The sequence below is a fragment of the Ideonella margarita genome (assembly GCF_038066635.1).
Lineage (GTDB): Bacteria > Pseudomonadota > Gammaproteobacteria > Burkholderiales > Burkholderiaceae_C > Ideonella > Ideonella margarita.
The window spans coordinates 114,725-169,995 of sequence record NZ_JBBUTI010000007.1; the positions used below are offsets into that span (position 1 = coordinate 114,725).

Annotated in this window: 53 protein-coding genes (2 of these 53 running past the window's edge); 27 read left to right on the plus strand and 26 right to left on the minus strand. The window is 66.8% G+C overall.

Translation table 11 applies throughout. The features are described 5' to 3' along the window. A protein-coding gene (locus tag AACH00_RS11530) for a GGDEF domain-containing protein (protein WP_341399285.1) crosses the window boundary here: on the minus strand, window positions 1-906 show its 5' portion. The gene continues 195 nt to the left of window position 1, outside the view; the window shows 906 of its 1,101 coding nt (coding positions 1-906); it begins with the start codon at window positions 904-906; its stop codon lies off the left edge, out of view. Window positions 907-1,064: 158 nt separating this feature from the next. Between AACH00_RS11530 and AACH00_RS11535 the strand changes: the two genes are divergently transcribed. Genes AACH00_RS11535 through AACH00_RS11545 form a run of 3 tightly spaced genes read left to right on the plus strand, consistent with a single transcriptional unit; the run spans window position 1,065 to window position 3,515 of the window. Next, window positions 1,065-2,126: an aldo/keto reductase gene (locus AACH00_RS11535; RefSeq protein WP_341399286.1), complete on the plus strand. Its 1,062-nt coding sequence runs from the start codon at window positions 1,065-1,067 to the stop codon at window positions 2,124-2,126. Window positions 2,127-2,134: 8 nt separating this feature from the next. After that, window positions 2,135-2,623: a Cys-tRNA(Pro) deacylase gene (gene ybaK / locus AACH00_RS11540; RefSeq protein WP_341399287.1), complete on the plus strand. Its 489-nt coding sequence runs from the start codon at window positions 2,135-2,137 to the stop codon at window positions 2,621-2,623. 34 nt (window positions 2,624-2,657) lie between these two features. After that, on the plus strand, window positions 2,658-3,515 hold the full coding sequence (locus AACH00_RS11545) for a substrate-binding periplasmic protein (protein WP_341399288.1): 858 nt from the start codon (window positions 2,658-2,660) through the stop codon (window positions 3,513-3,515). A 24-nt stretch (window positions 3,516-3,539) separates the two neighbouring features. Here AACH00_RS11545 and AACH00_RS11550 read toward each other — a convergent pair whose 3' ends face one another. Beyond that, a complete protein-coding gene (locus tag AACH00_RS11550; RefSeq protein WP_341399289.1) occupies window positions 3,540-5,780 on the minus strand; it encodes a hybrid sensor histidine kinase/response regulator in 2,241 nt (746 codons plus the stop codon). 128 nt (window positions 5,781-5,908) lie between these two features. Between AACH00_RS11550 and plsY the strand changes: the two genes are divergently transcribed. Together plsY and AACH00_RS11560 are read left to right on the plus strand one after the other, a co-directional pair. Beyond that, on the plus strand, window positions 5,909-6,604 hold the full coding sequence (gene plsY / locus AACH00_RS11555) for a glycerol-3-phosphate 1-O-acyltransferase PlsY (protein WP_341399290.1): 696 nt from the start codon (window positions 5,909-5,911) through the stop codon (window positions 6,602-6,604). A gap of 1 nt (window position 6,605) precedes the next feature. Next, the gene (locus tag AACH00_RS11560; RefSeq protein ID WP_341399291.1) at window positions 6,606-6,950 is read left to right on the plus strand and encodes a RidA family protein; all 345 of its coding nucleotides are present in this window, start codon (window positions 6,606-6,608) and stop codon (window positions 6,948-6,950) included. A 57-nt stretch (window positions 6,951-7,007) separates the two neighbouring features. On the opposite strand, the gene AACH00_RS11565 is transcribed toward AACH00_RS11560, so the two are convergent. Beyond that, complete coding sequence (locus AACH00_RS11565) at window positions 7,008-7,631, minus strand: L-threonylcarbamoyladenylate synthase (protein WP_341399292.1); 624 nt, start codon at window positions 7,629-7,631, stop codon at window positions 7,008-7,010. A gap of 29 nt (window positions 7,632-7,660) precedes the next feature. After that, window positions 7,661-8,548, minus strand: a complete 888-nt coding sequence (locus AACH00_RS11570; RefSeq protein WP_341399293.1) for a 3',5'-nucleoside bisphosphate phosphatase — start codon at window positions 8,546-8,548, stop codon at window positions 7,661-7,663. Between the two features lie 241 nt (window positions 8,549-8,789). Between AACH00_RS11570 and AACH00_RS11575 the strand changes: the two genes are divergently transcribed. Together AACH00_RS11575 and AACH00_RS11580 are read left to right on the plus strand one after the other, a co-directional pair. Further along, window positions 8,790-9,362, plus strand: a complete 573-nt coding sequence (locus tag AACH00_RS11575) for an OmpA family protein (protein ID WP_341399294.1) — start codon at window positions 8,790-8,792, stop codon at window positions 9,360-9,362. 8 nt (window positions 9,363-9,370) lie between these two features. Further along, complete coding sequence (locus AACH00_RS11580) at window positions 9,371-10,345, plus strand: patatin-like phospholipase family protein (protein WP_341399295.1); 975 nt, start codon at window positions 9,371-9,373, stop codon at window positions 10,343-10,345. On the opposite strand, the gene AACH00_RS11585 is transcribed toward AACH00_RS11580, so the two are convergent. Continuing rightward, a complete protein-coding gene (locus tag AACH00_RS11585) occupies window positions 10,329-12,323 on the minus strand; it encodes a M48 family metalloprotease (protein WP_341399296.1) in 1,995 nt (664 codons plus the stop codon). The genes AACH00_RS11580 and AACH00_RS11585 overlap by 17 nt on opposite strands. 254 nt (window positions 12,324-12,577) lie before the next feature. Here AACH00_RS11585 and AACH00_RS11590 point away from each other — a divergent pair, with 254 nt between their 5' ends. Then, on the plus strand, window positions 12,578-13,972 hold the full coding sequence (locus tag AACH00_RS11590) for a glutamine synthetase family protein (protein ID WP_341399297.1): 1,395 nt from the start codon (window positions 12,578-12,580) through the stop codon (window positions 13,970-13,972). Window positions 13,973-14,006: 34 nt separating this feature from the next. Here the strand turns inward: AACH00_RS11590 and AACH00_RS11595 are convergent, their stop codons facing one another. The 6 genes from AACH00_RS11595 to AACH00_RS11620 all read right to left on the minus strand — a co-directional run bounded on the left by AACH00_RS11595 (window position 14,007) and on the right by AACH00_RS11620 (window position 16,886). Then, window positions 14,007-14,363 (minus strand): DUF1304 domain-containing protein, encoded by a 357-nt coding sequence (locus tag AACH00_RS11595; protein ID WP_341399298.1) that lies wholly within the window; start codon window positions 14,361-14,363, stop codon window positions 14,007-14,009. A gap of 16 nt (window positions 14,364-14,379) precedes the next feature. Next, window positions 14,380-14,775, minus strand: a complete 396-nt coding sequence (locus AACH00_RS11600; protein ID WP_341399299.1) for a VOC family protein — start codon at window positions 14,773-14,775, stop codon at window positions 14,380-14,382. Beyond that, window positions 14,772-15,215 carry a hypothetical protein gene (locus AACH00_RS11605; protein ID WP_341399300.1) on the minus strand — a complete coding sequence of 148 codons (444 nt, stop codon included), beginning with the start codon at window positions 15,213-15,215 and terminating at the stop codon, window positions 14,772-14,774. Before AACH00_RS11605 ends, AACH00_RS11600 begins: the two co-directional genes overlap by 4 nt. Before the next feature lie 56 nt (window positions 15,216-15,271). After that, complete coding sequence (locus AACH00_RS11610; protein ID WP_341399301.1) at window positions 15,272-15,664, minus strand: GNAT family N-acetyltransferase; 393 nt, start codon at window positions 15,662-15,664, stop codon at window positions 15,272-15,274. A 27-nt stretch (window positions 15,665-15,691) separates the two neighbouring features. Beyond that, a complete protein-coding gene (locus AACH00_RS11615) occupies window positions 15,692-16,231 on the minus strand; it encodes a GNAT family N-acetyltransferase (protein WP_341399302.1) in 540 nt (179 codons plus the stop codon). A 130-nt stretch (window positions 16,232-16,361) separates the two neighbouring features. Further along, on the minus strand, window positions 16,362-16,886 hold the full coding sequence (locus tag AACH00_RS11620) for a GNAT family N-acetyltransferase (protein ID WP_341399303.1): 525 nt from the start codon (window positions 16,884-16,886) through the stop codon (window positions 16,362-16,364). A gap of 386 nt (window positions 16,887-17,272) precedes the next feature. Here AACH00_RS11620 and AACH00_RS11625 point away from each other — a divergent pair, with 386 nt between their 5' ends. From AACH00_RS11625 to AACH00_RS11640, 4 genes are all read left to right on the plus strand, one after another. After that, the gene (locus AACH00_RS11625; protein WP_341399304.1) at window positions 17,273-20,449 is read left to right on the plus strand and encodes an error-prone DNA polymerase; all 3,177 of its coding nucleotides are present in this window, start codon (window positions 17,273-17,275) and stop codon (window positions 20,447-20,449) included. Between the two features lie 95 nt (window positions 20,450-20,544). Next, entirely contained in the window at window positions 20,545-21,282 is a 738-nt protein-coding gene (ypfH, locus tag AACH00_RS11630; protein ID WP_341399305.1) for an esterase, read from the plus strand. Window positions 21,283-21,350: 68 nt separating this feature from the next. Then, on the plus strand, window positions 21,351-22,136 hold the full coding sequence (yaaA, locus tag AACH00_RS11635; RefSeq protein ID WP_341399306.1) for a peroxide stress protein YaaA: 786 nt from the start codon (window positions 21,351-21,353) through the stop codon (window positions 22,134-22,136). 33 nt (window positions 22,137-22,169) lie between these two features. Continuing rightward, the gene (locus AACH00_RS11640) at window positions 22,170-23,072 is read left to right on the plus strand and encodes a 2OG-Fe(II) oxygenase (RefSeq protein WP_341399307.1); all 903 of its coding nucleotides are present in this window, start codon (window positions 22,170-22,172) and stop codon (window positions 23,070-23,072) included. Here AACH00_RS11640 and AACH00_RS11645 read toward each other — a convergent pair whose 3' ends face one another. Both AACH00_RS11645 and AACH00_RS11650 read right to left on the minus strand, forming a co-directional pair. Continuing rightward, window positions 23,073-24,884: a methyl-accepting chemotaxis protein gene (locus AACH00_RS11645; RefSeq protein WP_341399308.1), complete on the minus strand. Its 1,812-nt coding sequence runs from the start codon at window positions 24,882-24,884 to the stop codon at window positions 23,073-23,075. Window positions 24,885-25,190: 306 nt separating this feature from the next. Next, complete coding sequence (locus AACH00_RS11650; protein ID WP_341399309.1) at window positions 25,191-26,660, minus strand: DEAD/DEAH box helicase; 1,470 nt, start codon at window positions 26,658-26,660, stop codon at window positions 25,191-25,193. A gap of 303 nt (window positions 26,661-26,963) precedes the next feature. Between AACH00_RS11650 and AACH00_RS11655 the strand changes: the two genes are divergently transcribed. Continuing rightward, window positions 26,964-29,363 carry a putative bifunctional diguanylate cyclase/phosphodiesterase gene (locus tag AACH00_RS11655; RefSeq protein WP_341399310.1) on the plus strand — a complete coding sequence of 800 codons (2,400 nt, stop codon included), beginning with the start codon at window positions 26,964-26,966 and terminating at the stop codon, window positions 29,361-29,363. Between the two features lie 93 nt (window positions 29,364-29,456). Here AACH00_RS11655 and AACH00_RS11660 read toward each other — a convergent pair whose 3' ends face one another. Continuing rightward, complete coding sequence (locus AACH00_RS11660; RefSeq protein ID WP_341399311.1) at window positions 29,457-31,022, minus strand: M4 family metallopeptidase; 1,566 nt, start codon at window positions 31,020-31,022, stop codon at window positions 29,457-29,459. Between the two features lie 362 nt (window positions 31,023-31,384). On the opposite strand from AACH00_RS11660, the gene ettA reads away from it, so the two are divergent. Next, window positions 31,385-33,049: an energy-dependent translational throttle protein EttA gene (ettA, locus tag AACH00_RS11665; RefSeq protein WP_341399312.1), complete on the plus strand. Its 1,665-nt coding sequence runs from the start codon at window positions 31,385-31,387 to the stop codon at window positions 33,047-33,049. A 117-nt stretch (window positions 33,050-33,166) separates the two neighbouring features. Here ettA and AACH00_RS11670 read toward each other — a convergent pair whose 3' ends face one another. The 9 genes from AACH00_RS11670 to AACH00_RS11710 form a co-directional block, all read right to left on the minus strand. Then, window positions 33,167-34,975 (minus strand): aminopeptidase P family protein, encoded by a 1,809-nt coding sequence (locus AACH00_RS11670; RefSeq protein WP_341399313.1) that lies wholly within the window; start codon window positions 34,973-34,975, stop codon window positions 33,167-33,169. 119 nt (window positions 34,976-35,094) lie between these two features. Beyond that, window positions 35,095-35,958, minus strand: a complete 864-nt coding sequence (kynA, locus tag AACH00_RS11675) for a tryptophan 2,3-dioxygenase (RefSeq protein ID WP_341399315.1) — start codon at window positions 35,956-35,958, stop codon at window positions 35,095-35,097. Window position 35,959: 1 nt separating this feature from the next. Then, window positions 35,960-37,258, minus strand: coding sequence for a kynureninase (gene kynU, locus AACH00_RS11680; protein WP_341399316.1), 1,299 nt, complete (start codon window positions 37,256-37,258; stop codon window positions 35,960-35,962). A gap of 11 nt (window positions 37,259-37,269) precedes the next feature. Continuing rightward, window positions 37,270-37,932 carry an arylformamidase gene (gene kynB, locus AACH00_RS11685; RefSeq protein WP_341399317.1) on the minus strand — a complete coding sequence of 221 codons (663 nt, stop codon included), beginning with the start codon at window positions 37,930-37,932 and terminating at the stop codon, window positions 37,270-37,272. 105 nt (window positions 37,933-38,037) lie between these two features. Continuing rightward, window positions 38,038-38,403: a YkgJ family cysteine cluster protein gene (locus tag AACH00_RS11690; protein ID WP_341399318.1), complete on the minus strand. Its 366-nt coding sequence runs from the start codon at window positions 38,401-38,403 to the stop codon at window positions 38,038-38,040. A gap of 7 nt (window positions 38,404-38,410) precedes the next feature. After that, complete coding sequence (locus AACH00_RS11695; RefSeq protein WP_341399319.1) at window positions 38,411-39,925, minus strand: serine/threonine protein kinase; 1,515 nt, start codon at window positions 39,923-39,925, stop codon at window positions 38,411-38,413. Then, window positions 39,915-40,658, minus strand: a complete 744-nt coding sequence (locus AACH00_RS11700; RefSeq protein WP_341399320.1) for a metallophosphoesterase family protein — start codon at window positions 40,656-40,658, stop codon at window positions 39,915-39,917. The genes AACH00_RS11695 and AACH00_RS11700 overlap by 11 nt, the downstream gene beginning before the upstream one ends. Window positions 40,659-40,727: 69 nt before the next feature. Next, on the minus strand, window positions 40,728-41,690 hold the full coding sequence (gene argF / locus AACH00_RS11705) for an ornithine carbamoyltransferase (protein ID WP_341399321.1): 963 nt from the start codon (window positions 41,688-41,690) through the stop codon (window positions 40,728-40,730). Window positions 41,691-41,706: 16 nt separating this feature from the next. Beyond that, on the minus strand, window positions 41,707-42,897 hold the full coding sequence (locus AACH00_RS11710) for an aspartate aminotransferase family protein (protein ID WP_341399322.1): 1,191 nt from the start codon (window positions 42,895-42,897) through the stop codon (window positions 41,707-41,709). A gap of 269 nt (window positions 42,898-43,166) precedes the next feature. Between AACH00_RS11710 and AACH00_RS11715 the strand changes: the two genes are divergently transcribed. Continuing rightward, window positions 43,167-43,505: a DUF3579 domain-containing protein gene (locus AACH00_RS11715; RefSeq protein ID WP_341399323.1), complete on the plus strand. Its 339-nt coding sequence runs from the start codon at window positions 43,167-43,169 to the stop codon at window positions 43,503-43,505. Window positions 43,506-43,685: 180 nt separating this feature from the next. On the opposite strand, the gene rpsT is transcribed toward AACH00_RS11715, so the two are convergent. Next, window positions 43,686-43,982 carry a 30S ribosomal protein S20 gene (gene rpsT / locus AACH00_RS11720; protein ID WP_341399324.1) on the minus strand — a complete coding sequence of 99 codons (297 nt, stop codon included), beginning with the start codon at window positions 43,980-43,982 and terminating at the stop codon, window positions 43,686-43,688. Between the two features lie 140 nt (window positions 43,983-44,122). Between rpsT and murJ the strand changes: the two genes are divergently transcribed. From murJ to AACH00_RS11770, 10 genes are all read left to right on the plus strand, one after another. Continuing rightward, window positions 44,123-45,679 carry a murein biosynthesis integral membrane protein MurJ gene (murJ, locus tag AACH00_RS11725; RefSeq protein ID WP_341399325.1) on the plus strand — a complete coding sequence of 519 codons (1,557 nt, stop codon included), beginning with the start codon at window positions 44,123-44,125 and terminating at the stop codon, window positions 45,677-45,679. Between the two features lie 16 nt (window positions 45,680-45,695). Further along, window positions 45,696-46,565 (plus strand): SirB1 family protein, encoded by an 870-nt coding sequence (locus AACH00_RS11730; RefSeq protein WP_341399326.1) that lies wholly within the window; start codon window positions 45,696-45,698, stop codon window positions 46,563-46,565. Between the two features lie 52 nt (window positions 46,566-46,617). Next, on the plus strand, window positions 46,618-47,679 hold the full coding sequence (locus AACH00_RS11735) for an AI-2E family transporter (RefSeq protein ID WP_341399327.1): 1,062 nt from the start codon (window positions 46,618-46,620) through the stop codon (window positions 47,677-47,679). After that, window positions 47,676-48,350, plus strand: coding sequence for a DnaA regulatory inactivator Hda (gene hda, locus AACH00_RS11740; RefSeq protein WP_341399328.1), 675 nt, complete (start codon window positions 47,676-47,678; stop codon window positions 48,348-48,350). The genes AACH00_RS11735 and hda overlap by 4 nt, the downstream gene beginning before the upstream one ends. Beyond that, a complete protein-coding gene (locus AACH00_RS11745; RefSeq protein WP_341399329.1) occupies window positions 48,347-49,021 on the plus strand; it encodes a histidinol-phosphatase in 675 nt (224 codons plus the stop codon). Before hda ends, AACH00_RS11745 begins: the two co-directional genes overlap by 4 nt. Continuing rightward, window positions 49,018-50,610 carry a polynucleotide adenylyltransferase PcnB gene (gene pcnB / locus AACH00_RS11750; RefSeq protein WP_341399330.1) on the plus strand — a complete coding sequence of 531 codons (1,593 nt, stop codon included), beginning with the start codon at window positions 49,018-49,020 and terminating at the stop codon, window positions 50,608-50,610. Before AACH00_RS11745 ends, pcnB begins: the two co-directional genes overlap by 4 nt. Then, window positions 50,607-51,104, plus strand: coding sequence for a 2-amino-4-hydroxy-6-hydroxymethyldihydropteridine diphosphokinase (gene folK / locus AACH00_RS11755; protein WP_341399331.1), 498 nt, complete (start codon window positions 50,607-50,609; stop codon window positions 51,102-51,104). Before pcnB ends, folK begins: the two co-directional genes overlap by 4 nt. Beyond that, entirely contained in the window at window positions 51,101-51,463 is a 363-nt protein-coding gene (locus AACH00_RS11760; RefSeq protein ID WP_341399332.1) for a DMT family protein, read from the plus strand. The genes folK and AACH00_RS11760 overlap by 4 nt, the downstream gene beginning before the upstream one ends. A gap of 255 nt (window positions 51,464-51,718) precedes the next feature. Then, entirely contained in the window at window positions 51,719-52,366 is a 648-nt protein-coding gene (locus AACH00_RS11765; protein WP_341399333.1) for a DUF47 domain-containing protein, read from the plus strand. 24 nt (window positions 52,367-52,390) lie between these two features. After that, window positions 52,391-53,401, plus strand: a complete 1,011-nt coding sequence (locus AACH00_RS11770; RefSeq protein ID WP_341399334.1) for an inorganic phosphate transporter — start codon at window positions 52,391-52,393, stop codon at window positions 53,399-53,401. Between the two features lie 82 nt (window positions 53,402-53,483). Here the strand turns inward: AACH00_RS11770 and AACH00_RS11775 are convergent, their stop codons facing one another. Both AACH00_RS11775 and AACH00_RS11780 read right to left on the minus strand, forming a co-directional pair. Beyond that, window positions 53,484-53,939 (minus strand): NINE protein, encoded by a 456-nt coding sequence (locus tag AACH00_RS11775; RefSeq protein WP_341399335.1) that lies wholly within the window; start codon window positions 53,937-53,939, stop codon window positions 53,484-53,486. Then, complete coding sequence (locus tag AACH00_RS11780; RefSeq protein WP_341399336.1) at window positions 53,936-54,481, minus strand: GNAT family N-acetyltransferase; 546 nt, start codon at window positions 54,479-54,481, stop codon at window positions 53,936-53,938. The genes AACH00_RS11775 and AACH00_RS11780 overlap by 4 nt, the downstream gene beginning before the upstream one ends. A gap of 305 nt (window positions 54,482-54,786) precedes the next feature. Between AACH00_RS11780 and rpsP the strand changes: the two genes are divergently transcribed. Beyond that, complete coding sequence (gene rpsP, locus AACH00_RS11785; RefSeq protein WP_341399337.1) at window positions 54,787-55,044, plus strand: 30S ribosomal protein S16; 258 nt, start codon at window positions 54,787-54,789, stop codon at window positions 55,042-55,044. A 46-nt stretch (window positions 55,045-55,090) separates the two neighbouring features. Beyond that, a protein-coding gene (gene rimM, locus AACH00_RS11790; RefSeq protein ID WP_341399338.1) for a ribosome maturation factor RimM crosses the window boundary here: on the plus strand, window positions 55,091-55,271 show its 5' portion. Its footprint extends 431 nt past the window's final position; the window shows 181 of its 612 coding nt (coding positions 1-181); its start codon is at window positions 55,091-55,093; its stop codon lies off the right edge, out of view.

Here is a 55,271-nt window from a genome sequence, read left to right on the forward strand (position 1 = left end):
CATCGCCCCGGGCAAGCCCACCCCGGGGGCGACCACCAGAAACTCCTCGCCGCCCCAGCGGCCGGCATGGTCGGAGGCGCGCAGCTGCGCACCCAGCACGGCGCTGAGTTCTCGCAGCACGTCGTCACCGCCGGCATGGCCATACTGGTCGTTGATGACCTTGAAGTGGTCAATGTCCAGCATCAGCACCGACAAGGTCTGTGCATGGCGGTTGGCCAGCGCCACATGCGACTGCAGCTGCTGCGTCAGGGCGCGGCGGTTCGGCATGCTGGTCAGCATGTCGGTGCTGGCCAGCGTCTCCATCACGGCGATGCGCTCTTGCGAGCGGATATAGCCGTTGCGCAGGCTGGCGATGGAGATCAAGCCCAGGATGAACACCCCGTGGGCCAGCGCCAGGTTGGCCGTGAGCACCGGCAACTGCGGGCCCCAGACCGTGAGATGCCCCATTGCGATGGCCACACCCACCGGCACGAACAAGGCTGCCATGGTGAGGCCGGCCAGAATCAGCGAGGCGCGCCGGGCCATCACCACGAAAGCAGCGGCGTAACCCAGCGGCATCCAGTGGGTGGTGGTAACCAGCGGAAAGATGCTGGACTGCAGATCACCCGTGAAGATGGCCATCAGCGCCGCTGCCACCAGGTAGGTGTTCAGCATGGCGCCACCGATCAGGTACACCACCTGGGGCTTGTCGGGGCGTCGGCGCAGCCAGAGAGCGAGCCCCGTGAACACCACCAGCATCAGCGGATAGAGCCAGCGGTCCCAGGTAGCGATCACACCCGTGACCGCTTCCAGCGGCCACAACACCGACAGCGCCGAAATGCCCGCCCAGAGCAATCGCCTGGTGATGGTCAATTCCCGCTGGGCCATGGTCTCCAATGGCGAAGCAGGCGAGGGAACAGAACTCATTCGCGCGGTTTCTTGACAGACAAGCACCGGAAGAAGGGTGCGGAGCGTGTGGGGAAGTGTCCCGTGTGACCGTGAGTAAACACCAAGCATTGTGGGGGAATTACGGATGCTTGTGGCACGAATGCGCAGGCAGCCGGGACCTTTGGCACACTCCGGGCATGCAAAAAATCCAACTCGGTCGCACCGACCTGCAGGTGACTCCCATTTGCCTCGGCACGATGACGTTCGGCGAACAGGTCGACATGGCCAGCGCCCACCGCATCCTGGACCGCGCGCTGGAGCGCGGCGTGAACTTCATCGACACGGCCGAGATGTACGCGGTGCCGGCCAAGGCTGAAACCTACGGCGCAACCGAAACCATCATCGGCGAGTGGTTCGCGAAGAACCCGGGCCTGCGTGACCGCGTGGTGCTCGCAACCAAGATCGCCGGCCCGAGCCGCAACATGGACTGGGTGCGGGCCGGCGCCGTTGATGTGACGCCGCAAGACTTCATCGATGCCTGCGACGCCAGCCTGCGCCGCCTGCGCACCGACGTCATCGACCTCTATCAGATCCACTGGCCGAACCGCAACGCACCGGCCTTCGGCGCGGTCTATTTCGATCCGGCCAAGGACACCGTCAACAGCAGCATCGAGAGCCAGCTGCGCGCGCTCGACACGCTGGTGAAGGCCGGCAAAGTGCGTCACATCGGCTTGTCGAACGAGACCCCGTGGGGCGTGATGAGCTTCCTGCACACCGCCGAGCGCCTGGGCCTGCCGCGCGTGGCCACGGTGCAGAACCCGTATGCGCTGACCAGCCGCGCCGTCGACAACGGCCTGGACGAAGTGATGGCCCGCGAGCAGGTGAGCCTGCTGGCCTATTCGCCGCTGGCCTTCGGCGCCTTGACCGGCAAATACGATGAGCCGGGCTTTGACCCGGCGCAGCCGACGCTCGGCCGCATCGCGAAGTTCGAGTCGATGCGCAAGCAGCGCTGGGCCCGTCCGGATGCGCTGGTGGCCGCCCGCGAGTACAACGCGCTGGCCCGCGCCCACGGGCTCACGCCGTCGCAGCTGGCGCTGGCCTTCTGCTACCGCAGCTGGCGCGTGGCCTCGACCATCATCGGTGTGACCAGCGAGGCGCAGCTCGACGAGTGCCTGGACGCCTGGACGGTGCAACTGTCGCCCGAGTTGCTGGAGCAGATCGACGCCATCCGCTGGCGCCTGCGTGACCCGGCGCAGTGATTTGAAGCATGGCCAAGAAGGACAAACACGTCAGCGAAACGCCGGCCACCCAATGGCTCAAGGCCAGGAAGGTGGCGTACACGGAACACGTCTACGACTACGTGGACCATGGTGGCACGGCCGAGTCGGCGCGCCAGCTGGGCCGCCCCGAGCACGAGGTCATCAAGACCCTGGTGATGCAGGACGACAAGGCCGAGCCGCTGATCATCCTTATGCACGGCGACAAGCAAGTCAGCCTCAAGAACCTCGCCCGCGCCATCGGTGTGAAGCAGGTGGAGCCATGCAAACCCGAGGTGGCGCAGCGCCACAGCGGCTACATGGTCGGTGGCACCTCGCCCTTCGGAACCCGCAAGGACATGCGGGTGTTCGTGGAGGCGACGGTGCTCGATTTGCCCGGCATACTGATCAACGGTGGCCGGCGGGGGTATCTCGTCGGATTGCCGCCTCAGGTGCTGGTTGAGTTGCTGGCTGCCAAGCCGGTGCAATGCGCCATCTGATCTGATCTGATTTTTCCTGAGCGTCCGGACAACCATGGCAGTACGGTGGTGGGTTGGGTTTCATGCGGTGCGCCAGCGTTGCGCAGCTGCGGCCAGCGTGGTGATGCTGGCGAGCAGCGCTTGGCTGTGTGCCGCGCTGCCGGTCGCGGCCGCGCCGCAGCCCGTGCAGGTCTGGCGCATTGCCACCGGTGAGCTGCCGCCCTATGCCACGCAAAGCCGGCCCGACCAGGGTCTGGCCTTGAACATCGTCCGGCAAGCCTTGCAGACCCAGGGCGTTCAAGTCGAGTTCGTCTTCATGCCCTGGGCGCGCGCCCAGGAGGAAACGAGGGCGGGCCTGTGGGACGCCACTGCCACCTGGGGCCGGCGAGCGGACCGCGAGCGCGACTTCCTGCTCAGCGACAACGTGCTGACCGAACAATGGGTGGTGCTGCATCGCAGCAGCAAGCCGCTGGACTGGCACAAGCCCGATGACCTGCGCGGCCTGCGCATGGCAGCCATCAGCACCTACACCTACACCCCGGAAATTCTGGCGATGCTGCGCGACGGCGGCATCCAGGCAGACTGGACGCCCGATGACATGGCTGCCCTGAACAAGCTGGCGGCCGGCCGGGTCGACATCATGATCCTGGACCGCAACGTGGCCTGCACCCTGATGGACTCGCAGCTGCCACCTGCCCAGGCGAAACTGATCCGCGCCCACCCGCGCATGGTCACCGACACCTTCACGAGCCACCTGATGTTGCCGCGTGGCAAGGTGGGTGGCGACGAGCGCCTGCGCTTGTTCAACCGGGGCATCGCTGCCTTGCGCAGCAACGGCAGCCTGGCGCGCCTCAGTGCGCCCATTCCGTGCGCAGCCGGCTTGCCTGCGCCCACGCCGGCGGCTGCGCCCTGACCTCGCTCCCGGTGTGCCTGGTGCTCAGCCCGGCAAGCGCTTGGTCAGGGCGTCCTCGATGCGCTGGATCAGCTCGTCGCTGTCCAGTGGCTTGGTGATGTAGGCCTGCGCGCCTGCGGCCATGGCCGCCTGGATGCTCACGTCGAGCGCGTCGGCCGACACCACGATGACCGGCAGCGGCTTGAGCCGTGGGTCGGCCTGGAGCCGCGCCAGCATGTCGGTGCCCATGCCGTCGCCCAGCTGCATGTCGAGCAGCAGCAGATCCGGCCGCTGCTGGTTGATGACCTTCCAGCCCTCGGCCAGGCTGCTGCAGATGGTGAGTTGCCAGTGGTCGCGGCGCGCCAGCATGGCTTCCATCACCATCGCATTCACCGGGTCGTCCTCGATGTAGACGAGGCGGCGTGTCTGGTTGGTCAGGGCGGGCTGCGCGCGGCCTTCCACACTCGCCGGGCCCTGTTCGAGCAGAGCCATGGGCAGGCGCACGCTGAAGCGGCTGCCCTGGCCGGCCACGCTGTGCACGTCAAGCTGGCCCTGCATGGCGGTGATGAGGCTGCGGGTGACGACCAGGCCGATGCCGGCGCCGGGCTTGCCACTGATTTCGCGCCCCAGGCGGTTGAACGATTCAAAGAGGTGGGCCTGCTGCTGGGCGTCCATGCCCAGGCCGGTGTCGGTCACGTCGAATCGCACCTGATCGACGCCGTCCAGCGCCACCCGCAAATGCACCAGGCCGCCGGGCCGGTTGTACTTCACGGCATTCGACAGGAGGTTGACCAGCACCTGCTGCACCCGCACGCCGTCGGCCATGGCCCAGCGCAGCTCGTCGCGCACTTCGCTGTCGAGCGATACCTGCTCGCGCAGCGCATCGTCGCGCACGAAGGCGAGGGCGTCTGAGGCAATGGCGCGCAGGTCCACCGGCTTCTGGTCAAGCTTGAGGTGGCCGGCTTCGATGCGCGAGAGGTCAAGCACGTCTGAAATCATTCGCGACAGGTGCCAGCCCGCGCGCTCGATCAAGGCCACCTGCTCGCGGCGTTGCGGGTCGTCGGCCACCTGCGGGTCGCTGCCCAGCGTCTGGGCAAAGCCGACGATGGCGTTGAGCGGCGTACGCAGCTCGTGGCTCATGCGCGAGAGGAATTCGCTCTTCGCCAGATTGGCCGCCTCCGCCAGTGCGCGGGCCCGTTCGGCCTGCTGGCTGCGCAGCACATCCGACACGTCCGACAGCAGCAGGATCCAGGCGACGTCGTGGGCGCCGGTCACGGGCTTGAGCTGGGCCCGCAGCACTTGCAACTGGCCATCCTGGCGAATGCGTTCCACCTGGTCGGCCACCGACAGCCCGGGCTGGGTCAGATCGGCCAGCCAGGTGGCCATGTCCACCAGCACGCCGCCCCGCCGCACCTCGGCCACGCCCTGCACCGAAGTGCCCGGTGCGGGGCGCTCGGCCAGGTCCAGCAGGTCGGCCAGCGCGCCGTTGGCGTAGCGCACCTGCAGGTGCACGTCCAGGGCCAGCAGGCCATCACGCAGCGAGCCCAGCATCACCGAGCGTTCCAGCAGGCTGTCGCGCACCATCTCTTCGGCCATGCGGCGCCGCTGCACCTCCAGCGCGCGGTCTTGCTGGAACTGGTTGATGGCCCGGCCCAGCACCACGATCTCGTCGGGCTGGGTGCCGCGATCGGGGGGCAGCTCGATCACCGCCTGGGCATCGTCGATGCGCAGGGCCTGCAGTTGGCGGACCAGGTCAGTCACGCGGGCGATCACGAGGCGGTGCAGCAGCAGCATCATGCTGACGGCCACTGCGAGGATCTTCAGCAGCTCCAGGGGCAGGCGGTCGCGGGCGCGGCGCAGGATGCGCTGGTCCGCCTCGGCATATGACTCACGCACCCGCAGTTCGCCAATCGCCGTGTCGCGCTGCGGCACGTTCAGGTTGATGCGGCGCTGGCTGAGGCTGTCAGCTTGCGTGGCCCCGTCGCGCCAGACTTCCGCAAGCAGGCGACCGTCTTCGCCGAGCACCTGCACCTGCACCAGCGCGCCCTCGCGCACCAGGCTGCGGGCAAGGGTGTCGACCCCGGCCAGGTCGTAGTTCCACAGGGCATTCGAGAGCGGGCCGGTGCTCAGGGAGAGTGCGGAATCCGACTTCGCGCGCAGCTCGTCGGTCATGACGCTGTGCTCACGCCAGAGCTCGGCGCCGCCCACGATCACGAAGATCAGGATGGCCAGGGCGGCCACCGACACCAGCATGCGTGCCACCAGCGATGAAGCTATCCGGAACACCGACTACTTTCCTTTGGTACTCTCGCCCAGTGCCGACCCGGCAGGCATCGAGCGACTATACAGGCGGCTCCCATGGGCTGACGCTTTACACTCAGCGCCCGGCGACTTGCCGTGGATTGCTCAGCCCCATGAACTTTGATTCCCCCTATCTGGCCGTCGTGGCCGCCTACCTGATCGGCTCCCTGTCGTTTGCCGTGATCGTCAGCCGGCTGATGGGCTTGTCGGATCCGCGCAGCTACGGCTCGGGCAACCCCGGCGCCACCAATGTGCTGCGCTCGGGCAACAAGGCGGCCGCCATCCTGACGCTGCTGTTTGACGCGCTCAAGGGCTATGTGCCGGTGGCGCTGGCCGTGGCCTGGCAAACCCGCCTCGGCTGGAGCGACGCCGTGATCGGCTTCATCGGCCTGGCTGCCTTTCTGGGCCACCTGTGGCCGGTGTTCTTCCGGTTCGTCGGTGGCAAGGGCGTGGCCACCGCCGCCGGTGTGCTGCTGGCGCTGAACCCCTGGCTGGGCCTCGGCGTGCTGGCCACCTGGCTGGTGGTGGCGGCCGTGACGCGTTATTCCTCGCTCGCCGCCATCGTGGCTGCGCTGGCCGCGCCGCTCATCCAGCTGATGTTCTGGGAGCCTTCGCTGGCAGCCCTGGCCGTGGCGGTGATGAGCCTGCTGCTGGTCTGGCGCCACGAGGCCAACATTCGCAAGCTGCTGGCCGGCACCGAATCAAAGCTCGGCCAGAAGGCGGCTGCACCGGCCGCGGCAGCCAGCAAGGCTGGCGCTGCCGTCAAGCCCAAGAAATCCACTCGTCAAACTCGCAAAGGAAAGCACTGACATGGTTCAACGTTACGAAGTCGGCGCCCGCATGTCCGAAATGGCCGTGCACAACGGCGTGGTCTACCTGGCTGGCCAGGTGGCCGAAGACGGCTCCCAGGACATCGGCGGCCAGACCCGCCAGGTGCTCGGCGCCATCGACAAGCTGCTGGCCCAGGCCGGCACCGACAAGACCAAGATCCTGCGCGCCCAGATCTTCATCGCCGACATCGCCGAATTCCCCGGCATGAACGCGGTGTGGGACACCTGGGTCGTGGCTGGCCACACGCCGCCGCGCGCCACGGTGCAAGCCGCCCTGGCCAAGCCGGAGTGGAAGGTCGAAATCGTGGTGACCGCCGCGCTGTGAAGCGCAGCTTGAACCCCTGCCTCAACCGCCGAGGCTGAGTCGGGGTTCACCGGGCCTTCAGAGGCCCAGCAGGGCCGGGTCTCCCCGGCCTTCTCGCACCACCACCGGGTCGTCGTCCGTCAGGTCGATCACGGTGGTGGGCTGCAAGGGGCAGGCGCCTGCCGCCACGATGGCCTGCAGCTGCTTTTCGAACTGCTCGCGGATCTCGTCGGCATCGTTCAAGGCCTCGGTCTCGCCCGGCGGAATCAGCGTGGTGGCCAGCAGTGGCTGCCCCAGTTCCTCCAGCAAGGCCTGCAAGACGCGGTGTTCAGGCACCCGCAGGCCGATGGTGCGCCTGGACGGGTGCGACAGCCGCCGCGGCACTTCCTTGGTGGCTTCGAGGATGAAGGTGAACGGCCCTGGCGTGCCCAGCTTCAGCAGCCGGAACTGCCGGTTGTCGACGCGGGCGTAATTGGCCAGCTCCGACAGGTCGCGGCAGAGCAGCGTCAGGTGGTGCTTGTCGTCCACCTGCCGGATCTTGCGCAGCCGCTCGGCAGCGTTCTTGTCATCGAGGTGGCAGACCAGCGCATAGCTGGAATCGGTGGGCACGGCCACCACGCCGCCGGAATGCAGGATCTGCGCGGCCTGCTTCAGCAGGCGGGCTTGGGGGTTGTCGGGGTGAACATCGAAGAACTGGGCCATGGGTGCATTGTCGCAGCGCGCTCAGGCAGTCAGGCCACCAGGGCCGAGCTGTCCGAGAGCCCCATCGACGTCAGCCGCGATGCCCAGAGCGTCCACACCGGGTTGGCGGCGCCCGGCAGGTCAGGCAGGCCGCCCAGCTCAACCCGGCTTTCGCCCGGCGCATGGAAGTCGCTGCCCCGCGAGGCCAGCAGACCGTACTCGCCGGCCATCTTGGCGTAGCGGGTGACCTCATCCGGGAAATGGCTGCCGCAGGTCACTTCCACGCCGGTGCCGCCGTGGCCGGTGAAGTCTTCGAACAAGGCCATCTCTTCGGTGGGCGTGAACTTGTAGCGGGCCGGGTGGGCGATCACGGTGACGCCGCCTGCGGCGCGAATCCAGCCCATCGCTTCGCCGAGGCCCGCCCAGCGGTGCGGCACGAAGCCCGGCTTGCCTTCTTTCAGGAAGCGCTGGAACACCTCGTGGATGCTGGCGCAGTGGCCGTTGTCCACCAGGAAGCGCGCGAAGTGGGTGCGTGACACCAGTTCGGGGTTGGCGGCGTAGGCCACCGCGCCTTCGTAGGCGCCCGGGATACCGGCCTGGGCCAGGCTGGCGCCCATGTCGATGGCGCGCTGGGTGCGGCCGGCCCGCAGCGCGGCCAGGCCGGCCACCAGGGCAGGGTGGTGTTCGTCGAAATCGAAGCCGAGGATGTGCACGGTTTCGCCGGCGAACGTCACCGACATTTCCACACCCGTGACATAAGCCATGCCCAGCGCCCGGGCGGCGGCACGGGCCTCGGCTTGCCCACCCAGTTCGTCGTGATCGGTCAGAGACCACAGTCGGACACCGCCCGCGTGTGCGCGGTGGGCCAGTTCGGTGGGGGAGAGACTGCCGTCCGAGCGGGTCGAGTGGCAGTGCAGGTCAGCGTTGAGAAGATGCACACCCCGATTTTAGGTGGCCGGGTAAACCGTGTGCCTGTGCAGGTCTTCGATGCGCCTCTGCAACATTGCAGACAGACGCCGTGCCGCACCGCACATCGGCGTCCGGGAGCAATACATCTGCTTGCAAGTCATGGCTAGCATCGCGCCGCCTGTTCACATTCACGACTTGCAGTCATCGTCCCCCATGTCCATTCAATTCCGCGCCAAGGCGCTTGTTCGTTCCATCGCTCAGCCCCTCTGCATGGCTCTCGCGGCAGCCAGCCTGGTGGCGTGCAGCAGCCCCGCACCTGCGCCCGTGGTACCGGCCGTCTGGCGCGGCCCCGTGCTGGCGATCGACCAGACCGAGCGCGGCGTGCAGATCGTGCTGCCCAGCAGCGTGCTGTTCGACGTGGGGCAAGCCAGCTTCAACCAGAAGGAGGCCGGGCCTTACCTGGACCGCGTGGCCAAGCTGTTGACCGGCAAGACCGACAAGCGCGTGGCCGTGGAAGGCCACACCGATGCCGATGGCGCGCCCAACCTGAATGAGCAGTTGTCGCTGGCCCGTGCACGTGCCGTGTCGGCCGCGCTGGCAAGCCGCGGTGTGCCTGAGGCGCGCCTGCAGTCGGCTGGCTTCTCGTTCAATCGTCCGCTGGCCTCGAACTCGACGGAAGATGGCAAGCGCCTGAATCGCCGGGTGGAGCTGATCGTGCTGGACGAGCAGATCGCCAACCTGACCCAGGGCGAGCCGGCCAATGCGTTCGAGTCGGCCTGGGGCCGCTTGAAGGGCCTGATCGACCAAGGCTTGGTCAAGCCGGCCGCGAGTGCAGCACCATGAGCGGCGACATGCTCCCCCGCTCGTCGCGCCGAGCCTGGATGCAGCAGGCGGGCACCGGCCTGGGCCTGGCGGTGCTGGGTAGCGCAGCGGTGGCCGCACCTGCACCGGCCAACCCACGCCCGGCAACGCCCGCAGCGGCGCCCGCGCCCACGGCAGCGCCTGCTACAACGCCAGCAACCGCCGCCCCGCCCAAGCCGCGCTGGGCACTGGCCCTGGGCGGCGGCTCGGCCCGCGGTTTTGCCCACATCGGGGTGCTGAAGTCGCTGGATCAGGCCGGGCTGCGGCCGGACGTGGTGGTGGGCACCAGCGCGGGCGCCCTCATCGGTGCGCTGTATGCATCGGGTTTGTCGCCGTGGCAGATCGAAGAAGTGGCGCTGCGCATCAAGGATGTCGAGATCGCCGACTTCGCAAGCGCCGGCAAGCGCGGCATGCTGGCCGGCGAAGCGCTGGCCCGTGTCGTCAATGACCTTGTCAAGGGCGCGCGGCTGGAGCAGTTCAAGACGCGCTTCGTGGCCGTCAGCACCGATCTGAAAGCCGGCGAGATGGTGCTGCTGCGCCAAGGCCCGGCCGGTGAGGCGGTGCGGGCCTCCTGCAGCATTCCGGGTGTGTTCGTGCCCACCGAGGTGAACGGGCGTGAGCTGGTGGATGGCGGCCTGGTGGCTCCGTTGCCGGCCCGCGTGGCAAGGCAGCAGGGTGCAGACATGGTGCTGGCGGTGGACATTGCCGCCCGCCCCAAGCGCCATGACCTGAACGGTTTGTACGAGGTGGTGCTGCAGTCGTTCGAGATCATGGGCCGGGCGCTGGCCGACCAGGACGCGGCGCAGGCAGACATGGTCATCCGGCCTGACACGGGCGCATGGTCGAGCAGCGATTTCAGCGCGCGCCGGGAAATGATCCAGGCCGGCTATGAAGCCACGCAGCGTGCACTGCCCGAGATCCGCAAGCGGCTGGAAGCGCCGCGCAAGCTCAAAGCTGGTCTTTGAGCTGCTCGGACGCGGTGTAGATCAGCCCGCTGGAAGCCTCGCGGAACTGCTGCACCAGATCGACGCGGGCCTGGTCCGCCCAGAAGGGGTGCGACAGGTCAATCACCATGAACGGGAAGGGCAGCGGGACGCGGTCTCGCAGCGTTTCCCACCAGGTGTTCACGTCTGGCTGGCGCAGGCTGCCTGAGCGTTCGATCACCAGCAGGTATAGGCTCCAGCCGCGTGCGGCCGGGCTGGTCTTGCGCAGCAGCCAGGCGCGGCCGATGGCCACCTCCTGCTTCATCAGGTGCAGGGTTTCGCGCAGCACCCTGGGGCTGACGCGGGCCGCCGCCAGGGTTTGCGGGCTGTCGAAATCTTCCAGCTCCTCGCGGGCTTCCCGGGCTTCTTGCTCCAACTTGCGCAGGCGTTCACGCACCGGCTTGAGTTGCTCGAACGCCTCGCGCTGCTCCAGCACGCTTTCCAGCTGCCGCGCTGCGGGCAAGGCCCAGTGCGGGTCGCTGATGCTGGCGCCGTAGCCGCCGGTATCCACCGTGTCGAAAGTCAGGCCTTTCAACAGCTCGATGGCCTCCAGCAGCTCTTCGCTTTCCTGCGGGGCCATGCTGCGCGAGACGATCGGGCTGGCTGCATCCAGCAGGGCCAGGGCGAGCAGGTAGCGCGCCTCATGCGGCTCGCGATGGCGGCCGATGGCGGCGCGCAGCGGTGCTCGGGCGGCAGCCGCGTCGTCGACCTGCCAGGCCGTGCGTGCCCAGAGCAGCAGCTCGTCCAGTTGCAGGCGCTGCTGCGGGGTGTCGCTTTCAGCCAGCTCCACCAGCAGCCGTTCGGCGCGGTCGTGGGCGTCGTGGGCTTCCTTCCAGGCATCGGCCTGGCGAGCCTGCCATTGCCCGTCCAGCGTCTCGATCAGGCTGCCCAGGCGGTCACCCAGCAGCACATCCGCAGCATTGGCTTCGGGCAGCAGCGGCAGGGCGGGTGTCTGTTCGGCGTGCTCCAGCCGGTCGCGCAGGCTGGGGTGGGTGTCGCCGGCTTCGGGCAGCGTTTTCAGGGCTTCGCGCAGCCAGCGGTTGGCGTGCTCGTGGCGCAGGGCGTCTTTCAGCAGCACGCGCATGTCGGCCATCGGGCGTGGCACCACGGCATTGCGCTGGCGTGCGCGGGCCCACAGGTCGGGCCAGAACACCTCTTGCAGGTAGCGGCTGTGCACGCCCAGGCTGATCAAGCCGCTGGCTGCGTGGCGCCGGCCCACCGTCTGGTGCGCGAGGTTGTCGGCCTCCACCTCCTGCAGCCTTGAAAGCACGAAGGCGCGGGCATTGAAGCGCGGGAAGAACCAGGTGAAGAACAGGCCCAGCGCCGCATCGGCCACATTGGCGCCCAGCTTGGCCTGGTGCCTTGAGTGGGCCAGCATCCACCAGCTGCGCCGCGTGCGGTACACCCAGGCGCCCAGCTTGCCGTGCGCACCGCGCAGGTGGCCAAATTCATGGGCGATGACGGCGGCCAGCTGCTTCACGTCCAGCGCCATCATCAAAGGCAGGCCCAGCACCAGATGGTTCCGGTGCCAGCCCAGCACGCCCAGGCGCGGCAGTTGCACGACGGAGGCATTGAGCTCGGCGTCGACCATCAACACGTCCACCGGCGGCGCGCTGCAACGGCGGCACAGCTTGTCGATCAGCTCGAACAGGCGCGGGGCGTCGTCGCGGGTAAGGGTAACGCCGTCGGGCGGCAACTGCCGCAGCCAGAGTGCGCTGCCGATCGACCACAACAAGGATCCGCAGCCCGCCAGCAGGAACAGGCGCCACAGCCGGAAGCCCTGCGTGAACATGCCGGTCAGCGTCCAGATGAAGCCAACAGCCGCCAGCAGCATCACCAGCAGGATCACGGCGTGACCCAGGCCGGCCAGCGCCGCCGTGGTGCGGGTGAACAACTCGGGCTGGTGGCGGCAATCCAGCTCGTGGCGCGCCACCAGAGCGCGGAATTCGTGGTCGTCCATCATCGTGCGTGCTGGCCTTTGGCACCTGGGCGGGCGGGCAGCAAGGTGCTGCCGCTGGAGGGCTGCGGTTTCCCGGCCACCGCGAAGCCTGCCGGGCGTCGACGTGTCGTCTGCGCAGCGAGAGCGGGCGCCAGAGTGGCGGCCGCAGGCAGCGACAAGATCGAAAAGTTCGGCATAGGCCCCCATCATGCCAACAAAGTCACGGGGCACCGCCACCTATCATCATCAGCCCGTATCTTGATGTTGCAAGTTTCATGAGCCGAACCCCGTTGCCCCTGCCTTCCACTGACGATCTGCGTGCCGCGTTGGAGCGGGTTCCGGCGCGCCGGGTGGAATGTGCCGTTGGTGATTTCACGTCGCTGGCCCGTGGCAAGGTGGTGGCCGCGTCTGACTTCGTAGGCATGGCCGGCTGCCGGTTGCCCTCGGTGGTGTTCGGCCTGACCTTGACCGCTGGCGAGCCCGACGCCGTGTTCGGCCCGCTGTTGCCCGAGGACTACGCTGATGTGCGCTTGGTGCCCGATTTGGCGACCCTGGCACCGCGCCCGGGCCGCCCGGGTGAAGCCACGGTGATCTGCGAGCCCGTGGGGCAACTGGCGGTGCAGGGGGGCGAGATGTCGATCCAGGCGCTGTCACCGCGCGCGGCGCTGCGGCATGTGCTGGCCCAGTTCCGGGCGGCAGGCTTGCAGGCCCTGGCGGCGCCCGAGCTGGAGATGTTCCTGCTCAAGCGCACCGAACACAACGGGCAGGTGGTGCTGGGCGCGGCAGAGCCCTACGGCCACGCCGGCGCCAGCGAACGCGTCACCGAGGTGCTGTGCCTGGAGCGCGCCAGCCACTTTGATGCGTACTTTGATGAGCTCTACGCGGCGTGCGAAGTGCTGGGCATCCCGATGACCGGCCACGCGCACGAGTCGGCCCTGTCGCAATACGAAGTGAACTTCGCGCCGGGCGACCCGCTGGCGCAGGCCGATGCCGTCTGGCGCTTCAAGCGGCTGGCGCGTGAGGTGGCCTTGCGCCACGGCTTCATGGCCAGCTTTGCGCCCAAGCCTTTCCTCGATTTGCCGGGCACCGGCATGCACTGGCACTTCAGCGTGCAGAGGCCGGCAGATGCCACCTGGCCGCATGTGTTTGCCACCCCCGCCGGAGAAGACAGCCCGGCGTTGCACCACTTCATCGCCGGCCTGCAACGGCATGCACCGGCAGCCATGGCCTTGTTCGCTCCGCACGACATGGCGTTTGACCGCATCGCGTTGAGTGATGCCTCGCCCTCGCATGCCAGCTGGGGCCATGAGGCGCGCTCGCTCGCGTTCCGCATCCCTGCGTCTGGCGGCAGCAGCCGGCGCATTGAAAACCGCCTGCCCGGCGGCGACGCGAACCCGTACCTCACGGTGGCCGCCACACTGGGCCTGGGCCTGCTGGGCCTGCGTGAGGGCGCCTTGCCCGTGCCCGGGCAGCCGGACGCGCTGGCCCTGCCGGCCAATCTGCCGCACGCACTGAACGCACTGGCTGGCAGCGAGGCCCTGCGCGGCTTGCTGGGCTCGCCCCTGGTGGAGGCCTTGGTGGCCATCAAGCGGCATGAGCACGACGAGCGCCGCCTGCTGGCCGATCCGCGCCAGCAGTGGGACATGGCCTATCTGCTCGAAGCGGCTTGAGGCCGCAAAGACCGTAGAGGTCGTCGAGGCCGGTTCAGGACAACGCCACCAGCACCAGGCCCAGGGTGGCGGGCACGGCCTGGATGAACAGGATCTTCTTGCTGGCCGTGGCGGCGCCGTACAGGCCTGCCACCAGCACGCACAGCAGGAAGAACACCTGCACCGGGCGACCGGCCGGGCCCATGCTCAGACCCCAGAACAGGCCCGCGGCGAGGAAGCCGTTGTAGAGCCCCTGGTTGGCCGCCAGCACCTTGGTGGATTCGGCGAATTCCGGGGTCAGGTTGAAGGCCTTGCGACCACGCGGCGTGTTCCACATGAACATCTCCAGCACGAGGATATAGACGTGCAGGGCGCCGATCAGGCCGACCACGATTTGTGCAAGCAGCGACATGGAAACTTCTTTCTTTTCAGGAGGGGGAAACTTGTTGGAACTGCACGATGTTGCCTTCCGGGTCCCAGCCGTCGAGCACCGTGTGGCCGTTCATTTGCCAGACCCGTGAGTCAGGTTGCAGGCCGCCACCCGTGGCTTCTGCCTCGCGCCGGACGATGGCCAGATCAGCGACCACAAACATCGGCTTGATGGCCGTGTCTTCCCGCAAGGCGGGCGGGGTGGTGAGGCTGATCTGCTGTGCGATGGCCGCAGGAATGGCGTGGATGACCAGGCTCAGACCAGGCCCGGCCAGCAGATCATGGCTGTCGTGCGAAGCGCGCAGTTGCAGGCTAAGTGTGCGCTGGTAGAAGGCCGTCATCTGCGCCTTGTTGCAGGCGTAGATGACCATGCCGTGTGGCGCGGGTGCTGTCATGGTGTCGTGGCCGCCATCTGGCTCAACAGTTGAGCCAGGGTGTGGTGGCGCGTCAGCCAGATCGCCATGGCGGTGCTGGCGATGTGCAGCCGAACCGAGTGCTCGGCGCCCAGGGTTTGCCGGGTGAAGCTGGAGGCCACCCGCCAGGCCACGGCGGTGGACGGTGGCGGCGGGCTCTGGCTGGCCGCAGACATCACGTAGCTCACCGGGTCCAGCATGACCATGGCGGGTAAGCCATCGGCGCCCATCTGCTGCCACAGCGCGGTTTGCTGCTCGGTGCTCAGCAACTGGCCAGGCAGTGCAGGGCGCTGCTCCCCGAACTGGCTCAGTCCCCAGGCGTACAAGCCCCAGGGCACGCCGAACACCAAGGCAATGGCCAACGCCAGCGCTGCCAGCAGCACACGGACGGGGCGGGGTCGAAGCACGGAAACCAGCGTCATGGCGCGCATTCTGGCTCAGCGTTCACACGAGCCTTCTTGGGGATCTGCGCGTCACATCACCCACGCGTGCGCTCCATCGCCACAGTCGATCTTGAAAAGCCCAGCGAGCTGAAGAACGCATCAGCGCCTTCCCGCCCCGCGCGCAGTACCCAGCTGATGCTGGTGTTCGTGCCCATGACATGGCGAACGAGGGCCTGGCCAACACCCTGCCTGCGATGGGCCGCCGCCACGACCACCATGGACAGGTAGCCGTTGGAAATACCGTCGGTGATGCCACGAGCGAAGCCGATGATCTCGCCGGACTCCGAAGTGGCGACAGCCGTGCGCTGGCTGGCGGCAATGAGCAGCTCGAACTCGTGCAGCGAGCCGACCCGGTGCGCCCAGCCGTTGGCACACAAGAGCTGGTGCACCGATGGCAATTCGGATGGGACGAGGTCTCGGACGATCATGGCGTTGGTGTGGTGTCGGCGAAGCACTCAAGCCACAGGCACGACATACGGCAGGGCGCGTTCGCGGAACAGAGCTTCCCGTTCGGGGAAGAAGTGCAGGGTCATCTCCACCAGCGTGCCCATCTGGGCGGAATGCGACAGGCCTGAAATGTGAAAGCCGGCCCGCAGCTTGGCGATGATGACGGGGTTGTTCATCACCGAGTGGCGAGACCGCACCGCGACCGCGCCCATCGACTTGGCGTGCTCCCGAATCGCGGACATCAGCGCGGTGTAGATGCCCTGGCGGCGGTGCGATGCAAGGACGCCGCTGTTGGCCACGTAGAAGACATTTCCGCGCTCCATCCAGCCGCAGGTCCAGCCGACCAGCTCGTCCTGAACATAGGCGCCGAGCCGGTGCATCGGGCTGTGCACCTGCTGCTCTGCGGGTGCAGCCGCGGCGGTCTCAGCGGCCAGCGTGGACGCCCACTCCATCGAGGGCTGCTGCATGTCGACGAACACGGCACGGTTCAACTCAGAGAAACCTGGCTCGGGGAACTTCTCGGCGTGGCGGATGGAGAACGATGTCATGACGCTGGGTGTCGGGTGAAAGAGCTTACCGGTGTGCAACACAGGGCGCAGGCAACGGCAGCAACGCCGTCATGCTCACTTGACCATGTTCGAGCTGGAACTTGACGGGGACCGTGCTGGATTTTCGGCCTCACTGGCGAAGCAGACTCATATGAACGCCGTCGTAAAACGTACCGTCGAGGCAGATGGCCTCTGGTTCACGTCCGTACTCCATGAAGCCCATCGACAGGTAGAGCGCGATGGCTTCTGCGTTGGGCACATAGACCTGCAGATTGATTCGGCGCACGCCGTTTTCAAAGGCATGGTCCACCGCCTGTGCAACCACCTTTCGGCCGACGCCCATGCCGCGGCATTCAGGCGCAACGAAGACGCCCCACAGCGTTGTCTTGTGACGCGAAGACGGGAACTTGCTGGGCCACGCCACTGCTGCACTTCCGATGAGCTCGCCACCGATGAATGCGCCGAACGCTGCATTTGGATCGGGATACGACAGCTGGTCTCTGAACCCCTGGATCGGTCGCCCCAACTCTTCATCGAGCGCCAAGCCCATCGGCACTGGGTTCGCTTGAGTCACCTTGCGCCGAAGCACCGAAAAGGCTTCTGCATCAGCGGCCGTCAATCGGCGGATTTGAAAATCAGCGGGAAGGCGTTTCATGAGCTTTGATCTGCGGCCTGGCAGCACTGTGGGCGACTGGATTGGACAGTACCTGACGCACCAGCCTGGTGGCGCCGCCTCCAGATGCCCCGGTGATGTGAATGCGCATGGATGGCGTTGGCTGACGTGTTTACCCGGCGCAAGTCAGCCTTGCAACATCGGCCCGAGCTTGCACAACGTTGGCATGCTAACGCCGCTCAACGGGTTTTCGCCCCGCGCTTGACGCTGCCCCCCGAGCATCCGCATACTGTACAGATAAACAGTATTTTGCTTGCCTGGCCCGCCAGATCCGATGGTGCCCGGTCGCGCTCCCAACCGCGCTCCCAACCGCGCCCCCGATCCGGCCCGTGCCCGGGCACCGTCCGCCTTGTTCCTCGTTGTCCCTCATGCTTCCCGCCTACGCCGAGCTGCACTGCCGCAGCAATTTCAGTTTTCTGACGGGCGCTTCGCACCCTGAAGAATTGGTGCAGCGCGCCCATGAGCTGGGCTACACCGCCCTGGCCCTGACGGACGAGGCCTCGTTGTCGGGCGTGGTGCGGGCCCATGGCCGGGCCAAGGAGCTGGGCCTGCACCTCATCGTCGGGGCCGAGATGCGCCTCACGCTGCCCGCCCAGGGCCCGCAGGGCACCGTGCTGCCGCATGCCCGGCTGGTGCTGCTGGCCATGTCGCGGCGGGGGTATGGCAACCTCGCGCAGTGGATCACGGTGGCGCGCCGGCGTGCCGGCAAGGGCAGTTATCTGGCGCACCCGTCTGACCTGGAGGGGCGGGTGCCGCACATGCCGCACCTGGCCGGCTTGCCTGATTGCATCGCGCTGCTGGTGCCCGACGATTCGCTGGATACGCCGGTCCACTTCGAAACCCTGTTTGCCCACGCCATGTGGCTCAAGACCTGGTTCGGGCCGGAGCGCGTGGCGCTGGTGGCGTCCGTGCGGCACCGGCGGTTTGATGACGAGTTGCTCACGGCGGTCGAGCACACCGCACAGGCCACCGGCCTGCGCATCGTGGCGGCCGGTGATGTGCTGATGCACAGCCGGGCGCGCAAGCCCTTGCAAGACGTGCTCACGGCCACGCGGCTGAACCTGCCAGTGGCCGATTGCGGCCTGGCGCTGGAGCCCAACGCCGAGGCGCACCTGCGCTCGCGCCAGCGCCTGCTGGATGTGTACCCGCCCGCCTGGCTGGAGGCCACGGTGGCGGTGGCCGGGCAATGTGCGTTTTCGCTGAACGAGCTGCGTTATGAGTACCCGCGCGAAGTGGTGCCCGAGCAGCACACGCCCACCAGCTGGCTGCGCGTGTTGACCGAGCAGGGCGCGGCGCAGCGCTTTCCGGCGGGTGTGCCGGCCCATGTGCAGGCGCAGGTCGAGCATGAGCTCGGCCTGATCGCCCAGCTGGGCTACGAGCCGTACTTCCTCACCGTGGCCGATCTGGTGCACTGGGCCCGTGGTCAGGGCATCTTGTGCCAGGGGCGTGGCAGCGCGGCCAATTCGGCGGTGTGCTACTGCCTGCACGTCACCGAGGTGGACCCGTCCCGCATGAACGTGCTGTTCGAGCGCTTCATCAGCGCCGAGCGCAACGAGCCGCCCGACATCGACATCGACTTCGAGCACCAGCGGCGCGAAGAGGTCATCCAGTACATCTACCGCAAATACGGACGCCAGCGCGCGGCGCTGACGGGTGTGGTCATCAGCTACCGCGCCCGTTCGGCCCTGCGTGATGTGGGTCGTGCGCTGGGGTTTGACCTGGACCGCATCGACGCCGTGTCGCGCAGCCAGCACTGGTTCGACGGCAAGCGCATCGATCCCGACCGGCTGAGCGAAAACGGCTTCGACCCCGAGGCCCCGCTGTGCCAGCTCTGGATGGACCTGACGATGCAGCTGCTCGGGTTTCCTCGCCACCTCAGCCAGCATCCGGGCGGCTTCGTGATCGCCCGGGATGACATCGCCCGCCTGGTGCCGGTCGAGAACGCCGCCATGGCCGACCGCACCGTCATCCAGTGGGACAAGGATGACCTCGACGTGCTGGGCCTGATCAAGGTCGACGTGCTGGCGCTGGGCATGCTGAGCGCCATCCGCCGCGCGCTCGCCTGGGTGGGCGTGAAGCAGGGCCTGCCCGGCAGCCTGCGCATGCAGGACGTGCCCGGCGAAGACGCCGCGGTTTACGAGATGCTGTGCCAGGCCGATTCGGTGGGCGTTTTCCAGGTGGAGAGCCGGGCCCAGATGAGCATGCTGCCCCGCCTGCAGCCACGCACTTTTTATGACCTGGTGATCGAGGTGGCCATCGTTCGGCCCGGGCCGATCCAGGGCGGCATGGTGCACCCCTATCTGAAGCGCCGCACCGGTGAGGAGGCGGTGACCTACCCGAGCGATGAGGCCCGGCAGGCGCTGGCGCGCACGCTGGGCGTGCCGATCTTCCAGGAACAGGTGATGCAGCTGGCCATCCTGGCAGCGGACTTCACGCCCGGCGAAGCCGACCAGCTGCGCCGCGCGATGGCGGCTTGGAAGCGCAAGGGCGGCCTCGGGCCGTTTCACCAGAAGCTGGTGGGGCGCATGGTGGCCAAGGGTTACCAGCCGGAGTACGCCGAGGCCATCTTCAAGCAGATCGAGGGCTTTGGCGAGTACGGCTTTCCTGAAAGCCACGCGGCCAGTTTTGCGCTGCTGGTCTATGTCAGCGCCTGGCTGAAATGCCACCACCCCGACGCCTTTCTGGCGGCCTTGCTCGACAGCCAGCCCATGGGCTTTTATGCCCCGGCCCAGCTGGTGCGCGATGCACGCAACCACGGCGTGACGGTGTGGCCGCTGGATGTGCAGCACAGCGACGCCGGCAGCACCTTGCACGTTGTGGCAGGCGAGCCCCACCACGCCGTGCGCCTGGGCCTGAACCGGCTGGGCGGGTTGGGGGCAGAGGCGGCGGCGCGCATCGTGGCGGCACGCCTGGAAGCGCCGTTCGCCAGCGTGGAAGACCTGTCGCGGCGGGCGGCGCTGGATGCCCATGCCCTGAAGCTGCTGGCCGATGCCAATGCGCTGCAAGGGCTGGCGGGCCACCGGCGACAAGCCGCCTGGGCCGTGGCCGGCATCGACACCCGCCCCACGGCGCTGCTGCACGCCAGCCGCACCGTGGAGCCCGACGTGCCGGTGCTGCCGGCGCCCACGGCGGGCCAGGCGTTGCTGGCCGATTACCGGCGCACCGGCCTGTCACTGGACAACCACCCGCTGGCCTTGCTGCGCGCGCAGCTGGCGCCGTTCAAGGTGCTCACGGCGCAGCAGTTGCTGCAATGCCGCCCCGGGCAGCTGGCGCGGGCCAGCGGGCTGGTCACCCACCGGCAGCGGCCCGAGACCGCGCGCGGCGTGGTTTTCGTGACGCTCGAAGACGACACTGGCCAGATCAACGTCATCGTCTGGCCCCAGGTGGCCGAGGCGCAGCGCCAGCCCTTGCTGGGCGCGCGGCTGCTGACGGTGTTCGGCATCTGGCAGCAAGAGGGCGCGGTGCGCCACCTGATCGCCCGCAAGCTGGTTGACCACAGCGCCATGCTGCACGGGCTGACCACCCGCAGCCGCGATTTCCACTGACGCCGCCACCAGGGCGCTGTCGCCCCCACGGCCCCGCCCATCAGCTCAAACACCCCGCGCCAGCGCAAGCCCTTGGCTGCGGCGACAATTCAGCCATGGACCAAGTTGCCGTCAAGACCCTGCAATGGCTGCCCGAGAGCGGCCGCCCCGAACAACTCCTGCTGCTGCTGCACGGCGTTGGCGCCAATGCCGCCGACATGGTGCCGCTGGCCGAGATGCTGCGCCGCGAGTTTCCGCAGGCGGCCATCCTGGCGTTTGATGGCTTCGAGCCCTTTGATGGCGACCCGAGCGGCCTGGGTCGTCAGTGGTTTTCGCTGGCGGGCATCACCGAAGAGAACCGGGCCGCGCGCCTGGCGCCCGCGCTGCAGCCGCTGGCTGACACGGTGCATGCGGCGCAGCAGGCCACGGGCCTGGGCCAGCAGGCCACGGCGCTGATCGGCTTTTCGCAGGGCGCGATCATGTCGCTGGCTTTGGCGCAGTTTGAAGACGGCATCGCCGGCCGCGTGCTGGCCTTTGCCGGCCGTTACGCCACGCTGCCGCTGGTGGCACCGAAGATGACCACCTTGCACTTCTTCCATGGTGGTGCTGACCCGGTGATCGACGTGCAGCATGCCAAGGACGCGATGCAGCGCCTGGCGGAATTGCAAGCCGACGCCACCATCGACATCGCCGAAGGTGCCGGCCACGAGATCAACGGCGTGCTGTTCAACCAGGCCATCTTCCGCCTGCGCAACCACATCCCGTACCGCTCCTGGATGGCGGCCATGGGGCACGCACAGGCCCAGGCCCAGACCCAGGCCTCTGGCCGGGTCGACGGCGACCGCGAAGACTGATGCGCCCGGGGGCTGTGGCCCCCGCCGCGACGCTGCTGAATTTCCCGCCAACCTGTTCTCCGTCACCGATGCTGCTGCTGCTGTCTCCCGCCAAATCGCTGGACTACGAAACCCCGGTGCCGCCGGCCCTGGCCGCCCGCGCCACCCGGCCGCTGATGGTGGACCAGGCCGCCGGCCTCATCGACGTGCTTAAGCATTTCAACCCGGCGCAGGTGTCCAGCCTGATGGATCTGTCTGACCCGCTGGCGCAGCTGAACGTGGCGCGTTATGGCGCCTGGTCGCGGCGCTTCACCGATGCCAACAGCCGACCGGCAGCACTCGCCTTCAATGGCGACGTTTACGAGGGCCTGCAAGCCAGCAGCTTCGACGACGAGGACTGGGCCTTCGCGCAGGATCATGTGGTGATCCTGTCGGGCTTGTACGGTGTGCTGCGCCCGCTGGACCGCTTGCAGCCCTACCGCCTGGAGATGGGCACCCGCCTGCCTGTGGGCACCAGCAAAGACTTGTACGGCTACTGGGGCGACACGCTGGCGGCCTACCTGAACCAGCGTCAGGCGCGTGCGGCCACGCCGGTCATCGTGAACCTGGCGTCGCAGGAATATGCCAAGGCTGCGCTGCGCAAGTCCCTGAAGGCCCGCGTCGTCGAGTGCGTGTTCGAGGACCACAAGAACGGCCAGTGGAAGATCATCAGCTTCCACGCCAAGCGCGCCCGCGGCCTGATGGCCCGCTGGATCATTCGCCAGCGCGCCCAGAGCGTGGCGGCACTGGAAGCCTTCGACAGCGAAGGGTATGCTTTCCAGCCAGCCCTGAGCGAGCCGGACCGCCTGGTCTTTCGCCGCCAGCTGGCAGACTGAACCCGTTTTTGCAACGCACGCCCCCATCCACCCATGAGCAAGGCCGGCTACTCCTCCGAGATTCGTTCAACCCAGGCTGACCCGCGCGGCATCCAGGTAGCCAGCCCGGAGTTGCGTGACTGGATCATTGCCCAGGCCGAGTCGGGCTGTCAGCCGGCCGACGTGCTGGCGGCGATGCTGGCCACCGGATGGCATGAAAACGTGGCCATCCGGGCCATGGAAGACACCTTGTCTGCACATCTGGCCAACAAGGCGCGGATGGCCGAACTGCGTGAGGGCTCGGCCGTGCCCGTGCCGCTGCTGGCGGAGCACCCGAGCCACCTCAATGGCGGTGACCGGCAGGTGCAGGTGCTGATGCAGATGGATGCGCCGCGCGTGGTGGTGCTGGGCGGCTTTCTCTCGCATGAAGAATGCGACGAGTTGGTGGCGCTGGCCGCCAAACGGCTGACCCGCTCGGAGACGGTGGTGAACGAGACCGGCGGCAGCGAAGTCAACCACGCCCGCACCAGCGACGGCATGTTCTTCAGCCGCGGTGAGTTCGAGCTGTGCACGCGCATCGAGCGGCGCATTGCCACCCTGCTGAACTGGCCGGTGGAAAACGGCGAAGGTCTGCAGGTGCTGCGCTATTTGCCAGGCGCCGAGTACCAGGCCCACCACGATTATTTCGACCCGCTGCAGCCAGGGGCGTCGACCATCCTCGCGCGGGGTGGCCAGCGTGTGGGCACGCTGGTGATGTACCTGAACACGCCTGAAAAGGGCGGCGGCACCACCTTCCCCGACGTGGGCCTGGAAGTCGGCCCCATCAAGGGCAACGCCGTGTTCTTCAGCTACGACCGGCCTGACGCCGCCACCCTGACCCTGCACGCCGGCGCACCGGTGATCGCCGGTGAAAAGTGGGTGGCCACCAAGTGGCTGCGCCAGGGCGAGTTCAACTGATCAGAAGGTGTCCCAGTCGCCGTCGGCGCTGACGGGGTCGGCGCTGTTGGACTGACGGGCCGGCGCTGGCGCAGGCAGTGCGCGCGGGGCTGAGCTTGCACTTGCTGGCTTCTTCGCGCCTGCACTGGCGGAAGGCTTGGATGTCGTTGCAGATCCGGCTGACGCGTCAGAGGCGTTGGCAGCCTTCTGGGCCTTGCGCAAGGCCACCGCCGAGACCTGTTCGATCGGCTTGCCACCCTTGATCTGGAACACGCCCACCGAGGCAGCCACATCTGCGGCCTGCTGGTTCAACTGGGTCGCCGAGGCGGCGATTTCCTCGACCAGCGCGGCGTTCTGCTGCGTCAGCGAATCCATGTCTGCCACGGCCTGGTTGATCTGCTGAACACCCAGCATCTGCTCGCGCATGCCGTGACTGATCTGCTGGATGAAGTTGTGCACGTCATCAACCGCCTGCTGCGCCTCGCTCATGGCGCCCTTGGCAGCGTCGGTCTGCTTGCCGCCTTCGTCCACCTGCTCGACCGAGGCCTGGATCAACCCCCGGATCTCGCGTGCAGCCACCGAGGTGCGTTGCGCCAGTGCGCGCACTTCGCCTGCCACCACCGCAAAGCCGCGGCCTTGCTCGCCGGCACGCGCTGCTTCCACGGCGGCATTCAGGGCCAGGATGTTGGTCTGGAAGGCGATGCTGTCGACCACCTGGATGATTTCGCTGATCTTGCGCGAGGCCTCGCTGATGCTGTGCATCGTGGCTGACAACGCATTCACCGCCTGGCCGCTGCGTTCGGTCACGCCACGGGCGCTGTCGGCGCGGCTGGCGGCCTGCACGGCCATGTCGGTGCTCTGGCGGATGGTGCTGGTGATCTGCTCCATCGACGACGCCGTTTCTTCCAGGCTGCTGGCCTGCGATTCCGTGCGGCCCGACAGGTTCTGGTTGCCCTCGGCAATCATGCCGGTGCCTTCACGCATCTGCAGCACGCCGTTGCGGGCATCACGCACGATGGACATCAGGTTCACGTTGAGTTGCGAGAGCGCCGTGGTCAGGTAGCCGATCTCGTCTTCGCGGTCGTTCGTGATGGTCTGGGTGAGGTTGCCGCCCGCGATCTGGTTGGCAAAGTCCACCAGCCGCAGCACGGGCACTGCCACCAGTTTCTTCAGGTACCAGCCACCCACAAAGGCGCAAATGCCGATGGCACCCGTGGCGAGCCAGATTTCCGAGAACTCGAGGTGTGACAGACCACCGGCTTCGAACTCGCCGAGGAAGAAGCCGAGTGCACCGATGCCGGCGGCGGTCAGTGTCATCTTGCCGCGCAGGCCCGGGCGCAGGTTGCGCGTGAAGTTGGTCATGCCGCTGGTGGATACCACCTGGCCGCGATGCAGCTTGATGGTGTGGCGGCCGGACTGTGCTTCGTCACGCAGCTTCTGATAGAGCGCTTCAGCATCGGGAATGCTGCCCTGGGCCGGCTCGGTGCGCACCGACATGTAGCCCGTGACCTGCCCCTGGCTGTCGGTCAGCGGTGTGACATTCGCCAGGACCCAGTAGTGGTCGCCGTTCTTGCGGCGGTTCTTCACCATGCCCGACCACGGGTGGCCCTGGGCGATGGTGGCCCACATGTCGCGGAAGGCATCTTCCGGCATGTCCGGATGCCGGATCATGTTGTGCGGTTGCCCCAGCAATTCGGCTTTCTCGAAGCCACTGACGGCCACGAAGGCTGCATTGCAGTAAAGGATTCGTCCCTGCAGGTCGGTGGTGGACACCAGGGTCTCGCCGGCCGGGAAGGGATAGTCGCGCTGTGTGACGGGCAGATTGACTCGCATGGTTCGCTGTATGCCTCTTTGTTGACTGTGGACCTTCGGCTGGCACTGGGGCTGCCGGCAGTCGGGGCGGCGCGAAACGAAACGCCATCAACTTCAGCCATGCACCCGCATTCACGGACGCTTTGTCTTGAAGTTGCACACAGTGTCCCTGCCTCGCTGTAGGGGCATTGGGACGAACAGCGTCACAAACCGTCGCTATTTCGCAACTGCTAAAAGCTGCAACAACAATGAAAAACGCGCCCTGATGAGGGCGCGTTGCGTAGAGGCCATAGACGCGGTGAACTGCATCACCGCGCGGGCAGGGGGTCAGCGTGCGCTGCCGCCACCACGAGGGCCGCCGCGACCACCGCCGCCGCCACCGCCACGAGGGCCGCTGCCAGCGCCGCCGCCTTGCGGACGGCCACCGCTGCCTTGCGGACGGCCGCCACCGGCACCGCCACCACCACCACCACCTGCGCCGCCACGGCCCGGGCCGCCGGCTTGACGGGGCTCACCCCGCGCGCCGCCGTCACGGCCGCCGCCACCTTGCGGGCGACCACCACCGGAGCGGCCACCACGGCCGCCGCCGCCACCGGCACCCACGCCGATCGTCATGCGACGACCCAGCACGATCGGCTCGGCCTTTTCATTCGGGTTCGGCTCGAAGCCGGGCACGACTTCCTTCGGAATGGCGCGCTTGATCAGCTTCTCGATGTCGCGCAGGAACTGGTCCTCGTCGACGCAGACCAGCGACACGGCTTCGCCCTGGGCGCCGGCACGGCCGGTACGGCCGATGCGGTGCACATAGTCTTCCGAGACGTTCGGCAGCTCGAAGTTGACGACGTGCGGCAACTGGTCGATGTCGATGCCGCGCGCGGCGATGTCGGTGGCCACCAGCACTTGCAGGTCACCGCTCTTGAACTCGGCCAGGGCCTTGGTGCGGGCACCCTGGCTCTTGTTGCCGTGGATGGCCATGGCGCTGATGCCCTGGTCGTTCAGGTACTCGGCCAGGCGGTTCGCGCCGTGCTTCATCCGCGTGAACACCAGCACCTGGTGCCAGTTGCCCTGGCGGATCAGGTGGGCCAGCAGTTCCTTCTTGCGGTCACGGCTGACCGGGTGCATCTTCTGCGCGATGGTCTCGGCGGTGGCATTGCGGCGCGCCACTTCGATCAGTTGCGGCTGGTTCAGCAGGCGGTCGGCCAGGGCCTTGATCTCGTCGCTGAAGGTGGCAGAGAAGAGCAGGCTCTGCTTCTGCTTCGGCACGATGGCCAGCACCTTCTTGATGTCATGGATGAAGCCCATGTCCAGCATGCGGTCGGCTTCATCGAGGATGAAGATTTCGACGTGCGACAGGTCGAGCGTGCCTTGCTGGTGGTGGTCGAGCAGGCGGCCGGGCGTGGCCACCAGGATGTCGATGCCACGGCGCAGGCGTTCGATCTGCGGGCCCATGCCCACACCGCCGAACATCACCATGCTGGTCAGCGGCAGGTACTTGCCGTAGATGCGCACGCTTTCTTCCACCTGGGCTGCCAGCTCGCGGGTGGGGGTGAGGATCAGGGCGCGGATGGCCGTGCGGCCGCGGGCGTCCTTCTTCGGGCCGGCGGCAGCCAGACGGTGCAGCGTCGGCAGGGTGAAGCCGGCGGTCTTGCCGGTACCGGTCTGGGCGCCGGCGAGCAGGTCGCCGCCGTTCAGCACCGCAGGAATGGCCTGCGATTGGATGGGGGTCGGGGTCGTGTAGCCTTGTTCGAGCACAGCGCGCACAAGGGGTTCGGCCAAGCCGAGAGTTTCAAAGGTCATGGAGCTCACAGGAGCGTCGCCGGCCCATCGTCCCGGAGGGGTCCGGGCGCCAGCCAGGGGCCTGGCGGGGAAAAAATCAGCGCGTTGGGAGCGCGCCGTTGTCAGGATCGACATGCGACCACTGCGGCTGGATGCCTGTGATCACTGTTGCGCAGTTTAACAGTGCGGCGTTGAGCCCGCTTGGTTATTGCCGATTACAGTTATGAAAGCAGCGGCCGATAAGAGCGTTATCCGCCCTCGCAGCCCGCGGCGATTCACACGCCGCCCACCCATGAGTTCCACGCCGTGGCGAAAACTTCGCTGATGCATCGCTGGTTGACGTCCTGGCATGCCGACATGCAGGTCTACCGTTCCGGTGACACGGTGTCGGCGGAAGTGCGTGCGCAACACCTTGCCAGCCTCACTGCCCAGACCCCGGTGATGATGGGCGCCAACGCGCTCAACGCGTTGCTGGTGTGGGTCGCGCTGGCGCATTCGGTGCCGGCCTGGATGATGGCGGCGTGGCTGGCTGCGCTGGCGCTTGTCTGCCTGCCCGCCTGGTTGTCGTGGGCGCGTCATGCCAAGGCGCCGTCGCGCGTGTCGCCTCGTGCCATGCGCCGGGCCACCTGGCATGCCGGTGTGCTGGCGCTGGTCTGGGCTGTGCCCCCGGCGCTGTGGATGGGGCTGCTGGCGCCGCCACAGCAGATGCTGCTGGCCGTCACCGTTTGCGGCATGCTCAGTGCGGGGGCCTTCGTGCTGGCCGTGATTCCCCAGGCCAGCATCGCCTGGGTGCTGGTGCTGGCGCTTGGCTCAGGTGTCGCCCTGGTCCGTTTGCCCAGCCCGATCTATGTCGGCCTCGCCTTGCTGCTGCTGGTCTATGCGCTGGTCCTGGCGGCCGGTGTGCGGTCCGTGGCCCGCCAGGCCAATGCACGGCTGACGAGTGAGCGCGATGCCGCCCGCCAGAGCCAGATGGTCTCCTTGCTGCTGCGTGACTTCGAAGAACATTCGACCGACGTGCTGTGGGAGGTGAACCGCCGTGGTCGCTTTCTCAATCCGTCGGCCAAGTTGAGCCAGTTGCTGGAAACCAGCGAGCAGGAGCTCGGCCGCATCAGCATGCTGGAAGCCCTGACCCAGCGCATCGTCGACGGTGCTGACGGCGAGGGCGCCAAGTCCTTGCGCCGCGCGCTGTTGCTCGACAAGCCTTTCCGCGACGTCCTGCTGCAGGTGCAACTCAAGCAGGCGCAGCGCTGGTGGTCGCTCACGGCCAAGCCATTGCTGGATGAGGCCGGCCGCTCCGTCGGTTGGCGCGGCGTGATCGCCGACGTGACGCAGCAGCGCTTGGCGCATCAGCGCCTGACCTGGCAAGCGCATTTCGACTCACTCACCGGGCTGGCCAACCGCGAGCAGTTGCGCAGCCGGCTGTCGCAGGCGGTGAGCGCCGGGGGCGATCCGCCGCGCCGCTGTGCCTTGCTGTGCCTGGACCTCGACAACTTCAAGCTGATCAACGATTCCCAGGGCCACTCGGTGGGCGACGGGGTGCTGGTGCTGGTGGCGCAGCGCCTGCAGTCGGTGGTGCGCCGCAGCGATCTGGTGGCGCGTCTGGGCGGTGATGAATTCGCGGTGCTGCTGGACGACGTGCGCAGTGACAGCGAAGTCGAGCAGCTCTCCAGTCGTTTGCTGCAGGTGCTGAATGCGCCCGGCGAGGTGCTGGGCCGCTCGGTGTCGGTGGGTGCCAGCATCGGCGTGGCGCTGATTCCGGATCATGGCCGCACCATCGACGAAGTGCTGGGCAATGCCGACCTGGCCCTGTACGCCGCGAAGGAGGGTGGGCGAGGGCGTTGCGAATACTTCGCGCCATGGCTGGGCGAGCGCAACCGCCGCCTGGTCAGCATCGAGCAGGCCCTGCGTGACGCGCTGCGCCGTGGTGAGCTCTGCCTGCACTGGCAGCCTCGCGTCGACATCGAAGGCTGGCAGGTGGTGAGTGCCGAGGCGCTGCTGCGCTGGCGGCATCCCGAGCTGGGCCACATCTCGCCTGCCGAGTTCATTCCTGTGGCTGAAAAGTGCGGCGTCATCGGCGAGATCGGTGCGTGGGTGCTGACGCAGGCCTGCATCGAGGCGCAGGCGCTGCTGACCGGTCTGTCGGTCTCGGTGAACGTCTCGCCGGTGCAGTTGATGCGCCCGACCATGCTGGACGATGTTCGACGTGCCCTTCAGGCGTCGGGGCTGGCGCCGCACCGGCTGGAAGTGGAGATCACCGAAGGCATCTTCATCGACGACACCCCGGAGGCACTGGCCAACCTGCATGCGTTGAAAGACCTGGGCGTGCAGATCGCGCTCGATGATTTCGGCACGGGGTATTCGTCGCTGGCTTACCTGCGCCGCTTCCCGTTCGACACGATGAAGATCGACCGCGCCTTCATGCGGGAGCTGCTGAACCAGCATGACGCCCGCGCCATCGTGCGCACCATCGTGGACCTGGCCAAGGTGCTGGGCATGCGCACTGTGGCTGAGGGCGTTGAAGAGCCCGCGCAGCTCGAGATCTTGCGGCGCGCCGGTTGCCAGGACATGCAGGGCTATCTGGTGGCCCGCCCCATGCCGGTGGCCGAGTTGCACGACTTGATGGCGCACTGGCACCTGCATGCGCGCCCCGAGCCCGGCGAGCTGCCGCTGAGCCTGCCCATGCCGCTGGACATGCTGGACGGCAGCGGGCAGAGCTACACCTGAACGCAAAAGGGGCCTGTTTCCAGGCCCCTTTTTTTGATCTCAGGCCAGGTGGCCAAGGGTGTCACCGCACCCGAGGCTGCTGGCTGAAGGCGGTCAGTTCACCAGCACGGCCGACCAGGCGGCAGCCACGGCGTTGTACTGCGTGGAGCCCGTGCCGTACAGGTCGGTCGCGGCCTTCAGGGTGGCCGTGCGGGCACCCTTGAAGGTGGTGCTGGAGGTCATGTAGACCGTCAGCGCGCGGTACCAGATCTTCGCGGCCGGCGAGCGGCCGATGCCGGTCAGGCTGGCGGTGCCCGTGGCCTTCAGCTTGTTGCCGGTGATGCAGGTCTTGCTGGTGGGCATGCCTGCGCCAGCGGTGCCTTCAGCCAGCAGGAAGAAGAAGTGGTTGGCCACGCCCGAGCTGTAATGCACGTCCAGGTTGGCGATGGTGCTGTAGTAGCAATCGGCCGAGCTGCCGTCCAGGTTCGGGCTGTACATGTAGCGCAGGGCGCCGGTGCCGCTCTTGTAGAGCTTCTCGCCGATCTTGTAATCGGGGGCATCGTTCGCATTGGCTGCGTAGTACTCGACCATCGTGCCGAAGATGTCCGAGGTGGCCTCGTTCAGGCCGCCAGACTGACCGGAGTAGGTCAGGTTGGCGGTCCGGCTGGTCACGCCGTGGGTCATCTCGTGGCCAGCCACGTCCAGCGAGTCGAACGGGTTGAAGGTGGTGCCGTCACCGTCGCCGTAGGTCATGCAGAAGCAGGTGTCCGACCAGTACGCGTTGTTGTAGCCGCTGCTGTAGTGGACGCGGTTGTAGGCGCCGACGCCGTTGTTGGCGATGCCGTTGCGGCCGTGGACGTTCTTGTAATAGTCCCAGGTCACGGCGGTGCCGTACTGCGCGTCCACGCCGATGGTGGCGGTGTTGCTCAGCAGGCCGTTGGCCCACACGTTGTCCGCGTCGGTGAACACGGTGCCGTTGCCGGTCGTGCCATTCGACATGTTGGTCGTGTAGGTGTTGCCGCGGCTCGGGTCACGCAGGTAGTAGGTGCCGCTGACCAGGTCGGTGGTCAGGGCCACGTTGCCGCTGAAGTAGCCGGTGCCGGTGCCGTTGGCCGCGGCGGTGTGGATGTCGTCCCACGACTCCAGCACCGCGCCGGAGGCAGCGTCCACGATCACGTGCAACTCGCTCGGCGTGCCGTCGGCCTGCGCCTTGTTGACACGGACTTCCCAGGCCAGCACGGGGCTGTCGCCACGGGCATAGATGACCTTCTCACTGACCTTCTGGGCCTCGCCACCGTGGGCGGCCACAGCGGCTGCACGAGCTTCGGAGGCCTTGATCTTGTGCTGGGTCGACAGGCGCAGCGACTTGGCCAGGGTTTGTGAATTGCCCTTGAAGCGGCCGTCTGCGTGGCTGTGCACCACGAGGTCGCCGCCAATGACACGCAAGCCCTTGTATTGGCGATCAAAGCGCACGTGTTCGGTGCCGTCGTCATCAATGATGACGTCGCGGGCGGCGTAGCTGTGCTGCGCGTCGTGCATCGTCCGGGCGGACTCGGCGGCAATGTGGCCACGGGCGCGTGCTTCCGCAGCAGCCAGGTCGGCCGCGTTGGAGGTGGAAGAAACCAGGGCAAGAACGGCGCCGATAAGCGCTGAAGATCCGGAAACGGGGGTGAATTTCACGGTCAGAGTTCCTCAGGTAACTAGTTGTTTGTGAGAAGGGTGTTGACTGCTTCTGCGGTGACAGGGCCGTCGCTGACGATTCTGTGACGCTGGATGCGTCTTGTGTAACAAAACCGCTGCGGGTTTTCCCAAGCGAAACGCATGCCTGCAACACCTTCTGCGACCAAAGTCCGGCGCTGCGGCGATAATCCGGCCTGAATCCCGTGTTTACCCGCAAACCGTGTCGGTGCCCCAGCCAGGGCAGAGACCGCGGCAACGCCATCCTCGGCGTCTGCCATCACGGCGCAGGCACGCATCCAGGTGCCCCGTCGGAGGGCCACACGCCCCGTCCCCAACCCCGGTTGTCAGAGCTCGAAAGAAAAATGGCGCAATACGTTTTCACCATGAACCGCGTCGGCAAGATCGTGCCGCCGAAGCGGCAGATCCTGAAGGACATCACCCTGTCGTTCTTCCCCGGCGCCAAGATTGGCGTGCTGGGCGTCAACGGTTCAGGCAAGTCCACCTTCCTGAAGATCATGGCGGGCGTCGACAAGGACATCGAGGGCGATGCCGTCCCGATGCCCGGCATCAAGATCGGCTACCTGCCGCAGGAGCCGGTGATGAACCCCGACCAGACCGTGCGTGAAGCGGTGGAAGAGGGCATCGGTGGCGTGCTTGCCGCGAAGAAGCGCCTCGACGAGGTGTACGCCCTGTACGCCGAAGAAGACGCCGACTTCGACGCGCTGGCCGCCGAGCAGGGCGAGCTGGAAGCCATCATCGCCACCGCCGGCTCACAAAACACCGACCTCCAGCTGGAGCTGGCCGCTGACGCACTGCGCCTGCCGGCCTGGGACGCCATCATCGGCAAGCTGTCGGGTGGTGAAAAGCGCCGCGTGGCCCTGTGCCGCCTGCTGCTGAGCAAGCCTGACATGCTGCTGCTCGACGAGCCGACCAACCACTTGGACGCCGAATCGGTGGACTGGCTGGAGCAGTTCCTGAGCCGCTTTGCGGGCACCGTGGTGGCCATCACCCACGATCGCTACTTCCTCGACAACGCCGCCGAGTGGATTCTCGAACTCGACCGCGGTGCCGGCCACCCGTACAAGGGCAACTACTCCGACTGGCTGGACGCCAAGGGCAAGCGCCTGGAAGCCGAGCAGAAGACGGAAGACGCCCGCGCCAAGGCCTTGAAGGTCGAACTGGAATGGGTGCGCAAGAACGCCAAGGGCCGCCAGGCCAAGAGCAAGGCCCGTCTGGCCCGCTTCGAAGAGCTGAGCGACGTCGAATACCAGAAGCGCAACGAGACGAACGAAATCTTCATCCCCGTGGCCGAGCGCCTGGGCAATGAAGTCATCGAGTTCGCCAATGTCACCAAGTCGTTCGGTGACCGTTGCCTGATCGACAACCTGAGCTTCAAGGTGCCTGCAGGCGCCATCGTCGGCATCATCGGCCCGAACGGCGCCGGCAAGTCGACGCTGTTCCGCATGATCCAGGGCGTCGAGCAGCCGGACACCGGTGAGGTCAAGATCGGCAAGACCGCGCAGCTGGCCTTTGTTGACCAGAGCCGTGAAGGCCTGGCCGCAGAGAACACCGTGTGGCAGGACGTGTCGGGTGGCCTCGACAACATCGTCGTCGGCAAGTTCGTGATGCCCAGCCGTGCGTATCTCGGCCGCTTCAACTTCAAGGGCAACGACCAGCAGAAGCTGGTGGGCAGCCTGTCGGGTGGTGAGCGTGGCCGTTTGCACCTGGCCAAGACCCTGGCACAGGGCGGCAACGTGCTGATGCTGGACGAGCCGTCCAACGACCTGGACGTTGAAACCCTGCGCGCGCTGGAAGATGCGCTGCTGGAATTCGCCGGCTCGGCCATGATCATCTCCCACGATCGCTGGTTCCTGGACCGCATCTGCACCCACATCCTGGCGTGCGAAGGCGATTCGCAGTGGTTCTTCTTCGACGGTAACTACCAGGAGTACGAAGCCGACAAGAAGAAGCGTCTGGGTGAAGAAGGTGCGCGTCCGAAGCGCGTGCGCTTCAAGCCGCTGAAGTAATTCACCGGCCAGCCCGGTCAGTTGCGCTTGCGGGCGCAGCAGCAAAAAGCCGCCCGATGGGGCGGCTTCTTTTCATGGGCGGTTCAATCAGTTGCTTGCGTCAGGCCATGACGAACATCAGGCCGCAAGCGGCTCGGTGCGGGTCAGCAACCAGGTCAGCGCATCACCGCTGACCAGCGGTGCCAGGCGCTCACGCACCTCAGCATGGTAGGCATTGAGCCAGGCGATCTCGTCGGCGCGCATCAAGGCCATGTCCAGGCAACGCGTGTCGATCGGGCACAGCGTCAGCGTCTCGAACTTCAGGAATTCGCCGAACTCGCTGGCGGCGGCCGGCACGTTCAGCACCAGGTTCTCGATGCGCACACCCCAGCGGCCCGGGCGGTACAGGCCGGGCTCGATCGAGGTGATCATGCCGGCAGCCATCGCCATCGAGGCATCCGGAATCGCCTTGCTGATCGACTGCGGGCCTTCATGCACATTCAGGAAGTAGCCCACGCCGTGGCCGGTGCCGTGGCCGTATTCCAGGCTCTCGGCCCACAGCGGTGCGCGCGCCAGCGCGTCGAGCATCGGGCTGAGCGTGCCGTCCGGGAATTGCGCGCGGCTGAGTTGCATCGTGCCCTTGAGCACCAGCGTGAAATCGCGCTTGTGATCGGCGCTGATCTGGCCCACGGGCCAGACGCGGGTGATGTCGGTGGTGCCGCCCAGGTACTGGCCGCCAGAGTCGATCAGCAGCAGGCCGTTGCCTTCGATCACGGCATGTGATTCAGGCGTGGCGCGGTAGTGCGGCATCGCGCCGTTGGCGTTGTAACCGGCGATGGTCGGGAAGCTCAGGCCGACGAAACCCGGGCGCTTGGCGCGCTCGGCGCTCAGCTTCTCGTCGATGGTGATTTCGGTGATGCGCTCACCACGCGCCATCGCGGCTTCAAACCAGGCGTAGAAGTGGCACATCGCTGCGCCGTCTTCGGCCATGGCATTGCGCACGAAGGCGGCTTCGGCGGCCGTCTTGCGGCTCTTGGCCACCGTGCTCGGGTTCAGTGCTTCCACCACCTTCACGGCCGCCGGCACGGCGCCGCGCAGGCCCAGTGTCACGCGCTTGGGGTCGACCAGCAGCACGGCGTTGGTGGGCAGGGCACTCAGGCCGGTTGCGGCTTCGGCGTAGTCGGCCAGGGTGAAGCCGTCGGCAGCCAGCGTGGCGGCCAGATCGGCCGGCACCTTGCCTGCGCCCACGAACAACGTGGCCTGCGTGTGGCTGATCAGCAGGTGGGCCAGGAAGACGGGGTTGTAGTCCACGTCGGCGCCGCGCAGGTTGGTGATCCAGGCGATGTCGTCCACGGTGGATACGAAGTGATGCGTTGCACCGTGGCGAGCCATGGCTTCACGCACCTGGGCCAGCTTGGCCGGGCGGGCCAGCGGCGCGTGGGGCGCCTTGTGGTCATAGATGGCAGCGGCAGGCAGGTCGGCCCGGTCGGCCCAGGCATCGGCCAGCGGATCGGCCTGGGTGACCAGCACGATGCCGGCGCGCTCGCAGGTGTCGCTCAGCAGCTTGGCTTGCGCCAGGCCCAGCACTTGCCCATCGACGCCCAGACGCTGGCCAGCGGCCACGTTGTCGGCGATCCAGTTCAGGTGGTGCAGCGACGCGCCGGTGGCGATCTTCACAAGGTCGATGCCGCTGCCAGCCAGCTCAGCCTCGGCCTGCACCCAGTAACGGCTGTCGGCGAACACGGCAGCCTGGGTGGTGGTGACCACCAGCGTGCCCATCGAGCCAGTGAAGCCGGAGAACCACTCGCGGCCTTGCCAGTGTGCCGGCAGGTATTCGCTCAAGTGCGGATCGGCCGAGGGCACCAGCACGGCGTCCAGTTGGTGCTGCGCCATCACCTCACGGAGGCGGGCGATGCGAAGGCGGGCGGGGGCGGTGCGGGTGTCCATGGTGTGGCTCCGGGCAGGGGCAGCCGCGCAGGGGTCAGCGCAGCGCCGTGGTGACGATGTTCGCCCGCATTCTAGAGAGGCCCCGGCTGAACTAAGCGCGTTTCAGCCGGGGTCTGGCCTCACAAACTGGTGCGCAGGGACCAGATTTCGGGGAACAGCACGGTATCGAGCATCTTGCGCAGGTAGCTCACGCCGCCGGTGCCCCCGGTGCCGCGTTTGAAGCCGATGACGCGCTCGACCGTCGTCACATGGCGGAAGCGCCAGAGCCGGAAGGCGTCTTCGAGGTCGGTCAGCTCTTCGCCCAGCTGGTAGATGTCCCAGTGCGCCTGCGGCTGCCGGTAGGCGGTGAGCCAGGCCTGCTCGACACCTTCGCTGGCCTGATAGGGCTGCGTCCAGTCGCGCTCGGTGTGGCTGGTGGGCACGGCAATGCCGCGCCGGGCCATCAGGCGCAGGGCCTCGTCATACAGGCTGGGCGCGCGCCAGGCGGCTTCCACCGTGGCCAGCAGGTCAGGCCGGTGTTCATGCGGGCGCAGCATGGCGGCGTTCTTGTTGCCCAGGCTGAATTCGATGCAGCGGTACTGCCAGCTCTGGAAGCCGCTGGAGGCTGCCAGGTAGGGCCGGATCGCCGAGTATTCGGGCGGCGTCATCGTGGCCAGCACGTCCCAGGCGTGCACCAACTGCTCCATGATCTTCGAGACCCGGGCCAGCATCTTGAAGGCCGAGGGCAGATCATCAGTGGCGATGTGCCGGATGGCCGCCTGCAGCTCGTGCAGCATCAGCTTCATCCAGAGCTCGCTGGTCTGGTGCTGCACGATGAACAGCATCTCGTTGTGGTCGGGCGAGAGCGGCTTCTGCGCGTTCAGGATGGCGTCGAGCTGCAGGTAGTCGCCATAGCTCATCGAACTCGAAAAATCGAGCTGTGCGCCTTCGTCACGGACGATGGCTTCGCCGCGGCTGTCGGGTTGGTGGTGCGGGCAGCTCATCTCAGGTCACCGCGGCTTTCTGGTTGAAGCGGGCTTCGCGCCATTCGCCGCTGTCCAAAACCTGGACCAGCGCGGTCACGGCGTCGTGCACATCCACGAAGCGGGTGTAGAGCGGGGTGAAGCCGAAGCGCAGCAGGTCGGGCTCGGCGGCGGTGCCGTCACCTGCGCGGAAGTCGCCGATCACGCCGCGGGCGATCAGCGCCTGCATCACGGCGTAGCCGCCCTCGGGGCAGCCGAGTGAGACCTGGCTGCCGCGCACGGCGGTGTCTTCGGGCGTGGCCAGGCTCAGCGGGTGGTGCGCCAGGCGCTCACGCACCTGGGCGATGAACAGCTCGGACAGGGCCAGCGACTTGGCGCGCAGCGCCCGCATGCCGCCCAGCGGTTCGGCAGCCAGCAGGGTGTCGACGCCGCATTCCAGGGCCGCCATCGTCATGGCCGATGGTGTGCCGCACTGGTAGCGCGTGATGCCCGCAGCCGGCGTGTAGCCGGTGTCGAAACGGAACGGGGCGGCGTGGCCCAGCCAGCCGCTCAGGGGTTGGCTGCCGCGGTTCACATGGGCCGGGTTCACCCACACGAAGGCCGGGGCGCCCGGGCCGCCGTTGAGGTACTTGTAGCCGCAGCCGATGGCGAAGTCGGCCTTGGCACCGGTCAGGTCCACCGGCACGGCGCCGGCCGAGTGGGCCAGGTCCCAGATCGTCAGCGTGCCGGCCGCGTGGGCCGCTTCGGTAACTGCCGCCATGTCGAACATGCGTCCGCTGCGGTAGTTCACCTGGGTCAGCATCAACACCGCCACATCGCGGGCCTGCAGGCGGGCATCCACCTCGTGGGCCTGCACCAGCTCCAGCGTCATGCCGTGCTGTTGCGCCAGCGATTGGGCGATGTAGAGGTCGGTCGGGAAGTTGCTGCGCTCGGAGACGATGACCTTGCGGCTCGGGTCTTGGCCGCGGGCCAGGTCGATCGCCGCGCTCAGCACCTTGTAGAGGTTCAGCGAGGTTGAATCGGCGGCCAGCACTTCACCGGGGCCAGCGCCGATCAGGCGGCCGATCTTGTCGCCGACGCGCTGCGGCAGGTTGATCCAGCCGGCGTCGTTCCAGCTGCGGATCAGGCCGGTGCCCCATTCATGCTTCACCACGGCCTGCACGCGGGCTGCGGTGGCTGCGGGCAGCACGCCCAGCGAGTTGCCGTCCAGGTAGTTCACGCCCTCGGGCAGGTCGAATTGCTCGCGCAGGTGGGCCAGCGGGTCGGCGGCGTCGAGGGCGGCGCAGTCGCTGCGGCTCTGTTGGTTCAGGTGATCGGTCATGGGCTTGGCTTTCAGAGTTCGCGCAGCACGGCGCGCACGGGCGACGCGTCGGCGGTGGTGAGTTTCAGGGGCAGGGCGATGAGTTCGTAGTCGCCTTCGGGCACGTCGTCGAGCAGCAGGTTTTCAAGCACCCGCAGGTTGCGGTGCCGCAGCACCTGGTGGGCGTCCAGGGTTTTGCTGTGTGCCGGGTCCACGCTGGCGGAATCAATGCCGACGAGTTGCACGCCCAAGTCGGCCAGCCAGCTCAGCGTGTCAGGGTGGAAGGCGGGCAGGGCGCTGTCGAACGCGTCTTGGGGCTGCTGCTGGTAGGTGCGCACCAGCACGCGGGGGGGCAGATGCTCCACGGCGTGTTGCAGGTGTGCGATGAGCACCAGCGGGCCGACGTCGATCGCGTGGATGACCCGGCAGGGGCCGAGGTAGGCGTCGAGGCTGACCTCACCGGCAGTGGCACCGTCCGGGCTGTAGTGCAGCGGCGCGTCGGCATGGGCGCCCACGTGCGGCGACAGGGTGATGGTGGCCACGTTCACCGGGCAGCCCGGGCCGAGCGTGGCGGCCCAGGTCTGCTGATAGGCCGTGTCGCCGGGAAACACGGGCGCACCGGCATGCACCGGCGGCGAGATGTCCCACAGTCGGCGCGGCGCGTGCGGGGGGCGTGAAGCAGGAGCGGTTTGCATGGCGCAGGAAGTTAGCGCCGCGCGGGGGCTTGTGGTGTCGGTTATTTCCAACACAGGGACAAATCCGGCGTGGCCTGCACCGGACGGGCGCCGTCTGACGCTGCGCTATTCCAGCGGCGGCAGGCCGTGCCGCGCCCGTGCGCGGGTGCAGGCATCGTCGGCGCGGCCCAGGGGCGCGAGCATGCCGAACTCGCGGCAGGGCGCCGGGCGCCACTCGTAGATGCCGCAGTGGGCGTCCACCCCCACGCGGCCTACCAGGGCGGCGCAGCGGGGCTGTGCATGGTCGGTGCCACGCATGCGGCAGGTCTGGTCGGTCACGTCCACCGCCAGGCCTTCGGGCACACGGCCGTATTCGCTGTCGAGCTCGTCCCGGGCGAAGTCGACCCGGAAGCTGGCGCAGCAGGCCCCGCACTGAATGCAGGGGTTGTCGTGCGTGGAGCGGGCTGTATGACCTGCGGTGGGGGCGTTCATGGCGAGATCAAGGCGCGCCGCGGTCGGGCTCGTCCGGCGTATTGGCGCGCACCACCGTCACGGTGCAGTCGGATTCGGCCACCACCTGCGACGACACGCTGCCCAGATAGCGCCGAAGCGCCGAGTTACCCCGCGCGCCCATCACGATGTGGTCGACCTGGTTGCGCCGGGCGAAATCGATGATGGCGGTGGCCGGGTCCGGTGCTTCCAGCACGTGGAAGGTCAGCCGCCCTTCGTCGAGGTTCAGCGACTTGCTGATCGGCCGCGCCCAGTGCTTCAGATGCACCAGTTGCTTGACGTGCACGCTCTGGCCGGACTTGTCGACCAGCTCGTCCATGCCGATGCGCGCGGTGCGCATCACGCTGACACAGGCCAGGCGGGCACCAGGCTCGGTCAGCACCAGGCGGCGCACGGTTTCGCGCAGCTGATCCAGCAGGGTCTCTGAGGCGCTCTCCACATCCACCGAGGCGAGGATGATCGGGCTCTTGTTGACCATCTCCCGCGCGGTGACGCTGCGGTTGTCGGGCTCGCTGCCCAGCGCGAAGAACCAGCGCTTGAAGCGCGTGAAGGCCGATGATCGGGTCAGCCGTTCGGCGCGTCGGCTCAGGGCGATCTGGGTCGGGTTCTGCAACTCCAGAGCCAGCTGCGCGGCACTCTGGTAGCGGTTCTCCGGCTTCACCTCCAGGCACTTCAGGATCACCTCCTGCAGCCAGGGCGGGCAATCCGGCCGCAGGGCGCGGGGCGGTACCGGGTCGATGTAGAGGCGCTTGCGCAGGCCCTGCACCGAGTTCGGAGCGCCGAACGGGCGCTCGCCGGTGGTGAAGTGGTACAGCATCACGCCGAGGGCGAACAGGTCGGAGCGCGGGTCGTTACGCACGAACTGCACCTGCTCGGGCGACATGTATGGCCCGGTGCCCATCGGCAGGGTGAATTCTTCGTCGAGCAGGTCGGGCAGGTGGTCGTGGCGCGACAGGCCGAAGTCGATCAGCACCGCCGCACCGTCAGGCCGGAACAGAATGTTGCTGGGCTTGATGTCGAGGTGGACCACGTTCTGGCGGTGCAGCTCGTGCAGCGCCACGGCCACCTTCTCACCGATTTCCACCACCTCGTCGAAGGCGAGTGGCGCGTCGTCCAGCCGGGGCCGCAGGGTGGCGCCGGCGATGTGCTCCATCACGATGTGCGGCTGGCGGGTGAAGTCGCCCTTGGCCACAAACTTCGGCACATGCGGGCCCGACAGCGTCGGCATGATCATGCGCTCGACCTCGAAGCCGACGATGGTGGCCGGGTCCTCGCCGCCCTTGATGCGCGGCACCTTCATGATCAGGCCCATGCCGCTCGCCTCGGGCACCGGGGCGCCTTCGGCGTTGGTGCGCACCACACGCCACAGGGCGGCCATGCCACCCTGGTGGAGCCGCTCTTCAAGGCGGAAACCGTCGACGATCTGGCCGACTTCCAGCACCCGGGGGCCGGTGTCGGGCAGCCGGCTGCCGTCGCGCCCGATGAAGCTGCCGCTACTGTCCATGGGCCAGACGCTCGGCCAGCCGCGGCGGCAGGCCCGCGGCGATGATCTTCGCCCCGGCCAGGTCGTGGTCGTAAGGCACGCGGTGGAAGGTCAGGGTCTGGTCGGTCAGGTGGAACATGGCGTAGCAGGCCGCCGGATTGCCGTCGCGCGGCTGCCCGGCCGAGCCCGGCACCACCAGCCACTGGCGGTGCGGCGGCACCGGAATGGCGACACCCGGTGTCGGCACGAAGTCGCCCGCCTTGCCGGTGCCCGACAGGTGGAACAACTTCGGCTCATGCATGTGGCCGCAGAAGGTGTAGTGGCAGGTCGTGGCATGCAGGCTGCGCACCGCTTCAATGCGGCCCTGGATGTATTCCCACTCGGCTGGCGCAAAGGCATTGGCATGCACGAACAGCATGTCGTTGTCGGTCGCGCTCAAGGGGCGGCTGGTCAGGAACTCCAGCTGGCTAGCGTTGAGCTGCTGCTGCGTCCACTCGATGACCAGGCGCGCCTCCGGCCGCATCTGCGGCGAAGGCGCCTCAGACACACCCGCGTCGTGGTTGCCGCCCACCGCAATGGCGCCTGCGTCCACGTAGCGGCGCACGGTGTCAATCACCCAGCCCGGGTCAGCGCCATAGCCCACGTAATCGCCCAGAAAGGCGTAGCGCTGGGCGCCGTGGGCATGGGCATGGTCAAGCACGGCCTGAACCGCTTCCCGGTTCGCGTGCAGATCGGTGATCAGGGCCAGTTTCATGGTGTTGTTTGTCTCCGGCCGATCACTGTGCGCGCGTCGGCTGACGAGGGGCTGATGCCCCCTTGTTGGTCAGCCGATACGGCCCAGCAGCAGGTATTCCATCAGGGCCTTCTGCACGTGCATGCGGTTCTCGGCCTCGTCCCAGACGACCGATTGCGGCCCGTCAATGACATCGGCGCTCACCTCTTCGCCGCGGTGGGCGGGCAGGCAATGCATGAACAGGGCGTCCGGCTGGGCCACGCCCATCATTTCGGCGTCCACGCACCAGTCGGCAAAGGCCTTGATGCGGGCCTCGTTTTCAGCCTCGTAGCCCATGCTGGTCCACACGTCGGTGGTGACCAGGTGGGCGCCACGGCAGGCTTCAACGGGGTCCTTGAAAACCTTGTAGCAATCGGTGCGGCTGATGCCGGCCACCGCCGGATCGACCCCGTAGCCCGATGGCGTGCTGACATGCACGGTGAAGCCGAGGATCTCGGCCGCCTGCAGCCAGGTGTTGGCCATGTTGTTGCCGTCACCGACCCACGCCACCACCTTGCCCTTGAGGCAGTCGAGGTCGTAGCCGCGGGCGTTGATGGGCGCGCGGTGCTCCAGGTAGGTGAACAGATCAGCCAGGATCTGGCAGGGGTGAAACTCGTTCGTCAGGCCGTTGATGACCGGCACGCGCGAGTGGGCCGCGAAGCGCTCGAGCTTGGTCTGCTCGAAGGTGCGGATCATCACGATGTCGACCATGCGGCTGATGACGCGCGCCGAATCCTCGATCGGCTCGGCGCGGCCAAGCTGGCTGTCGCCGGTGGTCAGGTGCACCACAGAGCCACCCATCTGGTACATGCCGGCTTCGAAGCTGACGCGGGTGCGCGTGCTGGCCTTCTCGAAGATCATCGCCAGGGTGCGGTCGGTCAGCGGGCGGTACTTTTCGTAGTTCTTGAAGCGCTGCTTGATGACGCGGGCGCGCTCGAACACGTAGGCATATTCCTCGGCGCGAAAGTCCTTGAATTGCAGATAGTGCTTCATGAGGCTCATTCCGGGTTTCATGGGGCAGGGTCTCGGGTCAGGCCGCTTCGGCCAGGAATTGGGTGATCAGCGGCACGAGGATCGCGACGATCTCGTCGGCTTCCTCACGCGTCAGGATCAGCGGTGGCACCAGGCGCACCACCGTGTCGGCCGTCACCGACAGCAGCAAGCCGGCTTCCAGCGCGCGGGTCAGGATGACGCCGCAGGGGCGGTCGAGTTCGATGCCGATCATCAGGCCCTGGCCGCGCACTTCCTTCACACCGGCCACGCCGGCCAGGCCTTGCTCCAGACCCGCCTTCAGGTGCGCACCGACCTCGGCTGCGTTGGCCATCAGGCCGTCCGCTTCCATGATGGCCAGCGTTTCGATGCCGGCGCGCATGGCCAGCGGATTGCCGCCGAACGTGGTGCCGTGGTTGCCCGGGCCGAGCACATGCAGCGCCTTCGGGCCGACCACCACCGCGCCGATCGGCACACCCGAGCCCAGGCCCTTGGCCAGCGGCATCACGTCGGGCTGGATGTCCGCCCACTGGTGGGCGAACCACTTGCCCGTGCGGCCGATGCCGCATTGCACTTCGTCCAGCATCAGCAGCCAGCCTTGAGCGTCACACAGGGCGCGCACCTCGCGCAGGTAATCCCAGCGGGCCGCGTTGATGCCGCCTTCGCCCTGGATGGTCTCGAGGAACACGGCCACCACGTTCGGGCGGCTGGCAGCCACGTCCTTCATGGCGGCGATGTCGTTCAGCGGCACGCGCACGAAGCCTTCCACCAGCGGGCCGAAGCCGGCTTGCACCTTCGGGTTGCCGGTGGCCGACAGGGTGGCGATCGAGCGGCCGTGGAAGGCCTTCTCGAAGACGATGACTTCCGGGAAATCAATGCCCTTGTCGTGGCCGAACTTGCGGGCGATCTTCAGCGCTGCTTCATTGGCTTCCAGGCCCGAATTGCAGAAGAACGCGGCCGACAGGCCGGACAGCTCGCACAGCTTGGCGCCAAGGGCTTCCTGCAGCGGGCTTTCGTAGTAGTTCGAGCAGTGGATCATCTGCGCGATCTGCTCTTGCAGTGCCGGCACCAGCTTTGGGTGGGCGTGGCCCAGGGTGTTCACGGCAATGCCGCCGAGGCCGTCGAGGTAACGTCGGCCCTCGGTGTCCCAGACGCGGCACCCTCGGCCGTGCGACAGCGCCACAGGCAGTCGGCCATAGGTGTTCATCACGTGGGGCATCGAGGCGGTCATCAACGGACTCCGGTCACAGGTTGGAAAACAGACGGGCAACAAGCGTTGCCAACAAAAAAGGCCGGCGGCGACACCACGGTCACCTTCCGGCCCGGACACTGATTCTAAATGTCTGCTCGTGACTGCCGAAAATGAGGCGTGCTGCGGCAACAAGATCGACGCTGAATGCTGCGGCGCAACAACTACAAGGCACAATACGGGCATGGGCGCGACAGCGCCGTGCCAGCTTCAACAGCTACCATCCGGCCCCAAGCACCAGCGCCGCATCCATGTCTTTGCCCAAGCCCCGCGAAGTTTTCATTCAGGGCCTCACTAAAGAGGGCCGAACCTTCCGCCCCAGTGACTGGGCGGAACGGCTTGCGGGTGCCATGTCGTGTTTCCGTCCGGGCGGCTCGCAGGGCGGCATCGGCGCTTTCATCGGCTATTCGCCCTACTGCGTGCCGCGCGTCATCAACGGTGTGAAGTGCGTGATCGTGAACGAGTCGCTCAAGGCGCTCGAGCCCATGGCCTGGGATTTCGTCATGAACTTCGCCCGCGACAACGACCTGCAGGTCACCGAGGCTTGTCTGTTGCCTGATCCGGGCACGCCGCCTGCCAATCGCGGCTGACTGCAGCTGACCAGGCTTCAGCCGGCATGCCGGCGGCCAGTCCAGAAACAACAAAGCCCCGACTCGCGGGGCTTTGTTGTTTCTGCAGGGTGCGCGTCCGCATCAGCAGGGAAGACTAGGGTGGGGGAATGAAAAAGGCCCCGCAGTGCGGGGCCTTTGTCGTCCACCTGGATAGTTGCGTCAGGCGGCGAGCGCCTTGACTTTGGCAGACAGGCGGCTCTTGTGACGAGCAGCCTTGTTCTTGTGGAACAAACCCTTGTCAGCGATCGAATCGATCACGCCTTGGGCGGTCTTGAACAGTTCAGTCGCCTTGACCTTGTCGCCAGTGGCAACAGCCTTGAGGACATTCTTGATCGAGGTACGGAACTTGGAACGCAGCGAAGAATTCGCGGCGTTCAGCTTGACGTCCTGGCGGGCGCGCTTGCGGCCCGAGGCCAGGCGCACGGTGCGCTTCTTGGCTTTGGAGGAGGTGGCCATGCTGTATGGTTTTCCAGGTGGGTAAAGACCATCGAGTATAGCACTGATATTTCCCGGCTGGCAAGCAGGCAGGGATTCGTTGATGGTGACTACCTATAATCAACGCACCCTCTGCTACTTGCCGTTTGCCTGGTCTCCCTATGAATTTGCTGAAGGCCGCCTCGACGGTATCGCTGTGGACCCTGATGTCTCGCGTCACGGGCTTGATCCGTGACCAGCTGATTGCATCGGTCTTTGGCGCCACGGCCCTGACCGACGCATTCAACGTCGCCTTCCGCATCCCCAATCTGCTGCGCCGACTGTTCGGCGAGGGCGCGTTTTCCGCGGCGTTCGTGCCACTGCTGGCCGCCACGCGCTCAGCCGAAGGTGACACGGTCACGCGCTCATTGATTGATGCCGTGGCCACCGTGCTTTTCTGGGCACTGCTGATGACCTGCGTGGTGGGCGTGGCCGGCGCACCGATCATCGTCTGGCTGTTTGGCGCGGGGTTGCAGGAGCTGGACCTGGCCGTTTTGATGACGCGCTGGATGTTCCCCTACATCGGCTTCATGTCGCTGGTGGCTTTGTCAGCCGGGGTGCTCAACACCTGGAAGCGGTTCGCGGTGCCGGCCTTCACGCCTGTGCTTTTGAATGTCGCGATGATCAGCTGCATGGTGCTGCTGTCGCCCTTGCTTGAGCGCTGGGGCATCGCGCCCATCCATGCCTTGTCGGCCGGCGTGCTGCTTGGCGGCGCCTTGCAACTCGGCATCCAGATTCCGGCGCTGATGCGCATTGGTTGCCTGCCGCGCATCGGGCTCGGGCCAGCGGCGCTGCTGCGCGCCTGGCGGCACCCGGGCGTGCACCGCGTGCTTCAGCAGATGGCGCCGGCCTTGCTCGGCGTGTCCGTTGCGCAGATCTCCTTGCTGATCAACAGCCAGATCGCCTCCCACATGGGGCCGGGTGCCGTGTCCTGGTTGTTTTACGCCGACCGCCTGATGGAGTTCCCGACCGCGGTGCTGGGCGTGGCCCTGGGCGTGGTGCTGATCCCGGGTCTGTCAGCCTTGCAGGCCAAGGGCGACCATGTGGGTTACGCCGGCCATCTGGACTGGGGGCTGCGGCTGGTGGTGTTGCTGGCGCTGCCGTGCGGCGTGGCCATGCTGGTGTTTGCCAAGCCGCTGGTGGCTGTGTTGTTCCACTACGGCAAGTTCACGCCGCAAGCGGTTGAAATGACCGTGCTGGCGCTGCAAGGCTACGGTTGCGGCCTGATGGGCCTCGTCGGCGTCAAGGTGCTGGCGCCCGGGTTCTTTGCCCAGCAGGATCTGCGCACGCCCGTGCGCATCGCGGTGGTGGTGCTGATCTGCACCCAGCTGATGAACGCGATCTTCGTGCCGCTGTTTGCGCATGCGGGCCTGGCCTTGTCGATCGGCCTTGGCGCCATGATCAATGCCGGCTGGTTGTTCTTTGGGCTGCGCAAGCGTGGCCTTTATGTGCCGTCACCGGGCTGGCCGCTGTTCCTTGTGCGGGTGTGCGCGGCCACCAGCCTGGTGGGTGTGCTGCTCTGGCAAGCGGCGGTCCGTCTCGACTGGATCGCCCTGCAGGCCCACAGCGGCCAGCGCGCAGCATGGCTGGCGGCGGTCATCGTGGCCGGCGCCGTGCTGTATTTCGGCAGCCTGCGTTTGCTGGGGCTGAACCTGCGCCAGTTCGCGCGCCGCGGTTGAGGCAGCTGGAGCAAGCATGAGCGCGACCTGGCCCAGTCGTTGCCCGACGGTGCTGGAGTATTTCCAGACGCTGGTGGGCAGCGACGACGACTTTGCCCTGCTGGAGGCAGCCATTGCCCTCGGGCAGGACGCCGAGCCATCACTGGATGTTCAGGCCGAGCTGGCTCGGGTGGACCTGCTGGCAGAGCGGCTCACACAGCGGTTGCCGGCCGATGCGTCGCCTGCCCATTGCCTTCGGCTGCTGAATGCCTACTTCTTCAAGGAGCTCGGCTTCGGTGGCAACGTGAATGACTACTACAGCGCCGACAACAGCTACCTGCACCGTGTGCTGGAGACCCGGCGCGGCATTCCCATCTCGCTGGCGGTGCTCTACATGAGCCTGGCGGAGGCGGTGGGTTTGCAGGCGCACGGCGTTTCGTTCCCGGGCCACTTTCTCGTCAAGGTGCGTGTGCCCAACGGCGAGGTCATCGTCGATCCGTTCACCGGCCAGTCCCTGTCGCGCCAGGCGCTGGATGAACGGCTTGAGCCGTTCCGCCAGCAGCATGGCCTGGTGGGTGATTTCGACACGCCGCTGGGCTTGTTCCTGCAGGCCGCTTCGTCGCGCGACATCCTGGTACGCATGCTCCGCAACCTGCAACTGGTGCATCGGCAAACCGGCCAGCTCGACCGGCTGCTGGCCGTGCAGGAGCGGCTGGTGCGCTTGCTGCCGGAACAATGGGAAGAGCGGCGCGACCGCGCGCTGGTGCTGGCCGATCTCGGCCTGTTCGAGCGGGCCGTGGCCGACATGGGCAGCTACCTTGAAGCCCACCCTGACGCCGGCGATGCCGCCCGCATGGCTGCGCACCTGAACGATTGGCGCGCGCAGCCGGGTTCCCGACTGTATTGAACTGCCTTCTACAATCAGTCACGCCACGGTCGTGGCTTTTGTACTTTCCCGGATGAACCTCACCCCTGCACAGCGACAAACCCTGAGCTGGCTGCTGATACTGGCAGCCGGGCTGGGTGTGGTCTGGCTGCTGGCGCCCGTGCTGACGCCGTTCCTGGTGGCCGCCGTGCTGGCCTATGCCTTGCACCCCGCCGTGGCGGCGCTGGTGCGCTGCCGCCTGCCGCGTACCGTGGCTGTCACCGTGGTGGTGGTCGTGGCCTTGCTGCTGGGGCTGGCCCTGCTGACCATGCTCGTGCCCATCCTGGCGAAGGAATTGCCGCAATTGCGTGAGCAGGTGCCCATGCTGGCGGACCGCCTGAACCGCCAGCTGGCGCCCTGGTTGAGCCAGTTCGGCGTGCATGTGCAGCTCGACGTGGCTGGCATCAAGGCCATGGCCATGAAGGTGCTGGACGGCAATCTGGAAGACTGGATGGCCACGGCGCTGAGCTCTGCGCGCATCGGCGGCAGCATCGTGCTGGCGCTAGTTGGCAACCTGGTCCTAGTGCCTGTGGTGCTATTTTATCTGCTGCTGGACTGGCCCAACCTGGTGGAGCGCCTGCTGGTGCTGGTGCCGCCGCGCCTGCGCGCGCAGGTCGACGGCTTCCTGGCGGAGTGCGACGCCGTGCTGGGGCAATACCTGCGCGGCCAGTTGCTGGTGATGCTGTCGCTGGCAGCGTTCTATACGGTGGCTCTGGCCGTGGCGGGCTTCGAGCTGGCCGTGCCTGTGGGCGTGTTCACGGGCCTGGCTATCTTCATTCCTTACCTGGGTTACGGCCTGGGCCTGGTGCTGGCGCTGCTGAGTGCGGTGCTGCAGTTCCAGGGCTGGTACGGCGTTGGCGCAGTCGCCCTCATCTACGGCGTCGGTCAGGTGCTCGAGAGCTTCCTGCTCACGCCGCGCCTGGTGGGCGAGCGCATCGGCCTTGACCCGTTGGCCGTGATCTTCGCCTTGCTGGCCTTCGGCCATCTTTTCGGATTTGTCGGTGTGCTGATCGCGCTGCCGCTGTCGGCCGTGTTGCTGGTGGCCGGGCGGCGTGTGCGGCAAGCCTATGTGGGCAGTGAGTTGTACCGCGGATGAAGCAGTTGCCCTTGGCGATCGGTCTCGACACCGAGCCCGATTTTGATTCGTTCGTGACCGGTGACAACGGCTTGGCGCTGGCCGAGCTGCAAGGCCTGCGCTACCCCGGCCCGCCCATTTATCTGTACGGCCCCGCCGGTGCCGGCAAGACCCACCTGCTGCGCGCCCTGGCCGGCCAGGTGCGGCTGCAAGGCGGCCGCTGCGGCTGGTTTGATGCCGACGCGCCGCTGCCCTGGACCTTCGACGAAGGCTGGTCGCTCATCGTGATCGATGGCGCCGAGCGGCTCGACGCGGCCCGGCAGCACGCTGCCTTCACGCTGTTCGTGGAAGCCGCGACGCACCAGATCCAGATGGCGTCGGCCGGCCGGGAACCACCTGTAGCGCTGGAGGTGCGGGAAGACCTGCGTACCCGCTTCGGCTGGGGCGCGGTGCTGGGTTTGCAGGCCTTGTCGGAAACCGACACGCGCGCGGCTTTGCGCCGCGAAGGCGAGCGGCGCGGGCTGCCGCTGTCGGACGAGGTGCTGGACTATCTGCTGACGCGCTTTTCGCGCAATCTCGCTTCCCTGATGACCCTGCTGCAGCGCCTGGACAGCTTTTCGCTGGCCGAGCGGCGGCATGTCACGGTACCCTTGCTGAAAAAAATGGTGGCCGAAGAGGGCCAAGCTGCATGAAACTGGCCCTGTTTGACCTTGACGGCACGCTGCTGCCCAACGATTCCGATCACGCGTTTGGCCAGTTCATGGTCGACATCGGCTGGGCCGACGCCGCGGTCTGGCAAGCCCGGAATGACGAGTTCTACGCGCAATACCAGGCCGGCACGCTGGTGCTGGCCGAGTACGTGGATTTCGCCACCTCGGTCTGGCGCGGCAGGCCGGTGGCTGAAGCTGAAGCGGCCCGTGAGCGCTTCATGGCCGAGGTGATCGGCCCGGTGCTGGCGCCGCAAGCGCTGGCGCTGGTGCGCAGCCACCTCGACGCTGGTGACTGCGTGGCGGTGGTCACGGCGACCAACGAGTTCGTGACCCGCCCGATTGCCAGCGCGTTTGGTGTGGACACCCTGCTGGCGGTGGAGTTGGAGCGTGACGATGCCGGCCGTGTGACGGGCCGCGTGAAGGGCGTTCCGACCTTCCGCGAAGGCAAGGTCACCCGGGTGCATGCGTGGCTGGCTGAGCAGGGCCGCACGCTGTCTGATTTTGATGACGTGCTGTTCTACAGCGATTCCCCCAACGATCTGCCGCTGCTCGAAGTGGTGCCCACGCCGGTGGCCACCAACCCGACGCCGGCCCTGGAGGCCATTGCCCGCGAACGCGGCTGGCGCATCCTCAACCTGTTTCAAAACCAATGATCCGCAAATTCATCGACAAGCTGCTGGGCAAGCCGGCAGGCGCCGAGGCCGGATCGGCCAAGGCTTCGCACATTCCGCTGGGCAAGCGCGTGGAGGTGCCGGTGTCCGAACACGGCATCAACCCCGCCTTGCTTGATGACAGGGCCGTGCGCGTGGTGACCACCCTGCAGGACGCCGGCTTCACCGCCTACATCGTCGGCGGTGCCGTGCGTGACCTGCTGGTCAATCGCCGCCCGAAGGACTTCGACGTGGCCACCGACGCCACGCCCGAGCAGGTCAAGGGCCTGTTCCGCCGCGCCTTCATCATCGGCCGCCGCTTCCGCATCGTGCACGTCATCCACGGCCGTGGCCGTGACCATGAGGTGATCGAGGTCTCGACCTTCCGCGCCTACATGGACAACGCGGCGGCCGAGCAGGTGCAGGGCAACGAGAAGACTGCCAAGGACGCCATCGCCAACAAGAGCCATGTGGTGGATGCCAGCGGCCGCGTGCTGCGCGACAACGTCTGGGGCCCGCAGATCGAGGACGCGGCGCGCCGCGACTTCACGATCAACGCGATGTACTACGACCCGCGCACGCAGATCGTGGTCGACTATCACGGCGGCCTGAAGGACATCCGTGCGCAGACGCTGCGCATGATCGGCGACCCCGAGACCCGTTACCGCGAAGACCCGGTGCGCATCCTGCGCGTGGTGCGCTTCGCCGCCAAGCTGGGCTTCAAGCTCGAGCCGAAGACGCAGAAGCCGATCCGTGCGATGGCCAGTACTTTGGCCAACGTGCCGGCTTCGCGCCTGTTTGACGAAATGATCAAGCTGCTGCAGACCGGCCATGCCCTGTCGAGCCTGGCGCAGTTGAAGGCGCAGGGCCTGGACCGTGGCGTGTTCCCGATCCTGGACGCCGTGCTGTCGCAGGCGCCGGAAGGCAGCGAGCGCGAGAAGTTCCTGACTCTGGCTTTGCAGGACACCGACCGCCGGGTCGGCGAAGGCAAGCCGGTGGCGCCGAGCTTCATGCTGGCCTGCATGCTGTGGCATGAGGTGCTGACCCGCTGGGAGGCCAACCGTGCCCAGGGCGAGCCCACGATGCCAGCGCTGCAACTGGCCATCGACACGGTGTTTGATGCTCGCATCGGCGACATCTCCGGCCGCGGCAAGCTGGCGACCGACATGCGTGAGATCTGGATGATGCAGCCGCGCTTCGAGCGCCGCACCGGCAGCCAGCCTTACGGTCTGGTCGAGCAGCCGCGCTTCCGTGCCGGCTTCGACTTCCTGCGTCTGCGTGCCGACCTGGGCGAGGTGTCGCAAGACCTGGCCGAGTGGTGGGAAGACTTCTCGCTGGGCAACGAGGAAGAGCGCGAGGCCCTGATCGAGGCTGCTCGCGCCAGCGGTCGCCCGGCGTCGGGCCCGCGTCCGCGCCGCACGCCGCCGCCTCCGCGCCCGGGGACTGCCGTGGCTGCCGGGGCCGACAGCGCTTCGGATGATGGTGAAGGGGAGGGCTCGTCGTCTGCCCCGAAGAAGCGCCGTCGTCGCCGCCGCAAGCCGGGCTCCGGCGAGGGTGGTGGCGCAGCGCCGCAGGGCTCTGCCGGCGAATGAGTGCCGTGCCAGCGCCGGTGACGGCCTGGATCGGCCTCGGCGCCAACCTGGGTGATGCCCGGGAGACGGTGCTGGCGGCGGCTCGGGCGATCGCAGCCTGGGACGAAGGCGCAGGGATGCGCCTGTCGCCGCTCTACCGGAGTGCACCCATCGACGCCGGTGGGCCTGACTTCTTCAACGCAGTCGCGGCCATCGACACCCGTTTGTCACCCGAGGCGGTGCTGGACAAGCTGCAGGCCCTGGAGCTGGCGTTCGGCCGCGAGCGGCCCTACCGCAATGCGCCTCGCACGCTCGATCTGGATTTGCTGCTGCATGGCCAGACGCACCTCGACACCCCGCGCCTGACGCTGCCGCATCCGCGCCTGCATCAACGAGCGTTTGTGCTGCGGCCGTTGCTGGACCTCGCGCCCGATCTGATCGTGCCCGGGCTCGGTGCTGCAGCCGATCATCTGCCTGCCGTCTCGGATCAGGCCATTCAAGCCTGCAACAAATGAGCTTCCTCGCCCAGTTGCCCTTGCCCCTGCAGACCTTTGGTCTGCTGTTGCTGTCCAACCTGTTCATGACCTTCGCCTGGTATGGCCACCTCAAGCACCAGAGCGGCAAGCTCTGGTGGGTGGCTGCGCTGACCAGCTGGGGCATCGCGCTGTTCGAGTACCTGTTGCAGGTGCCCGCCAACCGCATCGGGCATGCGGGCGGATACAGCCTGGCTCAGCTGAAGATCGCCCAGGAGGTCCTCACGCTGGCGGTGTTCGTGCCCTTCGCCGTTTTCTGGATGGGCGAGCCTCTGAAGCTGGACTATCTCTGGGCCGGGTTGTGTCTGATGGGCGCGGTGTACTTCATCTTCCGAGCCTAACCCTGGCAGGTGCTGACAGCGCGCTGTCGCGGCTTCGATACAATCGAAATATGACGGACTGATGACAGTTCAGTGACGTCAACCCCACAGACACATGCCTGCCGCAATCGGTTGGTTGTCAGTGGCACCTGAGCGGCCACACCGAGCGGATCTTCCCGGTGGCGTGGCCGCTTTGTGCTGCTTGGCACCGTTCGCTTGACGGCAGGACCAACGACCACGCCCAACCAAGGGCGGTTTCCCACGAGGAGTCCCCGAATGATTTTCGGCAAGCTGTTGCCCAAAGATGGCAACTTCTTCGAGCTGTTCAATGAACACGGCAAGTACATCGCCGAAGGCGGCCGTGCCTTCGTGCAGATGATCCAGTACTACAACACGCCGGATCTGCGCGAGAAGTACGCGCGTGAAGTCGACAACGCCGAGCATGCGGCCGACAAGATCACCGCCGAAGTGAACCGCCTGCTGCACCGCACGTTCATCACGCCGATCGACCGCGAACAGATCCACGGCCTGATCAATGCGATGGATGACATCCTCGACCTGCTGCAGGATTCGAGCGAAGTCATGGCCCTGTACGACGTGCAGCATGTCAATGAAGACGTGGTGCGCCTCGGCGAGATCTCGGTGAAGTGCTGCGAGCGTGTGCAACACGCCGTGTCGCTGATCCCGAAGCTGAGCGATCCGGCCGTGGCTGAAGCCGCCCTGAAGACCTGCGAGGAAATCGACCGCCTGGAGTCGGATGCCGACCGCGTCATGCGCAGTGCGATGTCGCGCCTGTTCCGTGAAGAGCAGGACACCCGCGAGCTGATCAAGCTCAAGGCCATCTACGAGCACCTGGAGACGATCTCCGACCGTTGCGAAGACGTGGCCAACCTCATCGAGGGCATCGTCCTCGAGAACTCCTGATCCCAGCGGAAAGCGGTTTTTCTCATGGAAGCCTCTTCCATCGCGTTCTGGGTCGTCGCGCTGCTGGTCGTTCTGGCCCTCGCGTTCGACTTCATGAACGGGTTTCACGATGCTGCGAACTCGATCGCCACGGTGGTCTCCACCGGGGTGCTCAAGCCGCAGCAGGCCGTGCTGTTTGCAGCTTTCTTCAACGTCGTCGCCATCAGCATCTTTCAGCTGAAGGTGGCCAGCATGATCGGCAAGGGCATCGTCGAGCCTGGCGTGGTGGACCACCACGTCGTGTTCGGTGCGCTCATCGGCGCCATCACCTGGAACATCATCACCTGGTGGTACGGCATCCCCTCGTCGAGCTCGCACGCCCTGATCGGCGGCATCATGGGCGCGGTGATGGCCAAGGCGGGTGTCTCGAAGCTCGTCGGCGCCGGCATCCTGAAGACCATCGTCTTCATCTTCGTCTCGCCGTTCCTCGGCTTCGTGCTGGGCTCGCTGATGATGGTGCTGGTGGCCTGGGTCTTCAGGCGCACCTCGCCGATCCGCGTTGACCGCTGGTTCCGCCGTCTGCAGCTGGTGTCCGCCGGCCTGTATTCGCTGGGTCACGGCGGCAATGACGCGCAGAAGACCATCGGCATCATCTGGATGCTGCTGGTGGCTGCTGGCTACATGACGGTGGACGACAAGGCGCCGCCAAACTGGGTGATCTGGTCGTGCTACATGGCCATTGGTGCGGGCACCATGTTCGGCGGCTGGCGCATCGTCAAGACGATGGGTCAGCGCCTGACCAAGCTGAAGCCCGTGGGCGGCTTCTGTGCCGAGACGGGCGGCGCCATCACGCTGTTCCTGGCCACGGCGCTCGGTATTCCGGTGTCCACCACCCACACCATCACCGGTGCCATCGTCGGCGTGGGTGCGGTGCGCAATGCGTCGGCTGTGCGCTGGGGCCTGGCCAGCAACATCGTCTGGGCCTGGATCTTCACCATCCCGGCCACGGCGTTTGTGGCGGGCATGTTCTATTGGCTCAGCACGCTGCTGTTCTGATTAAACTGCCCGGCGCCAAGTGTGCCGGCATGAAAAAAGGGGCCTTCGTGGCCCCTTTTTGTTGCGCCTCTCGGGGCGAGCCTCACGGTTTGGCGGCTTCGATTTCCGCCTGCAAACGCTGGTATTCAAAATACTTCTGGCCACCAAAGGCGATGGTGCCCATCAAGGCGGTGCCGCCCAGCAGCAGCGCAACGATGACCCCGAACACCGGTATCCAGCCGCTGCCGGCATCGGGCTGGCCGTTGCGGTAGCGGGCGTTCCAGCGCTCGTCGGGTGTCAGGCCGATCACGATGGCGCTCAGCATTGCCTGCGCAATCATCAGCCCCAGGATGGGAATCAGCGCCCATGAGGTGGTGTCGTCCTGCCCGAGGTTGTCCATGCGAATCACACCGGCCAGGCCTATCAGTGTCGGGATCGGGCTGAGCCAGCCGATCACGTCGCGGCGGCCGTGCAGGTAGAAGCGGTGCGCGCCGAGCGTGCCGAACACCAGTGCCAGCCAAGTGGCGATCGCCTTGGAGCGGGGAGCGGCCGCGCTCATGCGTGGATGTCCACGGGGTCCTGGCTGCTGCCGGTGCCCAGTGCGCGCTGCATCATCACCACGTCCAGCCAGCGATCGAACTTCCAGCCAGCGCTGCGCAGCACGCCGGTGTGCTCGAACCCGAGCCGGCGGTGCACGCCGATCGAGCCCAGGTTGTCGCTGTCGCCGATGACGGCCAGCATCTGACGTGCGCCAGCGGCCTCGCAGCGGGCCATCAGCTCAGCCAGCAGGGCGGTGCCCACGCCGCGGCCCTTGGCGGCAGGCGCCAGGTAAATCGAGTCCTCGACGCAGAAGCGGTAGGCTCGGCGTGGGCGGAAGTGGTTGGCGTAGGCATAACCCACCACCTCGTCGCCCAGCTGGGCCACCAGCCAGGGCAGGTGGTTGGCCAGCACGGCGTCGCGGCGACGGCCCATTTCGGCGAGGTCGGGCGCTTCCAGCTCGAAGGTGCCGGTGCCGTGCAGCACGGCGTCCTCATAGATGGCCGTGATGGCTGGAAGATCGTCTATCGTGCTCGGGCGGATCAGCAATTGTGCGTTGGTCATCAGGGTTGGCTATCGCAACATGAATTCAGCGTTTATAATCTCATGTTTTCGGGCGCGGTTGCCGCGGTTCGTCTGGGTAAAGCCAAGGGTTCTGGTTCGAATGCTCCAAGCGGGCATCGGGCTGAATTCAGGGAAGCGCCGGGCGTCAACTCAGCAGGCAGCGTATCTACGAGCTTGAGAAAACAACATGTGCTGTGCGCTCTGGCGGGGTAACCCGATTCAGGCGGCGGTAAACGGAATCAGCCACACCTTGCGGTGTCTCCTTGGGGTGGCGGTTCAACAATTGATTCCTGAGGTAACGACACATGGTCGTCATTCGTCTTGCTCGCGGCGGTTCCAAGAAGCGCCCGTTCTACAACATCGTCGTGGCTGACTCGCGTGAGCGCCGTGATGGCCGCTTCATCGAGCGCGTGGGTTTCTACAACCCGCTGGCTGGTGAGCGTGGTGAGTCCCTGCGCGTTGCACAAGACCGCGTGACCCACTGGATTGGCGTTGGCGCACAGCCGTCGCCGACCGTGAAGCGCCTGATCGACAAGGCAGCTGCCAAGGTCGTCGCGGCCTGATCCAGGCGCACGCCTGGTGCCAGCTCCTGCCCTTCGTGTGTCTGACGTGAACAGCGCAACCACCAACGAGCAGGCCAGCTGGCCCGATGACGCGATCGAAGTCGGTCGCATCATCGACGCCTGGGGTATCAAGGGGGGCTTCAAAGTGACGCCTTTCTCCTCTGATCCCCAGGCTTTGTTTTCTTCGCGTCGCTGGTTTCTGAAGCCGGCGGCCGATGTGCCTGGCC

What these genes read in the sequence shown, in the direction of transcription:
- AACH00_RS11535 (WP_341399286.1), top strand. Translation starts at nt 1,065, where the DNA reads ATGCAAAAAATCCAACTCGGTCGCACCGACCTGCAGGTGACTCCCATT.
- ybaK (WP_341399287.1), top strand. Translation starts at nt 2,135, where the DNA reads ATGGCCAAGAAGGACAAACACGTCAGCGAAACGCCGGCCACCCAATGG.
- AACH00_RS11545 (WP_341399288.1), top strand. Translation starts at nt 2,658, where the DNA reads ATGGCAGTACGGTGGTGGGTTGGGTTTCATGCGGTGCGCCAGCGTTGC.
- plsY (WP_341399290.1), top strand. Translation starts at nt 5,909, where the DNA reads ATGAACTTTGATTCCCCCTATCTGGCCGTCGTGGCCGCCTACCTGATC.
- AACH00_RS11560 (WP_341399291.1), top strand. Translation starts at nt 6,606, where the DNA reads ATGGTTCAACGTTACGAAGTCGGCGCCCGCATGTCCGAAATGGCCGTG.
- AACH00_RS11565 (WP_341399292.1), bottom strand. Translation starts at nt 7,631, where the DNA reads ATGGCCCAGTTCTTCGATGTTCACCCCGACAACCCCCAAGCCCGCCTG.
- AACH00_RS11575 (WP_341399294.1), top strand. Translation starts at nt 8,790, where the DNA reads ATGGCTCTCGCGGCAGCCAGCCTGGTGGCGTGCAGCAGCCCCGCACCT.
- AACH00_RS11580 (WP_341399295.1), top strand. Translation starts at nt 9,371, where the DNA reads ATGCTCCCCCGCTCGTCGCGCCGAGCCTGGATGCAGCAGGCGGGCACC.
- AACH00_RS11585 (WP_341399296.1), bottom strand. Translation starts at nt 12,323, where the DNA reads ATGGACGACCACGAATTCCGCGCTCTGGTGGCGCGCCACGAGCTGGAT.
- AACH00_RS11590 (WP_341399297.1), top strand. Translation starts at nt 12,578, where the DNA reads ATGAGCCGAACCCCGTTGCCCCTGCCTTCCACTGACGATCTGCGTGCC.
- AACH00_RS11595 (WP_341399298.1), bottom strand. Translation starts at nt 14,363, where the DNA reads ATGTCGCTGCTTGCACAAATCGTGGTCGGCCTGATCGGCGCCCTGCAC.
- AACH00_RS11600 (WP_341399299.1), bottom strand. Translation starts at nt 14,775, where the DNA reads ATGACAGCACCCGCGCCACACGGCATGGTCATCTACGCCTGCAACAAG.
- AACH00_RS11605 (WP_341399300.1), bottom strand. Translation starts at nt 15,215, where the DNA reads ATGACGCTGGTTTCCGTGCTTCGACCCCGCCCCGTCCGTGTGCTGCTG.
- AACH00_RS11610 (WP_341399301.1), bottom strand. Translation starts at nt 15,664, where the DNA reads ATGATCGTCCGAGACCTCGTCCCATCCGAATTGCCATCGGTGCACCAG.
- AACH00_RS11615 (WP_341399302.1), bottom strand. Translation starts at nt 16,231, where the DNA reads ATGACATCGTTCTCCATCCGCCACGCCGAGAAGTTCCCCGAGCCAGGT.
- AACH00_RS11620 (WP_341399303.1), bottom strand. Translation starts at nt 16,886, where the DNA reads ATGAAACGCCTTCCCGCTGATTTTCAAATCCGCCGATTGACGGCCGCT.
- AACH00_RS11625 (WP_341399304.1), top strand. Translation starts at nt 17,273, where the DNA reads ATGCTTCCCGCCTACGCCGAGCTGCACTGCCGCAGCAATTTCAGTTTT.
- ypfH (WP_341399305.1), top strand. Translation starts at nt 20,545, where the DNA reads ATGGACCAAGTTGCCGTCAAGACCCTGCAATGGCTGCCCGAGAGCGGC.
- yaaA (WP_341399306.1), top strand. Translation starts at nt 21,351, where the DNA reads ATGCTGCTGCTGCTGTCTCCCGCCAAATCGCTGGACTACGAAACCCCG.
- AACH00_RS11640 (WP_341399307.1), top strand. Translation starts at nt 22,170, where the DNA reads ATGAGCAAGGCCGGCTACTCCTCCGAGATTCGTTCAACCCAGGCTGAC.
- AACH00_RS11645 (WP_341399308.1), bottom strand. Translation starts at nt 24,884, where the DNA reads ATGCGAGTCAATCTGCCCGTCACACAGCGCGACTATCCCTTCCCGGCC.
- AACH00_RS11650 (WP_341399309.1), bottom strand. Translation starts at nt 26,660, where the DNA reads ATGACCTTTGAAACTCTCGGCTTGGCCGAACCCCTTGTGCGCGCTGTG.
- AACH00_RS11655 (WP_341399310.1), top strand. Translation starts at nt 26,964, where the DNA reads ATGCATCGCTGGTTGACGTCCTGGCATGCCGACATGCAGGTCTACCGT.
- ettA (WP_341399312.1), top strand. Translation starts at nt 31,385, where the DNA reads ATGGCGCAATACGTTTTCACCATGAACCGCGTCGGCAAGATCGTGCCG.
- AACH00_RS11670 (WP_341399313.1), bottom strand. Translation starts at nt 34,975, where the DNA reads ATGGACACCCGCACCGCCCCCGCCCGCCTTCGCATCGCCCGCCTCCGT.
- kynA (WP_341399315.1), bottom strand. Translation starts at nt 35,958, where the DNA reads ATGAGCTGCCCGCACCACCAACCCGACAGCCGCGGCGAAGCCATCGTC.
- kynU (WP_341399316.1), bottom strand. Translation starts at nt 37,258, where the DNA reads ATGACCGATCACCTGAACCAACAGAGCCGCAGCGACTGCGCCGCCCTC.
- kynB (WP_341399317.1), bottom strand. Translation starts at nt 37,932, where the DNA reads ATGCAAACCGCTCCTGCTTCACGCCCCCCGCACGCGCCGCGCCGACTG.
- AACH00_RS11690 (WP_341399318.1), bottom strand. Translation starts at nt 38,403, where the DNA reads ATGAACGCCCCCACCGCAGGTCATACAGCCCGCTCCACGCACGACAAC.
- AACH00_RS11695 (WP_341399319.1), bottom strand. Translation starts at nt 39,925, where the DNA reads ATGGACAGTAGCGGCAGCTTCATCGGGCGCGACGGCAGCCGGCTGCCC.
- AACH00_RS11700 (WP_341399320.1), bottom strand. Translation starts at nt 40,658, where the DNA reads ATGAAACTGGCCCTGATCACCGATCTGCACGCGAACCGGGAAGCGGTT.
- argF (WP_341399321.1), bottom strand. Translation starts at nt 41,690, where the DNA reads ATGAAACCCGGAATGAGCCTCATGAAGCACTATCTGCAATTCAAGGAC.
- AACH00_RS11710 (WP_341399322.1), bottom strand. Translation starts at nt 42,897, where the DNA reads ATGACCGCCTCGATGCCCCACGTGATGAACACCTATGGCCGACTGCCT.
- AACH00_RS11715 (WP_341399323.1), top strand. Translation starts at nt 43,167, where the DNA reads ATGTCTTTGCCCAAGCCCCGCGAAGTTTTCATTCAGGGCCTCACTAAA.
- rpsT (WP_341399324.1), bottom strand. Translation starts at nt 43,982, where the DNA reads ATGGCCACCTCCTCCAAAGCCAAGAAGCGCACCGTGCGCCTGGCCTCG.
- murJ (WP_341399325.1), top strand. Translation starts at nt 44,123, where the DNA reads ATGAATTTGCTGAAGGCCGCCTCGACGGTATCGCTGTGGACCCTGATG.
- AACH00_RS11730 (WP_341399326.1), top strand. Translation starts at nt 45,696, where the DNA reads ATGAGCGCGACCTGGCCCAGTCGTTGCCCGACGGTGCTGGAGTATTTC.
- AACH00_RS11735 (WP_341399327.1), top strand. Translation starts at nt 46,618, where the DNA reads ATGAACCTCACCCCTGCACAGCGACAAACCCTGAGCTGGCTGCTGATA.
- hda (WP_341399328.1), top strand. Translation starts at nt 47,676, where the DNA reads ATGAAGCAGTTGCCCTTGGCGATCGGTCTCGACACCGAGCCCGATTTT.
- AACH00_RS11745 (WP_341399329.1), top strand. Translation starts at nt 48,347, where the DNA reads ATGAAACTGGCCCTGTTTGACCTTGACGGCACGCTGCTGCCCAACGAT.
- pcnB (WP_341399330.1), top strand. Translation starts at nt 49,018, where the DNA reads ATGATCCGCAAATTCATCGACAAGCTGCTGGGCAAGCCGGCAGGCGCC.
- folK (WP_341399331.1), top strand. Translation starts at nt 50,607, where the DNA reads ATGAGTGCCGTGCCAGCGCCGGTGACGGCCTGGATCGGCCTCGGCGCC.
- AACH00_RS11760 (WP_341399332.1), top strand. Translation starts at nt 51,101, where the DNA reads ATGAGCTTCCTCGCCCAGTTGCCCTTGCCCCTGCAGACCTTTGGTCTG.
- AACH00_RS11765 (WP_341399333.1), top strand. Translation starts at nt 51,719, where the DNA reads ATGATTTTCGGCAAGCTGTTGCCCAAAGATGGCAACTTCTTCGAGCTG.
- AACH00_RS11770 (WP_341399334.1), top strand. Translation starts at nt 52,391, where the DNA reads ATGGAAGCCTCTTCCATCGCGTTCTGGGTCGTCGCGCTGCTGGTCGTT.
- AACH00_RS11775 (WP_341399335.1), bottom strand. Translation starts at nt 53,939, where the DNA reads ATGAGCGCGGCCGCTCCCCGCTCCAAGGCGATCGCCACTTGGCTGGCA.
- AACH00_RS11780 (WP_341399336.1), bottom strand. Translation starts at nt 54,481, where the DNA reads ATGACCAACGCACAATTGCTGATCCGCCCGAGCACGATAGACGATCTT.
- rpsP (WP_341399337.1), top strand. Translation starts at nt 54,787, where the DNA reads ATGGTCGTCATTCGTCTTGCTCGCGGCGGTTCCAAGAAGCGCCCGTTC.